Genomic DNA, 54746 nt, shown 5'->3' with positions numbered 1-54746 from the left:
GGCGCTCCGGGAGCGAACGCCAACCAGATGCTGCACAAATGCGTCTTCCCCGCCTATGACCAGTGCATCAAGGCGAGCCACGTCTTCAACCTGCTCGATGCCCGCGGGGTGATCTCGGTCACCGAACGCCAGAGCTATATCCTGCGCGTCCGCACGCTGGCGAAAGCCTGCGGCGAGGCCTTCCTGATGACCGATGCCGGTGGTGTGAATTTCGGCAAGGCTGCCTGAATTTGGGTCTGGCCGCGTGTGGCGAACCGTTCAAACGGTTCCCGCCCATTGCGTGCCCAGCTGCCAGACGGGTTTGATTGTCGGATAGGCGCCGGTCGGAAGCTGCCCGGCATAGATCTGCAGAAACCGCCGTGTGCCGGCCGGTGCCGGGGGCTTCATCATGACCCCGTACTGAAAAAACAGCAGGGCAAACGCCAGCACATTGGCGGTTCGCGCTAGGCACGCCATGGCAATTCCATCCAGATTGTTTTGAGGTGGGGCCGAATCTTTGGAATCGCCCGTTTTCTGTAAGAGAATCTAGGGCATCCGGGCGATCGGAACTTTGCGGTAAGTCAAAAAATTGACCGCGAAAAATAATCGATGACTTCAACCACTTTTTTATACCACGCCTCTACTGTCCCATCGCAAGGCCAAGTCGGGAGACTCAGATGTACATTTTGATCGGCATAATTGTTCTCGTCGCACTCTACGTTGTTATGATCTACAACGGCCTCGTCAAAGCCCGCCAGATGGCGGAGGAGGCGTGGTCCGGCATCGACGTTCAGTTGAAGCGTCGCGCCGACCTGATCCCGAACCTGATCGAGACGGTGAAGGGATACGCCGCCCACGAAAAGGGTACGTTCGAGGAAGTCGTCAAGCTGCGCAACCAGGCGCAGGCGGTGCCGGCAGGCGATGTCGCCGGCCGCGCCCAGGCGGAAGGCTTGCTCGGCCAGGCGCTCGGCAAGATCATCGCACTTGCCGAAGCCTATCCGGACCTGAAAGCAAACCAGAACTTCTCCGAACTGCAGGCGTCGCTCGAAACCATCGAGAGCGAGATCCAGATGTCGCGGCGGTATTACAATGGTGCTGCCCGTGACCTGAACGTCAAGGTCGAGAGCTTCCCCAACAACCTGGTCGCCGGCCAGTTCGGCTTCTCGAAGCGCGAGTATTTCGAGATCGAGAACGCCGCCGACCGGGCGGTCCCGACCGTCAAGTTCTGAAATCCGTCATTGGACCTTCGTGCCGCAACGGTTTAAGAGCGCGGTCGGCCGCTCGTTGCGGCATTCCATTGGCGTTAAGAGACGAATATCATGGGTAGAGCCAAACTCACCATCCTGCCGCCGGGCAAGCCGCTTTCCGGGCGTGCCATGCCGCCGGGTTCCAAGTCGATCACCAACCGCGCGCTGCTTCTGGCGGGCCTTGCCGAGGGCACCAGCCGGTTGACCGGTGCGCTACGGAGCGACGATACGCGCTACATGGCCGACGCATTGCGGGCCATGGGCGTGGCGGTCGATCAACCGGACGAGACCACCTTCGTTGTGACGGGCAGTGGCAAGCTCCTGCCGCCGTCCGCCCCGCTGTTCCTCGGCAATGCCGGCACCGCGACCCGTTTCCTGACCGCAGCCGTCGCTTCGGTCGATGGCACCGTCGTCGTTGATGGCGACGAACACATGCGCAAGCGGCCGATCGGCCCGCTGGTCGCCGCCCTGAAGTCGCTCGGCATCGATGCCGAGGCGCCGACCGGCTGCCCGCCGGTGACGGTGCGCGGCAACGGTCATTTCGCCTCCGGCCGCGTCGAGATCGACGCCGGTCTCTCCAGCCAATACGTCTCGGCGCTGCTGATGGCGGGGCCGCTGGTCAGCCAAGGTGCCAACGCCCCGTTGACGGTTGCACTGGCCGGCGCGGAAATCGGCGCCCGCGGTTACGTCGACCTGACGTTCGCCGCCATGCAGGCCTTCGGCGCCAAGGTCGATCAGATCGATGCGGCGACCTGGAAGGTCGAACCGACCGGATATCGCGCGGCGGATTTCGTGATTGAACCGGACGCGTCGGCCGCCACCTATCTCTGGGCTGCGGAAGTCTTGACCGGCGGTGCCATCGATCTCGGCGTGGCGGCCACCGCCTTCACCCAACCGGATGCCAAGGCTTATGAGGTGATCGCGCAATTCCCGCACCTGCCGGCCGAAATCGACGGTTCGCAGATGCAGGATGCGGTGCCGACACTTGCCGTGCTGGCCGCCTTCAACCAAACGCCGGTGCGCTTTACCGGCATCGCCAACCTGCGCGTCAAGGAATGCGACCGGGTGAGGGCACTCTCGCTCGGCCTCAACGCCATTCGTGAAGGCCTTGCGACGGAAGAGGGCGACGACCTGATCGTCGCCTCCGACCCGTTGCTTGCCGGCCAGACCCTGCCGGCCGAGATCAATACCTTTGCCGACCACCGCATCGCCATGAGCTTTGCGCTGGCCGGGCTGATGATCGGCGGCGTCACCATTCTCGATCCCGATTGCGTCGCGAAGACCTTCCCCAGCTATTGGGACGTGCTGGCCTCGCTCGGCGTCGAATATACGGACATAGTTTAAGCGGAAAACCCGCCGAAGAGGAGGAATGTCGTGATGCGGTGGTTCTCCGGCTTTTGCCTGGCTCTGCTTTTCTCGCTGTCGGCGGCGCTGCCCGCCGCGGCGGAGGAATATATCCGCTCCTATCATTCCGACATCCAGGTAGCCGACAATGGCGACCTGACGGTGACCGAAACGATCGTCGCCAATTCCGAAGGCGACAGGATCAAGCGCGGCCTGTTTCGCGACTTCCCGCTGACGATGCAGGACGCCGGCGGCCGCACCGTGCGGGTCGGCTTCGAGGTCGTTTCCGTCACCCGCGACGGCCAAGCCGAACCTTTCCATACGGAAAGTGTCACCGGCGGCATCCGCATCTATTCCGGCGACGAGGATGTCTTCCTTCGGAATGGCGAGCACACCTTCGTCTTCACCTACAAGACCGACCGGCAGATCCGCTATTTCGACGACCACGACGAGCTTTACTGGAACGCGACCGGCAATGGCTGGGAATTCCGCATCGCCCAGGCGTCGGCGCGGGTGACCCTGCCGGCCGCCGCGCGGATAACCCAGACCGCCGCCTATACCGGCCCGCTCGGCTCTACCGCCCGCAATGCCCGCATGCAGGCGAACGGCAATCTGGCGGTCTTTTCGACCACCCGGCCGCTTGGCATGCAGGAGGGCCTGACGATCGTTGCAGGCTTTCCCAAAGGCATTATCGCTCCGCCTTCGAAAGATCAGCAAAGCGAATGGTGGTGGCGCGACAATATCGGGACGATCATCTCGATCGTCGGCCTCGTCCTCGTCGTCGGCTATTATGCGCTTTTCTGGGGCCGCGTCGGCCGCGACCCGGACCGGGGCGTCGTGGTGCCCCGCTGGGATGCACCGGAGGGACTGTCGCCGGCGCTGGTCAACTATATCGACAACAAGGGCTTTTCGGGCGGCGGCTGGACGGCGTTTGCCGCAAGCGCGCTTGATCTTGCGGTCAAGGGTTACGTGACGCTGGAGGATCTCGCGGAAAAGATCATTATCCGGCGCACCGGTAAGGCCGCGCCGAGGGAGGTGCCGATCGGCCAGGCCTCCATCCTCGGCTCCATCGACGCCAAGGGGCAGGAACTGATCATCGACGAGGCGCACGGCACCTCCGTCCAGTCGATCGGCGCAAGCTTCCGCCAGGCAATCGAGAAGGAACACCGCGGCAGATATTACAACGGCAACAAGGGTTACGTGATCGGCGGCGTCGTGCTGAGCGTGCTTTCCATCGTCTCTCTGGTCGTTTTCGGCAATCTCGAACCGGATATGATCGCGACGCTGATCATCCCGGCCTTTTTTGCCGTGGTCTTCGGCGTGCTCGCCGCCGCCTTCGGCAAGGGCCTGCGCCGCGGTTCGTCGTTGATTTCGAAAATCGTCTCGGTCGTTATCCTCGGTTTTATCGGCTTGGTGGCCCTGTCGATCGGCTCGGCGGTCGTGGTGGGGATCATGTCGGAAATGACCGGCGACGAGCACTGGCCAATCATGGTCTCGGTCGGCGGCATCGTGCTCGCCAACGTCATTTTCTTCTTCCTGATGGGCGCCCCGACGCCGCTCGGCCGCAAGCTGATGGACGGTATCGAGGGCCTGCGCATCTACCTGACGCTCGCCGAAAAGGACCGCATGAACACCGCCGGCGCACCCACCATGTCGCCGCAGCATTTCGAAAAGCTGCTGCCCTATGCGGTGGCACTCGGCGTCGAAAAGCCCTGGAGCAGCACCTTCGAGGTCTGGCTTGCGAGCGCCGCTGCGGGCGCTGCCGTCGGCGCCTATGCGCCCGGCTGGTATAGCGGCAACTACGGCTCCAATTTCGGCGATCGCATCGGCAGCTTCTCCTCCTCGATGGCCTCCACCATCGCCTCGACCATCCCAGCGCCAAAATCCTCCTCGTCCTCCTCCGGCTTTTCCAGCGGTTCGTCCGGCGGTGGCGGAGGCGGTGGCGGCGGAGGCGGCTGGTAAACACTTTCGCCAATCCGGCTGGTGACTTTTGGCGGCGGGCTTGCTAAGGCCACGCCCTGTTGAACAATCATCAAAAAGTTGATTATCGATGCCCGATCTGCTTCTCGAACTCCGCTCGGAGGAAATTCCCGCCCGCATGCAGCGCAAGGCGGCGGGGGACCTGAAAAAGCTCGTCACCGACGCGCTGGTGGAAGCGGGGCTGACCTATGAGGGTGCGCGCGAGTACTGGACGCCACGCCGCCTGACGCTGGATATCCGCGGCCTGACCGCCCGCTCGGCAGATCAGCGCGAGGAGCGCAAGGGTCCGCGCACCGATGCGCCGGAAGGTGCCATCGCCGGCTTTTTGCGCGGTGCGGGTCTTTCGTCGATTTCCGAGGCCCAGGTCGTCAACGACTCGAAGAAGGGCGATTTCTACGCCGCCGTCATCTCCAAGCCCGGCCGCCCGGCGGAAGACATCATCGCCGAGGTGATGCCCGGCATCATCCGCAATTTCCCCTGGCCGAAATCGATGCGCTGGGGCGCCGCTTCCATGCCGAAGGGCGCCCGTTTCGCCGGCATTGACGGCAAGGGTCCGGAAAGCCTGCGCTGGGTGCGCCCGCTGCAGTCGATCGTCTGCGTCTTCGGCCCGGAACATGACGAAACCCAGGTCATCCCCTTCGAGATCGACGGCCTGACCGCCGGCAACATTACCTACGGCCATCGTTTCCACGCGCCTGACGCCATCACCGTGCGCCGTTTCGACGACTACGTGACGAGCCTCGAAAAGGCAAAGGTCATGCTCGATGCCGACCGCCGCAAGGACGTCATCCTGCACGATGCCCGCGATCTCGCCTTCGCCAACGGCCTCGATCTGGTCGAGGACGAGGGCCTTCTGGAGGAAGTCTCCGGCCTCGTCGAATGGCCGCATGTGCTGATGGGCGAGTTCGAAGAGGATTATCTCGAAATCCCGGCCGAAATCATCCGCCTGACCATCAAGACCAACCAGAAATGTTTCGTCACCCGCCCGCAGGCCGGCGGGGAGGGGCTTTCCAACCGTTTCATCCTGATCTCGAACATCGAGGCGAAGGACGGCGGCAAGGAGATCATGCACGGCAACGGCAAGGTCGTGCGCGCCCGCCTCTCCGACGCCAAGCATTTCTGGACCCGTGACCAGGGCGACATGCCCGATCTCGACACGCTGGAGGAGTCGGCGAAGAAATTCGACCTGGACCTCAAGAAGCCGCTCGACCAACGCATGGCAAAGCTCGACGCGCTGAACGTGACCTTCCACGCCAAGCTCGGCACGCAGGGCGAACGCGTGGAACGTATCCGAGCTTTGGCGAAGAAACTGGCGGAGGTCACCGGTGCCGATCCGACACTCGTCGATCGTGCCGCAGTGCTGGCGAAGGCCGATCTGCGCACCGAAGCCGTTGGCGAATTTCCCGAACTGCAGGGCCTGATGGGCCGCAAATATGCGATGCTTCAGGGTGAGGACGCCTCGGTTGCTGCCGCCATCGAAGACCACTGGAAGCCGAATGGCCCTTCAGATCGTCTGCCGGAGGACAAGGTCGGGTTGACAGTCGCACTGGCTGATAAGCTTGATACATTGGTTGGTTTCTGGGCGATTGACGAAAAGCCGACTGGCTCTAAGGACCCCTTCGCGCTGCGGCGTGCGGCACTCGGAGCGGTGCGCATCCTATTGGAGCGGAAGGTCAGGCTGCCGCTAATTTCGCAGTTAGTTCATCCCACTCGTTTCGCTTGGATACATGCGAATATCGCTGAACAGCGCCGATTGAATGAAGGCGCTGCAAAAAACAATAGGCAGGCAACTGTTCAGTTTCAGCAGTTGGCAGCACAGGCTACGGAGATCGGTAATAGGCTTCGCTTCCAAGCTGCTATTCAGCCAGATGAGGCGAGGCAAATATCCGACCTCCTCTCCTTCTTCCACGACCGCCTCAAAGTCTATCTCCGCGATCAAGGTGCCCGCCACGACCTGATCGACGCCGTCCTCACGCCGTCCTCCGACGACCTCCTGCTGGTCGCTCGCCGCGTCGAGGCGCTGACGGCCTTCATCACCTCGGAAGACGGCAAGAACTTGCTCGCCGGCACCAAGCGCGCCGTGCAACTGCTCGCGGCCGAGGAGAAGAAGGGCACTGTCGTTGCCGATGGTGTTTCGGAAGAACTGCTGAGGCTCGATGCCGAAAAGGCGCTCTGGGCGGCGGTCGTCGTCGCCTCGAAGGAGGCGGCCGAGGCCGTCGCCAAGGAAGATTTCCGCTCGGCCATGGAAGCCCTGTCGAAACTCCGTGTCCCGGTCGACAAATTCTTCGAGGACGTGCTCGTCAACGACGAGGACGCCGCCATCCGCGCCAACCGCCTGGCCCTCCTGAAGGCCATCCGCGAGGCGACCGCGACCGTCGCGGACTTTTCCAAGATCAGCGGCTGAACGTCCGACGCTATTGGACGATGGTGACGCATATGTTACCATCGTCCAATGAAGATCACTGAATATCTTGAGCCAGATGGATCGAGCCCGTTTGGGCGGTGGTTTTCGAAGATCGAGTCCCGCGCGGCCTCGAAGGTGACGATTGCGCTGGCGCGGATCGGACAAGGCAATCTCTCGAACGTGAAGTCGGTCGGCGCCGGAGTGCTGGAATATCGGATCGATTATGGGCCCGGCTACCGGATTTATCTCGGTCGGGACGGCGAGCAACTGGTGATCCTGCTGGTCGGCGGAACCAAAAAGCGCCAGCAAAATGATATCGAGACCGCGCTTGGCTATTGGCAGAACTACAAATCCAGGAAGGGAAGCTGAGATGGCCCTGACACGCGAATTCAAGGAAACGGTAATGGCCCGGCTGGATCAGGATCCGGCGTTTCGCGCCGCGTTGCTTTCGGATGCGGTCGAACTTCTTCTGGAAGGCGATCTCGAAACCGGTAAGAGCGTGCTGCGCGATTTCATCAACGCCACGATCGGTTTCGAGACATTGGCCGAAAAAGTCGATATGCCAGCCAAGAGCCTGATGCGAATGTTCGGGCCAAAAGGCAATCCGCGCGCCGATAATCTGTTCAATGTCATACGGCAATTGCAGGAAAGCTCGGGCATCCACCTGGCAGTGGCCGCCGCCTGATCCGATCTTGCCCAACAAAAAACCGCCGGATCCTTCGACCCGGCGGTTCCTCCGTCCCCATGTATGGGTCCATGTGTGGGATTGGCGTCAGCTGGCGCGGCGCATCTTCTGTGCGACGCGGTTGAGGCTGCCGGCGCCGGCATTGTAGCCGGTGTCCTGATGGGCGTTGATGCGGAAGCTGCTGATCAGGTTCAAGAGTTCGTCGGTATCGGCGGCAAGCGCCTCGGCCGAGGCGGTGGTCTCTTCCGCCATCGCCGCATTGTGCTGGGTCGCCGCGTCGAGCTGGTTCAGCGACGACGAGATCGAGCGCAGCGTGGTGTCCTGTTCGGAGGCCGAATGGGCGATCTTGCCGACGATGTCGCTCGCCGCCTTCACCTGGTTGGAGATTCGCTTCAGCGCTTCGCCAGCCTCGCCGACGAGGCGCACGCCGTTCTGCACCTGGCCGGAAGAGCGCGAGATCTGGTCCTTGATCTCTTTTGCCGCAGCGGCGGAGCGCTGCGCGAGTTCGCGCACTTCCTGGGCGACGACCGCAAAGCCCTTGCCGGATTCCCCGGCGCGGGCCGCTTCCACGCCGGCATTCAAGGCCAGCAGGTTGGTCTGGAAGGCGATGTCGTCGATCACCCCGATGATCTTGGAGATCTCTTCCGACGAATGTTCGATACCGCCCATCGCGTCGATCGCCTGGGCGACGATCTGGTCGGAGCGGTTGGCCTCGGCGCTGACCGAGGTGACCCGCTGGGCGGCTTCATGCGCACCTTCTGCCGTCTGGCGGACGGCGACGGCGAGTTCGTCGAGGGCGGCCGACGTCTCTTCGAGATTGGCGGCCTGGCGTTCGGTGCGCTGCGACAATTCGTTCGAGGCGCGGCGGATTTCCTCCTTGGAACCGCCGATATCGATGCCCTTGGCATTGACCTTGCTCATCGCGGCCTCGAGATGAACGAGCGCCTCGTTGAAGTTGTGGCGCAGCGTTTCGTAGCGGGCGCCGAGATCGGCGCAGCGAACCGTGAGGTCGCCATGGGCGAGCGCTTCGAGCGCTTCGCCGATGGTGGAGACGACCCGGGTCTGCAGCGCTGCTTCCTGCTGCTGCATGTCGAGGTTCTGCTGGCGCTCGCGGTCGAGCTCGGTCTTCTGCTTTTCCTCGCGGGCGGCCATCGCATGGCGTTCGCGGATCTTTTCCTGCAGCGCCTGGGTCGCCTTCGCCATCATCCCCACTTCGTTCGACATGTCCGTGTGCGGGATCGTCGCGGTGACATTTTCGTCGGCGACGGCTTCCAATGCGCCATGCACTGCGGCCAGAGGCCTGGTAATATTGCGGATGACGATCAGGGCGACACCGAGTGCAAGCAGGAAGGCGAGGAAACCGACGCCGACCACTTCCAGGATCGTCTTGTTGATCTTGACGTCGAGGTCGTCGGTGTAGACGCCCGTGCCGACAATGATCTGCCAGGGTTCAAAGGCGCGGGAGTAGGCAGCCTTCTGGAAAACCTGGTCGGCCGGCATGCCTGGCTTTTCCCAATAATAGGTGGTAACGCCGCCGCCGGCACGACCCTTGGCGACCATCTCTTCGCGGAACAGGTTGCCCATCTTGTCCGGCTGACCCTTCTGGTTCACGCCGACCAGCTTGGGATTGTAGTGGAACTGCGTGACCGTGTCGTAGTTCAGGCCGAAGATGTAGCCGGCCGGCTCGTATTTGATCCCTGCTACGGTTGCGTAAGCCAGTTTCTGCGCATCCTCGTGCTTCAGTTCGCCCGATTTTTCCCGGTCGTAATAGGATTGCAGGATGGAAATGCCGGACTCCACCTGGGTGCGCAGCATGTCGTAGCGCTCGGAATAGATCGAGGCGATCGAGGCGCGGATCTGATAGTAGGTGACAGCCGTGAAAGCCACCATAAGCGCTGCCACCATGGCCAATAACTGGTGGGAGATCTTGAGATTCTTCATGTTTCGACTCACTTTCAGGCAGCCGAACTCTCCCGGAGGAGCCGGAGCGGGACGAAGTTTTTGGGGAAGGCGCGTTCTGCACCGGTCACGTGCTACACCGCACTATGACGGGAGAGTGATCCCGAATATTTGAATAAAAATTTAATTATCCGGGCCTTGACAGCCGCAAATGCGAATATTTTGGGCAGGTCGGATTTGATGATGCGCAATTTACGCGCATACCGGGAAAGGCTGTTCTCGGAGCACTTTCTGCTATGTAAATATAATGATATTCTAAACTTAGAGCGTTTCATGTTTTAACGGAAGCATATCCAGCATTGTAGATATAGTTGGCACATTCCTGTGGCTGGATTGTTTGGACGAGTTGTCCGATGTGCCTCCAGGTATCTTCGACGGATCGCTTCTGCGCCAACCGCATCCAATGCTTGATCTTGGCGAAGGTCTGCTCGATCGGGTTCAGATCGGGCGAATAGGGCGGCAGGAACCAGAGCTTTGCGCCGGCAGTCCTGATGATCTGGCGAACCGCTGCCGCTTTGTGGCTGCCGAGGTTATCCATGATGACAATATCGCCCGGCTTGAGAACAGCCAAGAGCTGCTGCTCGACATAGGCGCGGAAGCACTCCCCGTTGATCGGACCGTCGAAGACGCAAGGCGCCGTCAGTCTGTCGCTGCGCAGAGCGCCGAGAAAGGTGAGCGTGCGCCAGTGACCATGCGGTGCAAAGGCGCGCAATCGCTTGCCTTTCGGCCCCCAGCCACGGATCGGCGTCATATTGGTTTTGATCCAGGTCTCATCGATGAAGACGAGCCGTTCAGGATCAAGATGCTGCTGCAAGGATTTCCAGCGCTCGCGCCGACGAGCAATGTCGGCACGGGCTTGTTCAAGCGCGAACAGCGTTTTTTTTGAAGCGCAGTCCTTCGCGCCGGATGAATTCCCAGATGGTATTGTGGGAAACGGCGATGCCACGCAGCGCCAGTTCTTCCTTCAAACCATGGAGTGTCAGATGCGGATTTTGATTGAGCCGCTCGGTGATGAAGGCACGCTGCGGCTCCAGAATGCGCTTGCGATGCCCACCCATCTTGCCGGGCTGAACCGATCCCGTCGCACGGTAGCGCTGCGACCATTTCACCACCGACGAAACAGCAACGCCAAAGCGGGCCGCCACGGTTCGACTGCTTTCGCCCCTCAATACCGCAGCCACAACACGGTTACGCAGATCATTCGATAAAGCTTGCGTCATCAGATGCTGGCCTCCATCCAGCCAGCATCTTGAATCACATCAACGCCGATTTGGGAATCCAACACGATTCACTCAAATGCGGAAACGCTCTAGAAGCGATCGGTGCGCAGTTCGAACGTGTCGAGCGCCAGCGGCTTCGGTGTAAGGGATGCTTCGACGATCCCGACCTCAGCCTTGCCGATGGTCTTCACCGCGCTGGTCAGGGCGTCGGCGTCGATGCCGTCACTTTTGGCTTCTGCGGTCGCGATCTGCGTTTCGGTGGAGCCGTTGGTGGTCGGGTGAAGCTCGGCGATGGCGTTTTCCTCGGCCATCCATTTGGGAAGCTTGCTGACATGGATCACCGGTGAGCCGCCAAGCCAGGCCTCGGTACGCGCCAGCTTCTTTTCCCCGTTGATCTCGATGATCTCCGTCTTCTGGATCCCTGCCGGCAGATCGGGAACCTTGTAGGTTGCCTCGTCCGATTTGGGCGCTACGGCGCTCGGGCAGCTTGTGCAGCTCTTGGTGAGGATGCTGACGCCCGCCTTGTGCGTGTTGTCGATCACCGTGATCGACGACGCGAAAGCCGAACTGCTTGCAAACACCAGAACTGTAGCCAGAACGAGACGCATAACCGGGAATCCTTCTTGAGGTTTCCCATGATTATCGCGGCTTCGTTTCGATCCCGTCTGGATAATCGGTAAATTTTAAATGAAACGACCGTTCCGGCACTCAGTTCTTTTCGCGCGCCACCGCTTGCCAGCCGATATCGCGGCGGCAAAAGCCGTTTTCCCATTCGACCTGGTCCACGAGCCTGTAGGCGCGGGCTTGCGCATCTGCGACGGTCTTGGCGGTCGCCGTAACGTTCAGCACACGGCCGCCGGTTGCGACGAGAGTGCCATCCTTGAGCGCCGTTCCGGCATGAAAGACCTTCTCTCCGGCAGCGCCCTCGGGCAGATGGGCGATCGGTGTATTTTTGTCATAGGCGCCCGGATAACCCTTGGAAGCCATCACCACGGTCAGCGCCACGTCGTCGTTCCATTCAGCGGAAACCTGGTCGAGCGTTCCGATCGCCGCCCCATGGAGCAGGTCGAGCAGGTCGCTCTTCAGCCGCATCATCAGCACCTGGCATTCTGGATCGCCGAAGCGGACATTGTATTCGATCAGTTCCGGGCCCCTGGCCGTGATCATCAACCCGGCGAAGAACACGCCGGTAAACGGATATCCACTTTCCGCCATGCCGCGGATGGTCGGTTCGATGATCTCCTTCATGGTGCGCGCAACCATGTCCGGCGTCATCACCGGGGCAGGCGAATAGGCGCCCATGCCGCCGGTGTTCGGGCCGGTATCGCCGTCGCCGACCCGTTTGTGGTCCTGGGCCGTGGCAAGCGCCAGTGCGGTCTTGCCGTCGGAAAGGCAGAAGAAGCTTGCCTCCTCGCCATCGAGATAGGCTTCGACCACCACTTCCGCACCGGCCGCCCCGAAGGCGCCGTCGAAACAGTCGTCGATCGCCGCAAGCGCCTCTTCCAGCGCCATGGCGACGGTGACGCCCTTGCCGGCGGCAAGCCCGTCTGCCTTGACGACGATCGGCGCGCCCTGTTCGCGCACATAGGCCTTCGCCCCGGCGGCATCGGTGAAGCGGCGATAGGCGCCGGTGGGGATATCATAGCGGGCGCAGAGATCCTTGGTGAAACCCTTCGAGCCTTCGAGCTGAGCTGCGGCAGCAGACGGGCCGAAGGTCGCGATGCCCTTGGCGCGCAGTACGTCGGCGAGCCCGGCAACCAGAGGCGCTTCCGGCCCGATCACGACGAGGTCGATCGCATTGTCGAGGCAGAAGGCCGCCACGCCGGCATGATCGTCGATGTCGAGGGACAAGAGTTCGGCATGCTCGGCGATGCCGGGATTGCCGGGTGCGGCATAGAGTTTGCCGAGTTTCGGAGACCGCGCGAGTTTCCAGGCGAGCGCATGCTCGCGTCCACCCGAACCGATCAAGAGAACCTTCATGTCTCGCCCTCGCCTGCGCTGAAAACCTTGGCCTTGCGCGGCGGTTAAGGGGAGGGGAGGCAAAGGTCAAGGGCCAAGGCTTAGGTGGCCTCCCATCTTCTGTCCGTCATGGCGTTTCGATGGGAGGCCGTCGCGTTCGATAAAGGTCAGAATTCACCGCGCCGGTTTTTCGCGCCGCGGCGGATATCCAGCGTCGTCTGGAAGATCACCTTGTTCCGATAGGCGAGGAAAGGCACCGGTTCGTTCCGAAAGGACGCATCGTCCAGCTTCTGTTCGAGATAGGAAATGGCAGCCTCTAGCTCTTCATTGGCGACCGCCGTGTCAAATGCCAGTGTCCTGGCGGCTTTTTTGGGCATTCGTATCTCCATTCGGCCACATCATGCGGCGGAATGGTTTTAATGGCCTCTTGCCGGAGGTGAGAGTGCGTTGGTTCTTTTCCACAGGGCCTTGGTTAGCGACCGGTCAACCCGTGTTTCGTTTCGGCACGGTTGGTTGAAAGCAAATTGTGGAACCGGCATTCGCCACGTTGCCTTGCCACAAACTTCGACTATGGTCGCGCCTCCCATTTGAACGAGGACGCCCATGGCCGCCGATCTCCGTTTCCTTGCTGCCGCGATTGCCGCGGAAATCAATGCCCGTCCCGAACAGGCTGCCGCCGCGATCGGGCTGATCGACGACGGTGCCACGGTGCCGTTCATCGCCCGCTACCGCAAGGAAGTGACCGGCGGGCTGGACGATACGCAGCTGCGCAACCTGGCAGAACGGCTGGTCTATTTGCGCGAACTCGAAGCGCGCCGCTCGACTATCGTCGACCAGATCAATTCGCAGGGCAAGATGACCGACGAGCTTGCCGCAAAGATCGGCAAGGCGACGACCAAGGCCGAGCTCGAGGACCTTTATCTCCCCTATAAGCCGAAGCGCCGCACCCGCGCCGAGATCGCCCGCGAACGTGGCCTCGGCCCGCTTGCCGAGGCGATCTGGGCCGACCGCGGCGTCGATCCGGCAAAGCTTGCCGAAGCCTATGTCAAGGACGAGGTAACCGATGTGAAGGGTGCGCTCGAAGGCGCTCGCGATATCGTCGCCGAGACGTTCTCCGAAAATGCCGACCTGCTCGGCCGCCTGCGCCAGCATATGCGGGCCGGCGCGACGCTGAAGGCCAGGGTGGTCGACGGCAAGCAGGAGGCCGGCGCAAAATTCTCCGATTATTTCGACCATTCCGAACGCTGGTCGACGGCGCCTGGCCACCGGGCGCTCGCCATGCTGCGCGGCTGGAACGAGGAATTCCTGACCCTGACGATCGAAGTCGACCAGGACGATCCGTCGCCGGTCAAGCCCGCCCAGCGCATCATCGCGCTTGCCTTCGACATCCGGGACCGGGGTGCCGCCGACCGCTGGCTGATGGAAGCGGCCGGCTGGACCTGGCGCGTCAAGCTCTCGGTGTCGCTGTCGCTCGACCTGATGCGCGAACTGCGCGAGCGCGCCGAGGAGGAGGCGATCCACGTCTTCGCCCGCAACCTCAAGGACCTGCTGCTCGCCGCACCCGCCGGTTCGCGCACCACGATGGGCCTCGATCCGGGCATCCGCACCGGCGTCAAGGTGGCAATCGTCGATGCCACCGGCAAGCTGCTGGAAACCACGACCGTCTATCCGTTCCCGCCGAAGAACGACATCCGCGGCACCCAGGCCGAACTCGCCGCGCTCATCCGCAAGCACAATGTCGAGCTGATCGCCATCGGCAACGGCACCGGCAGCCGCGAGACGGAAAAGCTGGTCGCCGACATGCTGTTGAACCTGCCTGGGCAGAAGCCCACCAAAGTCATCGTCTCGGAAGCCGGCGCCTCGGTCTATTCGGCGTCGGAAACGGCCGCTCTTGAGTTCCCCGGCCTCGACGTGTCGCTGCGTGGCGCCGTTTCCATCGCCCGCCGCCTGCAGGATCCGCTGGCGGAACTCGTCAAGATCGAACCGAAATCGATCGGCGTCGGCCAGTACCAGCACGATGTCGACCAGGGGAAACTCTCTCGCTCGCTGGATGCCGTGGTCGAAGATGCAGTGAACGCCGTCGGCGTTGATTTGAACATGGCGTCCGCACCGCTGCTTTCGCGTGTTTCCGGCCTCAGCCGCTCGATTGCCGAGGCGATCGTCGCCCATCGCGACCAGAACGGCGCGTTTTCGAGCCGTAAGGACCTGCTGAAGGTCGCCCGTCTCGGAAACCGTACGTTTGAACAGGCGGCAGGCTTCCTGCGCATTCCGAACGGCAAGGAGCCGCTGGATTCGTCCGCCGTCCATCCGGAAGCCTATGGCGTCGCCAAGAAGATCGTCGCCGCCTGCGGCCGCGACCTGCGCTCGCTGATGGGTGACAGTGCGGCGCTCAAGGCACTCGACCCGAAGCGGTTCATCGACGAAACCTTCGGCCTGCCGACTGTCAAGGACATCATCGCCGAGCTGGAAAAGCCCGGCCGCGACCCGCGCCCGAGCTTCAAGACCGCCACCTTTGCCGAAGGCGTGGACGAGATCACCGACCTGAAGCCGGGCATGATGCTCGAAGGCACGGTCACCAACGTGGCCGCCTTCGGCGCCTTCGTCGATATCGGCGTGCACCAGGACGGCCTTGTCCACGTTTCGCAGTTGGCCGACCGTTTCGTTAAGGATCCGCATGAGGTGGTAAAGGCCGGCGACGTCGTCAAAGTGCGCGTTGTCGAGGTCGATGTGAAGCGCAAGAGAATTGCGCTGACCATGCGCAAGGACGGCGGCGAAGCGGCACCCGCTCCGCGCGGCGACCGCGACGTCCGGCCGGTTAACCCGAAAATGATGAAAACTGAAAAATCTTCATCTCAGGGCGCTTTCGGCGCAGCACTCGCGGAAGCTTTAAAACGCAAGTGATTTTGGCCGGCTTCGGCAGAATTTCAATTATAGGATGCGGGTCGTCAGGCGGGGGTTTGACGGCCTGTTTTTTTATGTCATTTTGATGGCTGCAATGTGCTTGAAAGTCGCAGGGAAACGATTAGATTTTGGATTAGTAAGGCACCCTTAGTATTATTATTGGAGGTGGGTCCGTGGCCTCGTCCCTTCACAATCTTCTCAGCAAAATCATCAAGACAGGAACTTTGATCGTACGCGGCTCGGGAGGTGAGCAACGTTACGGGAGCGGCGGTGGGCGATCCGTTTCGATACGGTTTATCGACGAAGCCGCCGAACGCGAACTGGTGGCGGATCCTCCCTTGAAGCTCGGCGAGCTCTACATGGACGGCCGTCTCGTCATCGATGACGGCGACATCTATGAGTTCCTTGCGCTGATCAAGGACAATACCCTCAGCGAAGGACTGACCTTCGGCATGATCTGGCGCGGCATCGCCCGCGTGCTGGTTTCCCAGTTCCGCAATCGCGTGCCGATCAACCATAACCGGCGCAATGTTGCCCATCATTACGACCTCGACGAAAAGCTGTTCTCGCTCTTCCTCGACGAGGACTGGCAATATTCCTGCGCCTATTTCAACCCGCCGGGCATTTCGCTCGACGAGGCGCAGATCGCCAAGAAGCGCCATATCGTTGCCAAGCTGCTTGCCGAGCCCGGGCAGAAGGCGCTGGAAATCGGTTCCGGCTGGGGTGGCATGGCCATGTATCTGTCGGAATCCTCCGGCGTCGACGTGACCGGCATCACGCTCTCGACCGCGCAGCTCAAGATTTCGAACCAACGCGCCGCCAAGCGCGGTCTTGCCAACAGCGTCCGCTTCGAGCTGCAGGACTATTATTATCTGCCGCCGGATAAGCGCTACGACCGCATCGTTTCCGTCGGCATGTTCGAGCATGTCGGCCGGCTGAACTATCCCAAGTTCTTCGACAAGGTAAACGACGTGCTCGCCGATGACGGCGTCATGGTGCTGCATTCGATCGGCCAGCCCTATCCGGCCCTCATCAACAATCCCTGGATCGAGAAATACATCTTCCCGGGCGGTTATATTCCGGCGCTTTCGGAAGTGATGCCGTCGATCGAGAAGGCGGGCCTGCTCGTCTCCGACATCGAAATCCTGCCGATGCATTATGCCCACACGCTGCGCCACTGGCGCGAGCGGTTCATGGCCAACAAGGAGAAGGCTGCGGCACTTTACGACGAACGGTTCGTGCGGATGTGGGAGTTCTATCTCGCCGGTTCGGAAATGGCCTTCACCCACGAAAGCTTCTTCATCTTCCAGATGCAGATCGTCAAGAAGCGCACCGCCGTTCCGGACAACCGCGACTACATCTACGAGCGCGAGGCGGAACTGAAAGCCTTCGAAGGGAGCCGCATCCCGCTCGACAAGGTAGCGGTGTGATTTTTCGCTTGGTTAACAAGCTGGCAATGCAAATGCGATAATAGAACAGAAATCCCCAGTGGGATCTCTGTTCTGTTTTGCGTTTTCAGGATCCGTTGCCATGTCCTTGCCTGTCCGGGCTGCCTTTTTTCTTTCCATTTTTTCGATTGTTTCCTCGGGGAGCGCCGAGGCTCAGGAAGGCTTCTGGTCCGGCGACTGGTACCTGACGCTCGGCGGCGCCGGTTTCGTGGCGCCGAAATTCGAGGGCGACAACGGCCGCAGCCTGCAGTTCTCGCCGATCATCTCGCTCGGCCGCCAGAACGCCAAACAGGCGCGGTTCTCTTCCCGCAATGACAACATCTCCTTCGCGCTGATCGACCAGGGTTCGATCCGCGCCGGCGTGGCGGCCAAACTGATCATGCCGCGCGACGACGATACCTCCGACGATCTCAAGGGTCTGAAAAAGGTGAAGCTCGGCGGCGAAGTCGGCGGCTTCATCGATATCTACCCGACCGACTGGATCCGCGCCCGCGCCGAAGTCCGCCAGGGCGTCCGCAGCCATGATGGCGTCGTCGCCGATGTCTCGGTCGACGCGTTCACCGATCTTCAGCCGGATCTCCGGCTTTCCGGCGGTCCGCGCGCGACCTGGGCAAGCAACGGCTACAACGACGCCTATTACAAGGTGACGCCGAGCCAGTCAGCGGCATCGGGTCTCTCCGCCTACGATCCGGGCGGCGGCCTGCATTCGGTCGGCGTCGGTGCGGCGCTGACCTGGAAGGCGACCGAGAAACTCGAACTCACCTCGTTTGCCGAATACAAACGGCTGACCGGCGATGTCGCCGACAGCAGTCTCGTGCGCGAACGCGGTTCGAAAAATCAGCTGATGTTCGGCGTTTCGGCAAGCTACAAATTCGGCTTCTCGCTTCCCTAAGTCGTGAGCGTGCTCACGACGGAAGGCGCGGACGCGTCCGCGCCCTAATGCGTGGGCTTTCCGCCTCCGAAGAGCGACAAAGCGCCGGCTTGACCGTGGCGTTCGGCCGGCGCTAGAACCGGCCATGACGAACGCCGACGATTTCAGCGGCCGCGTGGCCGACGCTCCATCCGACAACTGGGTATACCGGGTTCTGCCGCGGCCGGCCTGGCCCTATGCTCAGCTTGCGAGATGGGACCGGCCGATCGGCTGGCAGCTTCTGATGTGGCCGTGTTTCTGGTCGGCGGCGCTGGCGGCGAATGCTGCCAAGGGCGAGGGCGCGTTTTCCCTCGGCCTCCTGCTTTTCCACCTCGTGCTGTTCTTCTTGGGCGCGGTCGCCATGCGCGGCGCGGGCTGCACCTATAACGACCTCGTCGATCACGATATCGACATGGAGGTGGCGCGCACCCGCTCGCGGCCGCTGCCCTCCGGCCGGGTGTCGCGTTTCGAAGCCAAGGTCTTCATTGGCGTGCAGGCGCTGATCGGCCTGCTCGTCCTCATCCAGTTCAACGGTTTCACCATCCTGCTCGGCATCCTGTCCCTGGCGGTGGTGGCGATCTATCCCTTCGCCAAGCGGTTTACCGACTGGCCGCAATTTTTCCTCGGCCTTGCCTTTTCCTGGGGCGCGCTGATGGGCTGGGCCGGTGTGTTCGGCAGCTTATCCGCTGCCGCCCTCTGGCTTTACCTGGCCGCCATCGCCTGGACGATCGGATACGACACGATCTATGCCCATCAGGACAAGGAGGATGACGAGTTGATCGGGGTGCGCTCGACAGCACGCCTCTTTGGCGACAATACCAAACCCTGGCTGATCGGCCTCTACGGCCTGACGCTGATCTTCCTGCTGCTCGCGTTCGCAGCGGCCGGCGTCGGGTTCCTCGCCTATCTCGGGCTTCTCGCCGCAGCCCTGATGTTCGGCTGGCAGGTGCTGATCCTCGATATCGACAATGCCGACCAGTGCCTGAGGCTTTTCAAGTCGAACACCCGCGTCGGCGCGATCCTGTTTGCCGGTCTCGTCCTGTCGCTTGCCCTCTAACGGAAAAAGCCGGACCGCTCAAGGATCGGGCTCCCTCCCATATTATCGCGAGAGGCGGTGGGCAAAGGGACAAGCAAAGCCCTAGCGTCGCGCGATAATTTCCTTGCCTTCGATCTTCATCGTCACGCCCAGGCTGCCGGTGGTGCGGCGGACCAGGAAGCGCGGACGACGCGCCGCGAAATAGGAATGACGGCGGCGCTGCTTGACGCCGTTGGTTCGTACGTCGCCGATATGGTTTTCCAGCGGCCGGGCTATGCCGTCGGCTTCCACCATCAGCATCGGAATGCGATAGGCGTCCGACCAGCTCCGCCAGTCGGCAGCGATGTCGCAGAGGTCGTGGGCGACGAGCAGCGGAATGCAGAGATCCGGATCGTCGTGATGCAGTTCGAGCGTGACCGTCACTTCGCCGTCGCCGTGGTCTATGGCGCGGGCCGCGACCCCTTTGAAGGCGCGGGCGGGCAAGGCGAAGGAGAGCGGCAGGCCGCTTGCGGGGAGGATCTTACGCAGCACTGCGCCGCGTTCGTCGATGGTGATGGAGACATCTCCTGAGGTCTCGCGCAGCGCATAGGTAACCTGCTGCGGGAAACGAGACGGATCGAGCCTGAATGTCGACCCTGCCCAGACGGGCTTCAGAACAGTGTTGGTCATCGATATGCTACCCTTGTTTTACCTGAGAGCCGTTGCCGGTTTCTCTACGGGACTTTTGTCCTCTGATACCCAAAGCATAGGGCGGGCCATGTTCGAGACTGCTTAAAAATAGCGGTTAAAGAAGCCTTGCCTGCCTGGATGGTTAGCAAAAGGGGTCGGATTTGGGTTTCCGGAAGGTGAATCGCGGCATTGCTGTGCAGGCCTGGGACATTCCGGACGGGATGTCGAAACCCTTTCGAAAAGCCACAGGCAAGGCTAGACTGCAATGATTGCGGCAGCATAATTCCGAGTCGTGAGGCCCTTCCATGGTATCGACCTATCTCACCTTTGATCTTGTCAATCGCGACATGCAGAAGAGCCTGAAAAACATTGCCGGGCAGACGACGGTCGTCAACGATACGAAGTACTATCAGGACAATATCGGCAAGGTGAAAACCGTCGACGAGTTCCTCGGCAATTATCGCCTCTATTCCTATGCGATGCAGGCCCACGGCCTGGACGACATGATCTATGCCAAGGCGTTCATGAAGCAGGTGCTGGAAAGCGATCTCAGCGACGACAATAGCTTTGCAAACCGCCTGACCGACGACCGTTACAAGAATATCGCCGCAGCGTTCAATTTCGGCGTTTCCAACGGAGAGGGGGCAGCCGCCCAGTCCAACGGCCAGATGGACGAACTCTTCGATACCTACGACCAGACGATCGCAGCCCAGAACGATACGATCGAGGAAGATACCCGTTATTTCAAGGTCATGCTGGGCGAAACCGGCAATATTACCAATGTCGATCAGCTGCTGGCCAATCCGAGGCTCCGCGACTACCTGTTCACGGCCTATGGCATCGATACGAAATATTACAACTACAATGCCATCCGCGGCGTGCTGACCAGCGATCCGGCCGATCCGACCAGCTTTTACAACACCGCCTATGGCAACAATCTCGACCAGTACAATGCGGCGAAAACCGAGGATACGGAGCTTGCCGAGCGGCTGAGCCTCAGCACCGGCATTCCCACGCTGCAGGACTCGATCGCACTCGGCCAGCAGAAGAAAACCGATCTCGAAACCCAGATCGCCGCCAAGCAGGACGAGCTGAACAATGGCGGCCCGGCGACCCTCCAGGCCGAGATCGACGCCATGCAGGTGGAGCTGACCAATACGGTGCAGGCAATCCAAACGGACCAGGATAACCTCACCACATCGCAGACACGCTACACCGAGCTGGATGGCAGGCTGGTGCCGATCGCCCAGACGGACTCGCGGCGCGCCGAACTCGCGACCATCATCAGCGCTGGGGCGTCCGATGCGCCTTATCTCGCATTGATGAAATCGCTCGCCGAGGATTTCAGCTTCAACGCTGACGGCTCTGTGCCGGCAGGCGGCGCGGTCACTCCGGAAAAGCTGCTGGAGATTGTCGGAGGTTTCTTCAACAAGCAGACCCGGATTACGCATGGCGAGGCGATGTTCAATCAGGAGCTCTTCGAGCAGAAGCTCAAGACGGCTACCAACGTCAGCGATTTCATCAATGATCCCCGGCTTCTCAAATATATCAAGGTCGCCTTCAATCTCGACAAGGTCACGGTCGTCAAGTCCACGATCGAACAGATATTGACGAGCGATCTCTCCGACCCCGATAGCTATGCGAACCGCTTTGGCGTTACTAATCCGGAATATCTGGATCTGGCGAAGGCCTTCAACTTTGCCACCGACGGTACCGTCGCCGCCGGCCAGGCCCAGGACGAATTACAGACCAGTACCACCCGCAGCGACTATATGAGCCGCTGGGACGACAAACAGGAAGCGGATCTCGACAAGACCATCAAGTTCTACAAGCTCGACCTTTCGGAAGTGAGGACGCTGGACGACTTTCTGAGCGCGGATGCCGACAAATCCTACGATTTTGCTCTTCAAGCGGTTGGCCTCGACCCCGCCACCGTTTCGAAGCTGACGATCAAGAGTGCCTTGAAAAGCGACCTTTCCGACCCGAACAGCTATATCTACAAGCTGAAGGACGAACGTTTCGTCTCGCTTGCCAAGCTCTTCAACTTCGACCCCAAGGGGGCAGTCACCCGCCAGGTGCTGCTCCAGTCCAATGCGGCAATCACCAACGTTGCCAAGGATTATATCCTGCGCAAAAGCCGGTTCATGGAAGGCGATGAACTCAAAGCGGCTAGGGCGAAAGCCCAGACGGAGGCCAAATATTATACCGACGCAATGCAGCGCATCGGCAGCCGCGACGAACTGCTCGCCGATCGCAAGACGCTCGACATCCTGCTGATATCGAAGGGGATCGACCCTTCCAAGGTCACCAACGATTTCCTGAAGAAGGCCTTCAATTCGGATCCCGCCGACCCCAAGAGCTTCGTGAATACCCAGACGGACAAGCGGTTCGCGCAGCTCGTCGGTACCTTCAATTTCGACTCCAAGGGCGAGATCGACCGAAGCTCGGCAGGCGAGGCCCAGAACGGCGGCGAAGTCGTCGCGACCCAGGACCTTTACGTCCGCCAGCTTCTGGAAAACCAGCAGGGCGAGGAAAATCCGGGCGTCCGCCTGGCGCTTTATTTCGAGCGCATGTCGGACAGCATCACCGACCCATACGTGATCCTCGGCGACGAGGCACTGAAGGAGTTCTTCCGCGTCACTTTCAGCCTGCCCGCGGAAATCGCCAACATGGACGTCGACCAGCAGGCCAAGATCGTCAAGAACAAGCTCAACCTCGAAGATCTGAGCGATCCGGAGAAGGTCAAGAAACTGGTCCAGCGCTTCACGATCATGTACGACCTGGAAAACGGCCAGAATACGGCATCGGCAGTGAGCATTCTAAGCAGCGACGGCAGTTCGGTCGGCATCAGCTCGGACACCCTATGGGCATTGTCCCAGATCCGGATGGGCTGAGGGCGGGCGGTTATCAGGCGTCGGTGGTCTTTGCCGTCGTCTCGAAGTGCGGATCTGCATTCGATTCGAGCCAGTCGAGGTCGGCGCGCATCGCGTCGCGGCTCGCTTTCTCCATCCGCCGGTAGCGCGACAGCAGTTCCTGGCCGAATTCCGTCAGACCCGCACCACCGCCGCTTTTGCCGCCATGGCGGGTGAAGATCGACGGCTCCTTGAACATCCGGTTGATCTCGTCGCCGAGCAGCCATGCCCGCCGGTAGGACATGCCGATCGAGGCGCCCGCCGCCCGGATCGAGCCGTGTTCGGCAATCAATTCCAGAAGCTGCGCCTTGCCCGGACCGAGCCGTACGCCGTTGTCGAGGTCGATTCGTATAGTGGTCTTCGAAGACCGGCTCATGGAATCGTCACCACCTTGCCGGGGTTCATGATGCCGGCCGGATCGAACGCCTGCTTGATGCGCCGCATCAGGTCCATCTCGATCGGCGAGCGGATATGGGCGAGCTCGTCGCGCTTCAACTGGCCGATGCCGTGTTCGGCTGAGATCGACCCACCGGCGGCGAGCACGATGCTGTGGACGATCGCGTTGATCTCCCGCCAGCGGCCGATGAACACCGCCTTGTCGCCCGCCATGTCGGCGCTAATGGGCTGCGAGATGTTGTAATGGATATTGCCGTCGCCGAGATGGCCGAAGGCGCAGACCCGCGCACCCGGCATGGCCGCCAGCACCGCCTGTTCTGCCTCCGCCATGAAGGTCGGGATTTTCGAGACCGGCACCGACACGTCATGCTTGATCGAGCCGCCTTCGGGTTTCTGCGCATCCGACATGCTTTCGCGCATGTGCCAGAGCGCCTTCTGCTGCGCGACGGAGGAGGCGATCACGGCGTCGCGGATGAGGCCTGCCTCGAAACCCTGTTCGAGCAGCGATTGCACCATGGAGCTGGCCGTCTCGGCGGAATCGGAGGTCGAGATGTCGATCAGCGCGTACCACGGATGCGGCTCGGAGAGCGGATCGCGCACGCCCTCTATATGCCGGGTGACGAACTCGATGCCGATGCGCGGCATCAGCTCGAAACCGGTCAGCGCCGTGCCGCAGAGGTTCGAGGCCCGCTCGAAGAGTTTTAACGCGTCTGCCGGCGAATTGAGGCCGGCAAGTGCGACCTGGTGCCCGACCGGCTGAGGAAAGAGCTTCAGCACTGCGCCGGTAATGATGCCGAGCGTGCCTTCCGCGCCGATGAACAGGTCGCGCAGATCGTAGCCGGTATTGTCCTTCTTGAGCCGGCGCAGGCCGTCCCAGATCTCGCCGGTCGGCAGCACCACTTCGAGCCCGAGGCAGAGTTGGCGGGTATTGCCATAGGCGAGCACGGCAGTACCGCCGGCATTGGTGGAGAGGTTGCCGCCGATGCGGCAGGAGCCCTCCGAACCGAGCGACAGGGGAAACAGCCGGTCGACGGCTTCCGCCGCCTTCTGCACGTCGGCAAGGATGGCGCCGCCGTCGGCGACCAGCACGTTGGCGACCGGATCGACGTCACGGATGCGGTTCATGCGTTCGAGCGAGACGATCAGGTCGCTGCCGCCGGTGCGCGGCGTCTGGCCTCCGACAAGGCCGGTATTGCCGGTTTGCGGCACGATCGGCGTGCCGGTCTCGCTTGCAAGCTTCAGGATCGCGGACACTTCCTCGACCGAGCCCGGTTTCAGCAGCATCGGCGAGGAACCCTTGTAGAGCCCGCGGCCCTCGACCAGATGCGGCGCAAGATCATTGGCATCGCGCAGCACGTGATTTTCGCCGACGATCGCGGCGAAGCGGTCGAGAAGTTCTGGTTTCGGCCCGGAAATATCCATCAGCGTCTCCTCCTCTTTTGCCCCGGCTTATTCCCGCGGGGCAGCCGCCCTCGCCAGCCGGTCGTTGATCGCTTCGCCGAGCCCGTGGTCGGGAATGGGCGTGACGGCGATACTGGCGGCGCCGGTGGCGTCGGCGCGCTTCAGGTAATCGAACAGGTTTGCCGCCGCCTGCGCAAGATCGCCGGACGGGCTGAGGTCAAAAACCGCTGCGGCGAGTTCCATTCCCTTCACGGGAGCAGAACCGAGCCGGATCAATGCCTCGCCGGTCTCGACATGGTCGGCATTGAGCCTGACCGCCGCTCCCGGCGCATAGTGGGAAGCGAGCATGCCGGGAGCTTCGATGATCGCCGCCGGGCCTTCCGGTCTGATCACGGCAAGTCCGGTCGCCCGTTCGATCTCTTCCACGGCCACCCCGCCCGGCCGCAGCAGCCGGATCACGCCATCCTCGACACGAACGATGGTCGATTCCACACCGATCGGAGCCGCACCGCCGTCGATGATCAAAGCCAGCTTGTCGCCCAGGTCGTCGGCCACATGGGCGGCGCTGGTTGGGCTCACCTTGCCGGACGTGTTGGCGCTCGGCGCCGCAAGCGGCTTGCCGAAGGCGCGGATCAGATCGGAAGCGAAGCCCTTGGGAAGCCGGATGCCGACCGTATCGAGCCCGGCCGTCGCCAGCGCGTGGATGCCGCTTTCGGGCTTCAGGGGCAGGATCAGGGTGAGGGGTCCCGGCCAGAAGGCTTGGCCAAGCTTTCGCGAAATCGGATCGAAGTCGGCATAACGCTCGGCCATGGCTAGATCCGACATGTGGCAGATCAGCGGATTGAAGCGCGGCCGCCCCTTGGTCTCGTAGATGCGGGTGATGGCGGCGGGATTGGTGGCATCGGCCGCAAGCCCGTAGACCGTCTCGGTCGGGATTGCGACGGGCAAGCCGTCCGCAAGCACGGCGCATGCCTGGGCGAGCGCGCCGTCATGGTCCCGGGTGATGTCGATGATTTGAGCCGTCATATCCGCCCGTCAATAACGCGGACCCGGGCGTCTTCATAGCTTTTTGATGATCTCGCGGAGCATTTCGTTGGAGGTGCCGAGCATCAGCACGTTCTTGATCGCTTCCATCGGATCGTTGGTCCGGAACAGAAGGCCGTTCTTGCGGATCGAGCGGTTGATCTGCAGCGGCTGGCCGGCCTCTCGTTCGACAGCAACGGCGAAATACATGCGCGAATAGGCCGTGCTGATACGCTCGAAGAACGTTTCCTCCCCGCCCATCTCCGAGACGAAATTGGCAATGTAGAAGGACCAGCTGACCGGCACGCCGTGGGCAAGTTGCGTTTTTGCCGCCGTGACATGGCAATAGCCGAGATGTGGCCGCTCATCGAGCGTGTGGTGAAAGATGATCTTCGGAAACTTGATCGAGCGATGGAAGGAGTTGATCCGGTTGTGGCTTGTCTCGCCGGCCGCCTCCAGCCTTTTGCCCGTGCGCTCTGCGACCTCGTCATGGGTGAGATAACGGCGCTCTTCCGGCAGCCAGATCGGATTGTAGCGGGCGATGCGCCCCGTCCGAAGGAATTCGGAATGGGCAGCGGTCTTCACTGCCACCGGCGCCGGAGGCTTTGGTGGAGGAGCTTTATAGTAACGGATTTTCCCCTTGGCCTGCACGGTGGCATCGCTCCCATTCGAGCCGGGATTTTATGGCTTATCCCTTAATGACAGGTTTCGCTTTCGCGGGGCTGGAGTGTTGCATTCCGGGCCGTTTCGCCGCTGTCGCCAACGCGGTTGCCGATGTCGCAATGTCGCCTATGCGACACGCCCGCTCGATGGTTATATCCGCCTCGATCTTGAGGTGCCGCCTGTCTAGGGAAGGCGGAGAATTGGGAAGCCGGCAGGGGTCTTCGAAACCTTGATCCGGCGCTGCCCCCGCAACGGTGGTGGAGCAAGAAAGCTTGGTACAGGCCACTGGGAAAGAGCCGAAAAGGCCGCCCGGGAAGGCGCCGAGCCCGTCCCGCAACGGACAGCTCCTGAGCCCGGAAACCAGCCTCGGGACAAAAGATGACGACCGGACGCGGCGGGCGTTCGGGACAGGGTTTGAGGCGGGCCTGGGGTCGGCCGGCATTTCCATGTCCTTCCGCTGTCCATATTGACGAGGAAGGTAAGTATATGGAAATTCGCAATCAGGCCCTGCGGCAGCTCAAGAACCGCCGCGAGGGGTTCAGCCTCGAACAGCCCTTCTATACCGATCCCGCCTATTTCAAGCTCGATCTGGAAATGATCTGGTACCGCGACTGGCTGTTCGTCGGGCATGATTGCGAGCTGCCCAAGGCCGGCGCCTATTTCACCCTGCAGATCGGCGATTATCCGGTCGTTATCGTGCGCGGCCGCGACAACCAGATCAGGGCGCTGCACAATACCTGCCGCCATCGCGGCAGCCGCGTCTGCACCAAGGAACATGGCTCGGCGGTGCGGCTCGTTTGTCCCTACCATCAGTGGACCTACGAGCTGGACGGCTCGCTTCTGGTCGGTCGCCAGATGGGCCAGGACTTCGACAAGACCCAATTCAGCATGAAGAAGGTCCATTGCGAGAGCGTCGCCGGCTTTATCTTCATCTGTCTTGCCAACGAGGCGCCGGATTTCGCGCCGGTTCGCGCCGCCATCGAGCCTTATATGGCCCCGCACCGCCTGTCGGAAGCCAAGGTCGCGCACCAGTCGACGATCATCGAAAAGGGCAACTGGAAGCTCGTCTGGGAAAACAACCGCGAGTGTTACCACTGCGCCGCCAACCACCCGGAACTCTGCCGCACCTATCCGGAATCGCCGACCGCGACCGGTGTCCAGGGCGCCAAGGACGATCCGGTCATCGCCGCCCATTGGCAGCGCTGTGAGACGGCCGGGTTGCCGAGCGAGTTCCGGATGGACGAGACCGGCCAGTTCCGCGTCGCGCGCATGCCGCTGATCGAGGATGCCGAGAGCTATACGATGAGCGGCCGCAACGCCGTACAGCGCAAACTCTCCGACGACGTGACGATCAATTCGATCGGCACCATGCTGCTGTTCCACTATCCAAGCAGCTGGAACCACATTCTCGGTGACCACGCGATCTCGTTCCGCGTCACCCCGCTCGGGCCGGAAGAAACGGCGGTTACCACCAAATGGCTGGTCCACAAGGACGCGGTCGAGGGCGTCGACTACAATCTCGAAGAACTGACCCATGTCTGGAACATGACCAACGACCAGGACCGTCAGATCGTGGAGGAAAACGCTTTCGGCATCCGCTCGCCCGCCTACGAGCCCGGTCCTTACTCGCCACTCCACGAAGGCGGCGTCATGCAGTTCGTCGAATGGTACTCGAACTTCATGGTCAATCGGCTGCAGGGCGACCAGGCGAAACTTTCGATCGTCGCCTGATCGCCAATTCGTGATCGGCGTTGATCGGCACGGGGCGTGGCTCCAGGAACGGAATCCCGCGTGTGGCGTTGTTTTCTGATTGAAAATCAGAATGAGGAAGCACCCCGCATGAACGCCTTTCGCCTACGCCTGACCGCAGCGGCAGTCGCGGTGGTCACGACATTTGCTGGCCTTGTACCCGCGCAGGCTGTCCAAATGCCGGCTCCGCCATCCGGCATTTCGGCCGCCAGCGATGTCACCAATGTCCAGTACCGTCGCGACTTCCGGCGTGACCGATACGGTTGGTATCGCGGCCATCGCGGTTACCGCGACCGCCGCCCCGGTTATCGTTATCACAACGGTTTCTGGTTCCCGCTGGCCGCCTTCGGTGCCGGTGCCATTATCGGCGGCGCTATCCAGGCGGATCGGGGTTATGGCAGCCGCCACGTCGCCTGGTGTGAAAGCCGTTATCGCAGCTATCGGGCCTGGGACGATACCTATGCACCGCGCGCCGGCGTGCGGGCACGCTGCATCTCGCCTTACAGGTAAGCAGTATTGGCCATCCCAAGGCAAGCCCGGTTGCACACATGCCGCGACCGGGCTTGCATCGTCGCGGCCCGCGTTAATCACGCGTTCAGGATGAACTTCCCAAGGGTTGCAACGAAATAGAATTCCGCTGCATATTGAAATAACTGGCTGGCAAAATAGAACATGGACAAGGGATCTGGGGGCTTAACATGACGCTTTTCAAGAAGATTGCGGCTGCGGGCATCTCCGCTGCCGTTCTCGCCGGCTCGCTGATGCCGGCTCAGGCGATGCCGGTGCCGACCGCTCCGGCCGGGATCGCAACGAACGCCAATACCGACGTGACCCTCGTGCAATACGGTCGCCACGGCGGCGGCTGGTATGGCGGGCATCGCGGTTATCGCGACTACCGGCCGGGCTATCGACGCCATAACGGCTATTGGTTCCCGCTGGCCGCCTTCGGTGCCGGTGCGCTGATCGGCGGTGCCATTGCCTCCCAGCCGCGTTACGTCGAGCCGGCGCCGGTCTATCGCGGCGGGGACGACATCAATCCGCGCCACTACGAATGGTGCGCCGAGCGTTATCGCTCCTACGACGCCTATTCGAACTCGTTCCAACCGAACTACGGCCCGCGTCAGACCTGCTATTCGCCCTATTTCTAAGAGCGGCCGATAGGCAAAGTTCAACCCGTCCGACATCAAGCCGGGCGGGGTTTTCGGTTTGTCCGCGGTCAAAGAATGCCGGTGCGTTTCAACAGCCACCAGGCGGCAAGCACTGAAATAACGATCAGGCCGAAGGCATAGGCCGTCCCCGAGCCATTCCCCTCGAAGGGCAGCGACGCAGTGTTCATGCCGAAAAAGCCGGTGACCAAGGTCGGCGGCAGCAGGAAGGCGGTCATCAGCGACAGGATGTAGAGGTGCCTGTTGGTCTCGGAGGAGAGTTTCGAGTCGATTTCCTCATGCAGCAGCCGGGCGCGCTCCTGCAGCGCGTAGACGTCGTGATCGGCCGCCTCCAGCCTGCCGATCAGCCGCGAAGCGGCGTCGTCGAAACCGGGCGGCATCTCGTCATCGTCGGTCGCCGCCGCGCGCCTGAGCAGCGTCAGCACGGTTCTCAAGTGCCGGTGCAGCCTGACCACCGTCCGCCGGATCGGCGCGAGGCGCCGCCGCTCGTCGCGCGGCGTGTTGTCGTAAACGAAGTCCTCGATGATGTTCATTTCCTCGGTCAGCTCCATCACCAGCGCGATCAGCGTGCGCTGGAATTCGGCGACCAATGTCTCGAACACGTCGATCGGCTTCTTGTAACGCGAGGCGTTCTTTTCGATCGCCGCCCGCACCCGGTCGATCGATCTCAGGGGCTGCAGGCGGGTGGTGATGATCACCCTGTCGGAGACGAAAAAATGCAGCCAGCCGATATCGCGGGTCTCGCTGTCGAACTCGCGCTGGAAATCGACCAGTGTGCCATAGACCAGCTGCTCGTCGAGCGTCACCGCCGCGTGCGTGTCGTGGGTGGTGAGTGCGGCGATGGCCGGTGGCGTCAGGCCCGGGAAGTTCTCCAGGAAGGCGTTGACCCGACTGTCGACGAGGTTGAGATGCAGCCACAGAAAACCGTCGCCGACATCGAGATCGCTGCGCGCCGCATCGAGCGGCAACCTGGTGCAGGGCGCCGCTCCCGGATGGAAGTGATAGGCCCAGACGAGGCCGGGGATAGCGGGGTTCATGAGGGACATGGCCGAGGAATCCGAAAGCATAGGCATCACTCCATAGACCTCTTGTGTAACGCCTGTTTCAACAACGTTCTCTAAAAATTCCTTGAACGCTCCAGCGCCGTTTGTTACATGTAACAAATCAAGGAGTATTTCATATGGCCAGTTCCGTGAATGAGCGTGTCAGAAAACGTCGTGAAAATCTCCGGGCGTCCGGGTTGCGTCCAGTGCAAATTTGGGTTCCCGATACGCGGCGCCCTGGTTTTGCAGAGGAATGCCATCGGCAGTCGCGTTTGGTCGCGGCGGCGGATGCAGCAGATCCCGATCTTATGAAATTTCTGGATGATGCCCTGGCTGATCTCGGGGAGCAATGATGCGCAGGGGCGATCTTGTGACGGTTGCTCTGGCTGGTGATTTCGGAAAACCGCGCCCCGCCCTTGTGATCCAATCCGACCTTTTCGACACCGACACGCTAACGGTTCTGCTGCTGTCCAGTACCATTGTTAATACGCCGCTCATCCGCATCATGGTCCAGCCCACGCCCAGGAACGCGCTCAACAGCCCCTCCCAGATCATGATCGACAAGGCGATGACCCTCAAGCGGGAAAAGATAGGGAGGGTTTTCGGCTCGATCGAAGATGACATTCTCGTAGCCGTGAATCGGTCGCTTGCCGTGTTCTTTGGCTTGGCCTGAACATTGACAACCGCATTTACGTTTACGTAAAAAGCAAAGTGAGGATGGTGGCTGAGTAGAATCGGCCAGTTAAGGCGGTCACAACCGCGCCCACGAGGAGGAGCATCATGTACAAAGCACCGGTCGAGGAGATCGCCTTCACCCTGAACCACGTGGCCGGTCTCGCGGACGCCCTGGAGATCGGCAGGTTCGGTGACCTGAGTGCCGATCTGGTCGAGGCGATCCTGGAGGAAGCGGGGCGGTTTGCGGGTAACGAGATGGCGCCGCTCGGCGAGATCGGCGACAAACAAGGCGCCCGCCTCACCGATGGCAAGGTGAAGACGCCCGACGGCTGGCCGGAACTCTATCGTCATTGGCGGGAAGGCGGCTGGAACGGCCTGACCGCGCCGGAAGCCTATGGCGGCCAAAACCTGCCGCATATGCTGAACGTCGCAGCGCTCGAAATGTGGAATTCCGCCTCCATGGCCTTCGCGCTCGCCCCGACGCTGACCATGGGAGCAATCGAGGCGCTGGTGGCGCACGGCAGCGATGCGCTGAAGGAAAAGTATCTGGCCAAATTGGTCTCCGGCGAATGGACCGGCACCATGAACCTCACCGAGCCGCATGCCGGCTCCGACCTCGGCGTCCTGAAGACCCGCGCCGAGCGCAGCGACGACGGCAACTATCGCATTTTCGGCCAGAAGATCTTCATCACCTGGGGCGAACACGACGCTGCCGACAACATCATCCATCTGGTATTGGCACGGCTTCCCGACGCGCCTGCCGGCACCCGCGGCATCTCGCTTTTCCTGGTGCCGAAATTTCTCGTGGGCGACGACGGATCGCTGGAGGCGCGCAACGACGTCTTCTGCCATTCGATCGAACACAAGCTCGGCATCCACGGCTCGCCGACCTGCACGATGATCTACGGCGACGGCAAGTTCACGCCCGGAAACGAGGAGGACAAGGGCGCGATCGGCTGGCTGATCGGCGAGGAGAACAAGGGCCTCGCCTGCATGTTCACGATGATGAACAATGCCCGCCTGGCGGTCGGCATGCAGGGCGTGGCGATCGCCGAAGCCGCCACTCAGAAGGCCGTCGCCTTTGCCAGGGAACGCACTCAGGGCAAGGCGCCCGGCTGGTCGGGGGAGGGCATGAGCCCGATCATCGATCATCCGGACATCGCCCGCACGCTGATCACCATGAAGGCACTGACCCAAGGCGCTCGCGCCATCTGCTACGCCTGCGCCCACGCGACCGACATGTCGCATCACACCGAGGGCGACGAGGCCCGCCACTGGACCGAACGGGCCGCACTTCTGACACCGATCGCCAAATCCTTCGCGACCGACGCCGGTGTCGACGTCGCCTCGCTCGGTATCCAGGTGCATGGCGGCATGGGCTTCATCGAGGAGACGGGCGCTGCCCGTTACCTGCGCGACGCCCGTATCGCGCCAATCTACGAGGGCACCAACGGCATCCAGGCGATCGACCTCGTGACCCGCAAGCTGCCGCTTTCCTCCGGCGATCAGGTGCGCGGCTTCATCGGTGAGCTGAAGGAGATTGCCGATAGGATTTCAGCCTCCAACGATACGGCGTTCGGCGAAACCGGTGACCGCCTGCGCGCCGCCATCGCCGCACTCGAAACCGCCACCGGCTGGCTCCTCGACACCCAGGCGGCCGGCAAGACCGCCGAGGCGCTCGCCGGTGCGACGCCCTATCAGCGCCTGTTCGGCCTGGTGCTGACCGGCTGTTATCTTGCCAAGGGCGCGCTCGTCGCTGTCGATAACGGCGGCCCGGAAAAGCGCGTCGCGCTCTGCCGCTTCATGGCCGAAAACCTGCTGGCCGAAACCTCGGCCCTGAAGGACCGCGTCGTCTCAGGCGCCGCGAGCCTTCAAGCCGCGCGCGCTATCCTCGCCTGAAGGAGATCTCCGTGAGCGGCAACCATATCCTCGTCGAGCGCCCCGAGGCCCAGCCGGGCGTCATGGTGATCCGCTTCAATCGGCCGGAAAAGAAGAACGCCATCACCTCGGCCATGTACAACCGCATGACCGCTGCGCTCGAAGAGGCGAACAGGGACGACGCCGTTCGCGCCGTCGCCTTCCTCGGCACCGATGGCTGCTTCTCCGCCGGCAATGACATGGGGGATTTTCTTACCTACGCCATGTCCGGATCGAAGGAGGCGCCTGCCGCTTCCATATTCATCAAGGCACTGGCGCTTGCCGAAAAACCGCTGGTGTCGGGCGTCGATGGCCTGGCGATCGGCATCGGAACCACTTTGAACATGCATTGCGACCTGACGGTCGCCTCCGCCCGCAGCCTATTCAAGACGCCCTTCGTCGACCTGGCGTTGGTGCCGGAGGCAGCCTCCAGCCTGCTCGCGCCCAAAGCCATCGGCCATCAGCGCGCCTTTGCCATGCTGGTGGCGGGCGAGGGGTTTTCCGCGCAGGCCGCGCTCGATGCCGGGCTGATCTGGAAGATCGTGGAGCCGCTAGCGGTCGAAACCGAGACGCTGGCGCTTGCCGCAAGCCTTGCAAGCAAACCGCCGCAGGCCCTGAAGATCGCCCGTGACCTGGTGCGCGGACCGCGCGAGGCGGTGCTTGCGCGTATCGACGAGGAACTGGTGCATTTCTCCGCACAGCTTAAAAGCGCCGAGGCGCACGCCGCCTTCGAGGCCTTCATGCGGCGTTAACAGTGTCGCACGGGAAATTTCTGTTCCCGTCTTCTTTTGACGCAACTTCAGCGCTAGATTGCCTCCAATCGATCGGGAGGGAATAATGATGCATCGTACTTCTGCGGGCTTGCTCGTACTGCTTATCGGAATAGCGCCGGCGCAGGCCGAGACGCTGGCGTTCCCTTCGCAGAGCCAGCCGCTGCAGCTCGCCCAGAGCCCTTCCGTCACCATCGGCCCGAATGGCCTCATCATCCGCCGTGACGACGACCGCGATCGTGACAGGGACCGCGACAGGGACAGAGATCGCGACCGTGACCGCGATAGAAATCGTCCCCGTCCGCAACGTTATGTCTGCGTCGTCTCTCCGCCGCCGAGCATGGACCGCCGCCGCCCCTATGTCTGCAATGCCGATCCCGGCCGCGTCGGCAGCCGCTGCCGCTGCTCCGGCGTGGTTGGCACCGGTACGCTGGATCTGGATCGGTAGGAAGCCAGGCGGTCCGCCCGCCCGAGCTTATTTCTGCAGCAGCGCCACCGCTTCCACATGCGGCGACCAGAGAAACTGGTCGATCGGCGTGACCGTCTTGATCTGGTATCCGGCATCGACGAGGATCCGAAGGTCGCGGGCAAGCGTCAGCGGGTTGCAGCTCACCGCTACGACCGTCTTCACGGTCGAGCGGGCAAGCTCCTTCATCTGGACTTCGGCACCGGCGCGCGGCGGATCGAAGACGACGGCGTCGTAGTTTTTCAGTTCCGAAACCATCATCGGTCGGCGGTAGAGATCGCGCTTCTCAACCGACACCGGCTTCAGCCCCTGAGTATTGCGGGCCGCAAGGTCGAGCGCCCTGACCGATTTCTCGTCGCCTTCGACTGCATGCACCTTGGCGATGCGGGCAAGCCGGAGCGAGAAGGTACCGGAGCCGGCAAACAGGTCGATAATCCGCTTGGCCTTGCCGACATGCGAGAGCACCAGTTCGGCCATCGCGTCTTCCGCCGGTTTCGTCGCCTGGGTAAAGGCGCCGGGCGGCGGGGAGACCTTGACGCCGCCGAAATCCACCAGCGGCTTCTGCAATTCGATAATGATTTCGCCATTGACCGAAACCCGCGCGATGCTTTTCAGCGCCAGCACCGTCTCGGTGACTGTGCGCCGCTGCTTGTCGTCGAGCGGCTTCAGTCCTTCTGCGGCAAGATCGAGGCCGGCAAGCGTTTCGAGAACGGCGATACGGAATGTCTCCGAACCGGTCGCCAGTGCCTTGCCCACCGCGCGGATCGCCTCGAGCCGGGCAACGATGCCGGGCGAGGCGATCGGACATTCGACGATCGAGACGATGTGGTTCGTCTCGGCGCGGTTGAAGCCGAGCAGCAATTCCTTCTCGGTCTTGCGGGCGGAAAACACCACCCGCCGACGCTCGCCGGGATGCGCGATGATCAGTTCGCCCACTTCAGGCGTGAGGCCCTTGGATTTCAGCGCCTCGACCACGAGGTTGCGCTTGAAGGCATGGTAAGGCGCGTCGGCCAGATGCTGCAGCGAGCAGCCGCCGCAGGCGTCGCTGTCCGGTCCGAAGTGACGGCAGGGCGGCGTGACCCGATCCGGCGACGGATTGGAGGTCGACATGACCGTGCCGTGGTCGCCGTTGCGGGCGATCGCCAGCGTTTCGCCCGGAAGAGCGTAGGGCACATAGACCGGGCCGTCTTCGCCATTGGCGATGCCGTGGCCCTGGGCGCCGAGCCGGCTGATCGTGACGGTGACCGTGCTCATGAAGGTTCACCGGGCTTCCTGCCTGCGAGCAGGTATTCCTGGTTGCCGTCGCCGCCGGCGATCGGGGAGGAGATGAGCCCGAGGCTCGACCAGCCCATCTCTTCGACCAGCCAGCGTTCGAGTTCGGCCGCGACCTGGGGCGCCGTCTCCGGCTCCTTCAGCAGCCCGGCCTTGCTGATCGCATCGCGGCCCGCCTCGAATTGCGGCTTGACCAGCAGCACGCAATGCGCGCCGGGCTCGGCAAGATCCAGGGCCGGCGCCAGCGCCAGCTTCAGCGAGATGAACGAGACGTCGGAGACGATGAAGGTGATCTCGCGGTCGTCGTAATCCTCGGCGGTCAGATATCGGGCGTTGAGGCCCTCGATATTGGTGACCCGCGGCTCGGCGAGCAGCCGCGGATGCATCTGTCCGTGGCCGACGTCGATCGAGGTCACATGCTCTGCGCCGCGCATGATCAGCACTTCGGTAAAGCCGCCGGTCGAGGCGCCGATATCGAGACAGTCATGGCCGGCCGGATCGAGCTTGAAGTGATCGAGCGCCGCGACGAGCTTCAACGCGGCGCGGGAGACGTAATCCTGCGCCGGGTCGTCGATCGTGAGTTTCGCGTCGAGCGGGAAGGTGAGGCTCGGTTTGGTGACGACGCGGCCGTTGACGGTGACGGTGCCGCGGGCGATCGCGTCGCGCGCGCGAGCTCTGCTCGCCACGAGATTGAGCGAGACGAGAAGCTGGTCGAGGCGTTGGTTTTCAGGGCTTGAGGACATGGTCGCAGTCAATGCCTGCCTATCGGCCGGCTTGCAAGGGCCTTGCTTCATGAAAACCCGCGCCGGGTTCAATCAAATTTTAATCATGTTGGGATTCTCTCGCCGCCGGAGGAGATGCCCAATGCTGTTTCACCCGAGAGCGGAAGCCCCCGATGTCGCTTAAAAACCTATCCCTGAACAAGAAGCTGATCATCACCTTCGCGGCGTTGATGTCGGTCTGTCTGCTGGCGTCCGCCGGCGTTTATTGGCAGGCCTTGAAATCGAGCCGCTCGTCTGCGCAGCAGGTCGTTTCCCAGACGATCATGATGAATGTGGACGCGGCGCTCGAAGCGATGCTGGAACAGGCCGTCAATCAGCGCGGCTTCCTGCTCTTCAAGAGCGACAGCACCTATGCCGACGTCTTCAACAACCGCGAAAAGATGATCGCTGCGATCGACGCCGCCAAGAAGGCGGCCGCCGGCGTGCCGGATATGGTCGCTTCGCTTGATGCGATGCGTGCCGCAGCCGATGTGTTCCACACCCAGCTTACCGTTCCGCAGCTCGACGCCCGCAAGAACACCGGCAAGCCGATCGAGGAAGTCATCGAGATCGGCCGCAACCAGTCGAAGGGCCAGCTCGACGTGTTCCGCGAGGCTGCCGCCAAGATCAAGAAGCAGGCTTTCGACCTGTCGACCACCATGGTCAGCGCCCAGACCCAGGCCCATACCGATCTGCTGCTGACACTCCTCATCGGCGGCGGTATTGCCGGCCTGATCGCGGTCGCCCTCGTGCTTGCCCTGTCGCGTGCCATCGTCCAACCGATCGTCGGCATGACGGAGGCCATGACCAGCCTTGCCGGCGGCAATCATGATATCGGAATTCCGGCTCTCGAACGCGGCGACGAAGTCGGCCGGATGGCCAAGGCCGTCACGGTCTTCAAGGATGCGGCGATCGAAAAGCAGCGTCTGGCCCGCGACGCGGATGTCCTGCGCGACACCCGCGAGCGCGAACGCCTCGACAACGACGCCCAGAAGGCCCGCGAAGCCGCCAATATCGAGTTTGCGATCGACGCGCTGGCCACCGGGCTTGCAAGCCTTGCCGATGGCGATGTCGCCTACCGCATCGAAAAGCCGTTCTCCGGCAATCTCGACCGGCTGCGCGCCGACTTCAACCAGGCGCTCGGACGGCTGCAGGCCGCCCTCCAGGCGGTCGGCGAGAATGCTTCTGCGATCAGCTCCGGCGCCGGTGAAATCCGCTCTGCGGCCGACGATCTCGGTCGTCGCACAGAACAGCAGGCCGCAGCCGTCGAAGAGACAGCCGCCGCCCTTGAACAGGTGACGACGACGGTGAAGGAATCTGCTCGCCGAGCTGAAGACGTCGGCCAGCGCGTCGAGCGCACCCGCATCGGCGCCGAAAAATCGGGCGAAGTGGTTCGCCGGGCTGTCTCCGCCATGGAGCAAATCTCGAAGTCCTCGGGCGAGATCGGCAACATCATCAGCGTCATCGACGACATCGCCTTCCAGACCAACCTTCTGGCGCTCAATGCAGGCGTCGAGGCGGCTCGCGCCGGCGAGGCGGGCAAGGGCTTTGCGGTCGTCGCACAGGAAGTCCGCGAGCTCGCTCAGCGTTCCGCCAATGCGGCAAAGGAGATCAAGGCGCTGATCACCACCTCCAGCCAGCAGGTGGATGCGGGCGTCGCGCTGGTCGGCGAGACCGGCCAGGCGCTGGAAGCGATCGTCGGCGAAGTGCAGCAGATCAACCAGCACCTCTCCGCCATCGTCATCTCCACACGCGAACAGTCGACAGGCCTCCAGGAGATCAACACGTCGGTCAACGCAATGGACCAGGGCACGCAGCAGAACGCCGCCATGGTCGAAGAGCAGAACGCGGCAAGCCACAAGCTCGCCCAGGAAGCCCAGGCGCTCGATGCCCTGCTGAGGCAGTTCAACTTCGGGGGCACGCCATCGGTTCGGACTTCGCGTCCGGTCGCGGCCCCGTCGGCAGCCCGTCCGGTGGCATCGCCGGCAAATGCCCTGCGTTCCACCGTCGCCCGCGCCTTTTCCGGCAAGGCGGCGAGCGCTGCCGCCGTGAAGGAAGAGTGGTCGGAGTTCTGATCCGTCCATACGGTTTGATTGAGAAGGCAGGCCAGAGACCATCCGGCCTGCCTTCTCTGTTTCAGCATTTGCGTCTATCTTCCGGCGGCCGAAAACCGGCGAGGAAATGGGAGGGACGGATATGCGATGCACCTTGCTGATCGGCGGACTTTTGTTCGTCGCGAACCCGGCACTCGCCAACGATTCCATGGCGGAACTGAAGACGGGCGGGCTGATCTACGTCCAGACCTCCGACGTCACCATGGCCGAGGAGCAGCTCTACATTTCCCGCGAGGAAGTGCTGGTCGATTACGTCTTCAAGAACGCCAGCGACAAGGATGTCGAAAGCGTCATTGCCTTCCCGATGCCGGACATCACCGGCAGCATGGACAGCGATATCGCGCTCGAGAACACCGACAGCGACAATTTCCTCGGTTTCTCGGTCGTGCAGGACAGCCGGCAGATCAAGCCGGAGCTGCAGCAAAGGGTGCTGGCCGCCGGCATCGACCGCACAGACGAACTCGTGGCGCGCAACATTCCGCTTCTGCCCTATAGCGACAGGACGCTTGCCGCACTCAAGGCCCTGCCCGAAGACGTGAAGGCCGCCTGGATCGCCGAGGGGCTGGTGTTCGTCAACCGCTACGACGCCGGCAAGGGCTGGCAGGAGGACCTGACGCCGGCCTGGACGCTGCGCTCGGTCTATTGGTGGAAGACGAAGTTTCCGGCCGGCAAACCCGTCCGTGTCAGCCATCGCTATAAGCCGAGCGTCGGCGGCACTGTCGCCATGACCTTCATCGATCAGGGTAAGCCGGCGACGAATTACAAGGATTATGCCGACCGCTACTGCATCGACGCCGCATTCATGAAGACCGCGGCAAAACTCGAAGCTGCGGCCGGAAAAGGCGGCCCGAACTATACCGAGCAATGGGTGTCCTACATCCTCACTACCGGCGCCAACTGGGGCGGTTCGATCGGTAAGTTAAAGCTGACGATCGACAAGGGGAAGGAGAAGGAGAAGGATTACGTCAGCTTCTGCGGCAACGGCGTGAAGAAGATCGGCCCCACGACTTTCGAGATGACGGCGGACGATTTCTATCCGGACAAGGATCTTAATATCCTGTTCCTGACGGCCGCCGATCAGTGACGGTGGCGGCAAAGATCCGAATTCAGTAATATTGAATGAAAGTGATCGCGCTGGCGCTTGCCGGCCGGATCGGAAAGCACGATGTTTCCGATCGTAAGTTAGCCCAAGAGTTCCGGGAACATCCCATGCCGCGTCGCCCTGCCGATGGTTATGATCCCATCGCGATCGTTCTGCACTGGCTGATCGCGTTGTTGATCCTCGGCCTGTTGGTGCTCGGCTTCGTCATGACCCTCCAATCGATCGATCCAGCCCTGCAGTTCTCGCTTTTCCAGTGGCACAAGTCCTTCGGCATGCTGGCGCTGCTTCTGGCGGCCGTGAGGCTCGTCCATTCGCTGACGGTCGTGCGGGTGAAACCCCTCAAAGGTCTGAGCGCCCTGGAACATCGCTCGGCAGACGCGATGCACTATCTGCTGATGACTTTGGCGGTGGTGGTGCCGGTGGCCGGCTGGATGATCGCCTCCGTATCACCGCTCGAAATTCCGACCTTCGCGTTCAACCTCGTCGTCATTCCGCATCTTCCGGTGCCGAAGTCGGATGCCGCCGAGGCCTGGTGGACGACCGTCCATGCGGTTCTCGCCTATTCGATGCTGGCCCTCGTTCTCCTGCATTCGGTCGCTGCACTCTACCACCACTATGTCAGGCATGATGAGGTGCTCACCCGCATGCTCGGCAGCCGGCACCGCACCGCAAAAACATCCATCGAGGAGCCGGGACCATGACCCGCAAGACAACCGTCATCGCAGCCATGCTGCTCGCCATGTCGCTTCCCGGAGCCGGCTTCTCGGTCGTGAACGTTCCGAGCCTCACCGAGGCGGCGGGGCGTTATGCCATCACCTCCGGTTCCCGCATCGCGTTTGCCGTGGATCAGGTCGGCGGCGGCGGCATCAAGGGCAAGTTCGGTAAGTTTTCAGGCACGTTCAACCTGAAAGCCGGCGATCTTACGCATTCCATGGTCAATTTCGATCTGAAGCCGGAAAGCGTCAGCACCGGCCAGGACCGCATCGATGCCTTCCTGCGTTCCGGCGCTGTGTTCGATTCCGGTCATTTCGAGACGATCTCGTTCCGCTCGGAACGCGTCGAGCAGACCGGCCCGGACAGCGCCCGCATCACCGGCACGCTGACCGCCAAGGGGCATAGCTCGTCCGAAGTCTTCGATGTGAAGCTGACCTCCTGGAGCGGACGGAAGATAGGTTTCAACGTCAGCGGCAAGATCTTCCGCTCCCGCTACGCCATGGACGTCGGCACGCCGATCTATTCCAATGTCGTGCAGTTCGACATGGTGATCGAAGGCGAGCGGAACTAGGAACCGTCCCTTCGATGGGATGCGTTACTTCATTCGACGTAGGAGGATACTGCTTCGGAGCCTCCGTGCGGGGTGCGGTCGAGGCGTGGAAAGGCACTTCCAAATGAAGTATTTGATTTCAAAGCCGTAATTGAGGGGTGGGATCTGGTTTCGAATTTATCTAACGACTAACGCTTTCGAAGTATGAGCTTTTGTCATACTTGCGCCATCTAAAAATTATGACACTCTGGCCAAAGTATAATTTGGGGGAGTGTAATGGCGCAGTTAGTATATCCCATTGATGCGGATACTCTTCTGGCAGATGTTGATGCCGCTCGCTCGATGGCCAAGAACTATGCCGGGGCTTACCAATCGGCTTCGCCCTATCCGCATATCTGCATCGACAATTTCCTGCCCGAGCAGGTTCTGGAGAACGTCCTGACCGACCTCCGGAACCGTCCGGAAAAGGAGACGACTTTTGCGAGGGCGCAGGAGAACAAGAAGGTCTCCTACGTGCCGGAACGGCTTCCGACCTACACCAAGAACCTGTTTTATGCGCTGAATTCGCGCCCCTTCATTCTGTTTCTGGAGGAGATGACTGGGATCGAAGGATTGATCCCCGACCCATTCTTTTTCGGCGCCGGCGTTCATGAGACCGCCAATGGCGGGCATCTCGATATCCATGCCGACTTCAACCTCCATTCCAAGATGAAGGTCGAGCGCCGGCTCAACACGCTGATCTATCTCAACAAGGACTGGCGGGAAGAGTGGGGCGGCTCGTTCGAGATCTGGGACAAGGAGATGAAGGGCAAGGTGCACAGCTTCACTCCCCTGTTCAATCGCATGGTCACCTTCTCGACCACATCGGATTCCTTCCACGGCAACCCCTCGGTCGTGAACCATCCGGAAGACAAATCGAGAGATTCGATCGCGCTCTATTATTACACGGCAACGTGGGACGATTCCCGCAAGTCGCATTCGACGCTCTTCAAGCCGCGGCCGAATTCCACCGACAAGAAGGATTACGCCGAAATACGCCGCGACGTGCTGCGGGATTTCACACCACCGATGCTCTATCGCAAGATCATCGGGCCGCTGAGCCGCCTCGGTTTCTAATCCGGGAGGACCTGACGACCGGGCTCAGCCGGCAAAGCCGACGCCGATCTGGGGCTGGCCGAGCGTCCTGAACACGGTCGAGACGATGCCGGCGCGGTCGAGGCCGGCCTTGGCATACATCGCGTCCGGGCTTGCCTGCTGCATCCAGATGTCCGGCAGCACGAGCGAGCGGATTTTCAGGCCGTTGTCGAGCAGGCCCTCGGTCGCGAGGAACTGCAGCACATGGCTGCCGAAGCCGCCGACCGCACCTTCCTCGATGGTGATCAGCACTTCGTGATGGCGGGCGAGCTGGCGGATCAGGTCATGGTCCAGCGGCTTGGCGAAACGCGCATCCGCAACCGTGGTCGAAAGACCGGCGGCGTCGAGATCTTCGGCTGCAAGCACACATTCCTTAAGGCGCGTGCCGAAGGAAAGCAGCGCTACCTTGGCACCTTGCTTGACCACCCGGCCCTTGCCGATTTCAAGGATCTGGCCGCGTTCCGGCAACTCGACCCCGACGCCTTCGCCGCGCGGATAACGGAAGGAGATCGGGCCTTCGTCATAGGCAGCGGCTGTACGCACCATATGCTTCAGCTCCGCCTCGTCGGCGGCAGCCATCACCACCATGCCCGGCAGCGTCGCCAGGAAGGTCGTATCGAACGAGCCCGCGTGGGTCGGCCCGTCGGCGCCGACGAAGCCGGCGCGGTCGATCGGGAAACGCACCGGCAATCCCTGGATCGCCACGTCATGAACGACCTGGTCGTAACCGCGCTGCAGGAAGGTCGAATAGAGCGCGCAGAAAGGCTTGTAGCCCTCTGCCGCAAGGCCTGCGGCAAAGGTCACCGCATGCTGTTCGGCAATGCCGACATCGAAGGTCCGGGCCGGGAAGATATCCGCCAGCTTATCGATGCCGGTGCCGTTCGGCATGGCGGCGGTGACGCCGACGATCTTCTCGTCGAGCGCTGCTTCCTGGACCAGCGCCTCGCCGAAGACGCTCGTATAGCTCGGTGCGTTCGGCTTCGATTTCGCCTGCGCACCGGTGATGACGTCGAACTTGTTGACGCCGTGATATTTGTCGGCGGCGGCTTCCGCGGGTGCATAACCCTTGCCCTTCTGCGTCACCACATGGATCAGCACCGGGCCGCGGGCATTGTCGCGCACATTGCGCAGCACCGGCAGGAGATGGTCGAAGGAATGACCGTCGATCGGACCGATATGGTAGAAGCCCATTTCCTCGAACATCGTGCCGCCGGTGACGTAACCGCGGGCATGTTCGACGGCGCGAGTGATCGCCCGGTCGACATTCTTGCCGAGATAGGCGGTCAGTTTCTTGCCGAGGTCGCGAAAGCCCATATAGGTGCGGCCGGAGGCGAGCCGCGCCAGATAAGCGCTCATCGCGCCGGTCGGCGGGGCGATCGACATGTCGTTGTCGTTCAAGATGACGATCAGCCGGGCATCCAGCGCACCGGCATTGTTGAGCGCCTCATAGGCCATGCCGGCTGACATCGCGCCGTCGCCGATGACCGCGATCACATTGCGCTTAGAGCCGGAAAGGTCGGCCGCGACCGCCATACCGAGGCCGGCCGAGATCGACGTGGAGGAATGCGCCGCGCCGAACGGATCGTATTCGCTCTCGGCCCGGCGGGTGAAGCCGGAAAGCCCGTCCTCCTGCCGCAGCGTGCGAATGCGGTCGCGCCGGCCGGTGAGGATCTTGTGCGGATAACACTGGTGCCCGACATCGAAGATCAGCCTGTCATCCGGCGTGTTGAATACCTTGTGGATGGCGATCGTCAGTTCCACGACGCCGAGGCCGGCACCCAGATGGCCGCCGGTGCGCGACACCGCATCGATCATCTCGTCGCGCAATTCGCGGGCAAGCTGCGTCAGGTCGCGATCTTCGATGGCGCGAAGATCGGAGGGAAGCTTGACCTTGTCGAGCAATGGCGTGGCGGGGATTGATGTCACGGACGATGGCCTTTTCTGCTCTTTCCGGAAGCGTGTTCTCCCCCAAGATGAGAAGAAAGCAGGCTTTTTCAAGTTGCATGACCTGCGGTTCTAACCGATTTCAGGCGGTGGGCAAGGGGACAAACTCCTCCTCGTCCCCAGGCACGATGTCGAAACGGCCGGTGCGCCATTCCTCTTTCGCCTTTTCGATACGCTCCTTGGAAGAGGAAACGAAGTTCCACCAGATATAGCGTTTGGAATTCAGCGCCGCCCCGCCGAACAGCATCACATGACAGCCGGGAGCGCCTGCTTCGAGGGTAATGTCGTCGCCCGGCCGGAAGACGAGAAGCTGGTCGGCCGCGAAACGGTCGCCCGAAACGACGAGTTCGCCGGAAAGAATGTAGATCGCCCGCTCCTCATGCGCCGCTGCAAACGGGAAACGCTTGCCAGCCTCGAGGCGGAGATCGACATAGAGCGTGTCGGTGAAGGTCGAAACCGGTGAGCCGAGGCCCTCGAAAGCGCCGATCACCACCCGGCCGCTCGCGCCGTCCGTATCGATGACCGGCATCTTTTCCTTATCCGTGTGCGAGAAGGTCGGATCGATCTCCTCCTTGTTATCCGGCAGTGCCAGCCACGTCTGCAGCCCGGAGACCGACATCGGATGGCCGCGCAGGTTTTCCGGCGTGCGCTCCGAATGCACGATGCCGCGGCCGGCGGTCATCAGGTTGATATCGCCCGGCCGGATGGTGAGTTCGGTGCCGAGGCTGTCGCGGTGCTTGATCTCGCCATCGAAGAGATAGGTGACGGTGGAAAGCCCGATATGCGGATGCGGCTTGACGTCCAGCGCCTCGTCGGCCCGCAGCAGCGCCGGTCCCATCCGGTCAAAGAAGATGAACGGCCCCACCAGCCTTCTCTGCCGGCTCGGCAACGCGCGCCGCACGGAAAACCCGCCGATATCGCTGGTGCGTGGAATGATCAGGTTCTCGATCGCATCACAGGCAAAGGCGTCGCCGGCGACCGGGTCGTTTCCGGGGAAGAAGGACATGGGGGAGCTTCCTAAAGCGTTTCCTGGTCTTCGGGATATCGGGCGAGAAAGGCTTCCAAATCGGCGAGCAACGATGGCAGACGATGCGTGATCGCCGCCCAAATCACCGTATCGAGTACGTCGGGATAGTCATGCCGCAGGATATTGCCGAGGTTTCGTATGCCGCGCCAATCATGCTGCGGAAACAGCTCTTCAGCAAGCGGGCCAAGTTTAACGGCTGCCTCCGAAAGTCGCGCGAGGCATCGCTCAGACGCATCCTTTGTCAGCCGGTTCTTGGAATAAATCGTGAAATCCATGCCAAGGGTGTATTCAAGAACGGCTTGCCCGTTTTCGATAATATCACGCATGCGGATAAGAGGGCGCTTAGTAGGCAATGGCGCGATCCCGTTCCACATTTCGCCGGAGCCGTTCCTTCTGCAGCGGTTCGGCAATGATATCCACACTGCTGGCACCCGTAATGCTTGAGATCAATACGCGTAGATCTTCAAGGGCGCTAAAGTAGCCGAAACCCGACTGGATCACGGGTTCAGCAAATTTGACGAGAACGTCAAGATCGGATTCTAACGTCGCTTCGCCTCTGGCTACAGAGCCAAAGATCGACACATGCTCCGCACCCGCGGCGCGCAACTCGTCTTCGTGCTCTCTCAGCTTGGCGATGACCAGATCTTTGTCCATGCGGACAATATAGTGGAGCCCCGGGTTTTGGTCGAGAGCGGCGGAGGTTGACTATCTATGGCGTCTGATGCCATATTAAATCCATGAAAGCCGAACTCGTCATCCGCGAACGTGTTGTCTTCGGCGACGGAGCGATTTTGGAGATCAAGGTGTGGCGCGTGCCAGATCATGTGCCGCCATCGCAGCACTTGTTGAAATACTCGCTGTTTTACGGTCGACCCGGCAAGCGGTTGGTCGGTTACGACAATGAGCGCGGCAAGGGTGATCATCGCCACTACGGCGATCGGGAAGAGAGCTATCGGTTCGTCTCGATTGAGCAGCTGCTGGCCGATTTCAGGCAGGACGTCGAAACGTCGAGAGGAGAGAAGATATGAGCAAGGACATCGAACTCCATATCGGCGGTTCCTTCGATGAGGTCGCGAAGCGGGTCTCGGATGCTTGGCATCGCGCAGAAAAGGGTGAGGCGGTCTCGGAAGAGCATCTGACCTTCGTCGCCTGGGATGCCTTTTCCAGCACCATGACCGGCAAGCGCCTGGAACTTCTGCGTTATCTGCACAAGAACCCGCAGGCGAGCGTGGCGGCTTTGGCACGAGCGCTCGATCGGGATTACCGGCGGGTTCATGAGGATGTCGAGATCCTAGGGCGGGCTGGCTTGGTGGAGCAGGACGAAACCGGCCTGCATGCCGGGTACGACGAAATCCGAACCGTCATTTCGCTTTAGGTTCTAGGGACACCCGCTCAAGCTCACTGCATCCCCGACCGTCGCCCCAAGCTCGACGCAGCCGCCGTCATGACACAGCCTCCACCCACCCGGCGTCATGCCGGACGCCGCTAGCGAAATGCGTTCCTGCGGCGGCAGCGTCGGGTGCCAAACCCACCAGCCGTCCTTCAGCACCGCGTTCGCTCCGGGCTCCATGCCGGCGCCGGACCCCTTGACCTCCGCCTGGCGAAGCTCCAGCCCGGCCGGTGCCACGGCCCAGGTTTCGCGCCATTCGGTCTTCTGCACGGAATGGGTCCAGGAGAGCGTGAACATCGAGATGGCAAGCACCGTCAGTTTGCCGCCGGCCAGGATGCAGAGGCTCATCGCCCCTTGCTCATGTCAGCGCCGGTGCGGCCGGCGCGCTGCGGTTCCGCCACCAGTGTTGCGCGACGATGATGACGCCGAGTACCCAGCCGAGTTCGTCGGTCCAGGGAAATGCCACCACCAGACTTGCACCGGCGATGAAGGCGAGCAGGCGCTCCCAAGCTGCCATGCGGGCAAACAGGAAGCCGACCACTGCCGTGCCCCACAGCGCAATGCCGAAGCATGCCTTGAGGAAGACATAGGCGACCTCGACCGGATAACCCCATGCCGCGGCAATCGCACCCGGATCCTGCAGCATCAGCGCCGGCGTATAGACGGCCATGAAGGGCACGACGAAACCGGCGGTCGCGAGCTTGGTCGCCTCCACGCCGATCTTCAGCCCCGAGGTCTTCGCCATCGGTGCCGCCGCGAAGGCGGCGAGCGCCACCGGCGGCGTCAGGTCCGCCATGATGCCGAAGTAGAAGACGAACATGTGGCTGACGATCAGCGGCACGCCGAGTTCGAGCAGCGCAGGTCCGGCAAGCGACGAGGTGATGATGTAGTTCGGGATTGTCGGAATGCCCATGCCGAGGATCAGGCAGGTGATCATCGTCAGGACCAGCGACAGGAACAGGTTGTGCTCGCCGACCCGGATGATCGCGCCGACAAAGGTCGAGGCAATGCCGGTCAGCGTCAGCGTGCCGATGACGATGCCGACGATGGCGCAGGCGATGCCGACCGGTAGCGCGTTCTTGGCGCCCTCGGCCATCGCGTCGCGGCAGATCGCCAGCGTCTCGCGCCCGCCCTTGACGAAGACGCAGCCAACGATCAGGGCGAGGATGACGATCGCCAGGAAGTTGACCCCATAGCGCAGGAAGGAGGCGGCGGCGATGCCGAGCACGAGCCAGAAGACGAGGCGGAAGGCAAGCGGGCCGATGCTTGCGGCAAGCGGCATGCCGAGGATCAGCACGATGACCAGCGCCAGCCCCATCGTCCCGGCGAAGATCGGCGTATAACCGGCAAACAGCAGGTAGACGAGGGCGGCGAGCGGCAGGATCAGCGGCCAGTGTTCCCGGACGGCGGCCCAGGGGTTCGGCAGGTCGGCCTTGCTCATGCCCTTGAGGCCCGCTTTGCCGGCTTCCAGGAACACCATCCAGAAGCAGACGCCGAAATAAAGCACGGCCGGGATGATCGCGGCCTTGACGATCTCGGCATAGGAGACGTTGAGCGTCTCGGCCATGATGAAGGCGACGGCGCCCATCACCGGCGGCATGATCTGGCCGCCCATCGAGGACGTCGCCTCGACGCCGCCCGCAAAGGCGGAGCGGAAACCGAAGCGTTTCATCAGCGGAATGGTGAATTGGCCGGAGGCGACGACATTGGCGACGCCCGAGCCGGAGATCGTGCCCATCAGCGCCGACGACATGACGCAGACCTGCGCCGGCCCGCCGCGCCAGGTGCCGACGAGGCCGAGCGCGAAATCGTTGAACAGCGCCAGCATGCCGGCGCGTTCCAGAAATGCCGCAAAGACCACGAAGATGAAGATATAGGCCGCCGAAACGTAGATCGGCGTTCCGTAAATGCCTTCGGTGCCATAGGCAAAGTTCTCGATGATCTGTTCGAAATCATAGCCGCGATGGACGAACGGCCCGGGGGCGTATTGGCCGAAAAAGCAATAGGCAAGGAATATGGCGGCGATGATCGTCAACGGCAGGCCCATCAGCCGTCGCGCCGCTTCGAAGACGAGCACGATCAGCACAGTTCCGACGATGAGGTCTGGCGTCGTCAGGAACCCGCTCCTGACGATCAGGTCGTGGTAGAAGACCCAATTGTAGAGCCCGGTCAGGAAGCCGACGATGCCGAGCGCCCAGAACCAGATCTTGCCGGCTTTCGTTTTGGCGACGAGGTTGCCGATCAGCACGAAACCGAGCAGCAGCAGGAAGCCAACATGCATGGCCCGGACGATCTGGCTCGCAAGCGTGCCATAGGCGGCGGTCCAGAGCTGGAAAAGGGTAAAGGCAAAGGCGATCCAGAAGGCGATCCGCCCGGTTAGACCCTCGCCGAACCCGGCCGGCAGGCCCTCGATAGGCTCTTCGGCAGAATGCGAGGTGATCGAGTTTTGCGTTGGGATTTCGGACATTGGTTCTCTCGGCAAGCTCTCTGGTCTGTCGGGAAACCCCCTCTGGCCTGCCGGCCATCTCCCCCACAAGGGGGGAGAAGACCCGCGGCTCTCTCCCGACCAAGTGGGCATCGGCAGTGCGGCAGGTTGAGTCCCTCCCCCTTGTGGGGAGGGGTTGGGGAGGGGACTTGCAATAGGCACAGTCTGCCTATCGCTTTACTTCATCAATCCAACTTCCTTGTAATACCGTTCGGCGCCCGGATGCAGCGGTACGGGCATGCCTTCCAGTGCCTTCTTCACGTCGATAGCCTTGGCGGCGGCGTGGGCTGCGGAAAGCTTCGGCAGGTTGGAGAACAAGAGCTTGGTCATCTGGTAGACGGTTTCGTCGGAAACGCCCGAATGGGTGATCAGGAAGTTGCCGACGGCGGCGGTCTCGACATCGGCGGTCTGCCCCTCATAGGTGCCGGCCGGGATTTTCACCGAGACATAGGGAGCGCCGATCTTGGCGACCTCGGCGGCCGGGATCGCTACGACATTGATCTTCAGCGAGGTTGCAAGGTCGCGGATCGAGGCGACGCCGAGGCCTGCCGACTGCAGCGTCGCATCGAGCTGGCGGTTCTTGATCAGTTCGACGGATTCCGCGAACGGCAGATATTCGGTCTTGCCGAGGTCCTTGTAGGACATGCCGGCCGCCGTGAAGATGGCGCGGGCATTGAGTTCCGTGCCGGAGGCAGGTGCGCCGACCGACAGGCTCTTGCCCTTGAGATCGGCAAGCGTCTTCACGCCGGATTCGGCGCTGGCGACCACCTGGATATAGTTCGGATAGATGGCGGCGATGCCGCGCAGCTTGTCGAGCTTGGCGGGAAAGCCCGCTTCCTTGTTGCCCTTCCAGGCTTCCTGGACAGAATCGCCGAGCGAGAAGGCAATCTCGCCGCGTCCTGCCTGCAGCAGGTTGAGGTTTTCGACGGATGCCTTGGTGGCCTGCACCTGGGTGCGCGCGTCCTTGATGCCCTGTCCGTAGATTTCGGCAAGCGCCACGCCGAGCGGATAATACACGCCGGACGTGCCACCGGTCAGCACGTTGATGAATTCCGCAGCCTTCGCGCCGGCGGCGGAAAATGCCGTCGAAACGGCAAGTGTCGCCACGAACATGAGATTGATTTTACTGGACTTCATGCCGAAGTTCATAATGGCCTCCTCCCAAAGCAACCACGCAGATGGGGCCATCATGGGGAGGCGTTTCCGGTGCGTCAATCGGTTTATGACGCATTCCATGCGAAGGTTGTAAGACTTTGGTTTAGCCGTCCGGCTTATTCGCCGTCGAGCGGCTCGACGCCCTGTGGCTTGCCGGCGCGGTCGAGCCGGATCTTCTCGATGCGGTTTTCGGCGGCCGTCAGCAGTTTTTCGCAATGTTTCTTCAGCGCTTCGCCGCGCTCGTAGATGGCGATCGATTCGTCGAGCGCCACGTCGCCCCGTTCCAGCCGCGCCACGATGCTTTCGAGTTCGGCGACGGCCTTCTCGAAGGAATAGCCGCTCACATCGAGGCTCTCGGTGTTTTCGGTCATCGTCTATCCCTTCATCAGTCTGCAGATGTGCATGCCCGCCGATTCGGCGAGCCCTTCCAGATCATATCCGCCCTCGAGCAGGCTGACGATACGGTTGCCGGCATATTTGCCGGCGATCTCCATCAGCCGTCCGGTGGCCCAGTCGAAATCGTCGCCGACGAGATTGATCTGCGCCAGCGGATCGCGGTGATGCGCGTCGAAGCCGGCCGAGATGATGATGAAATCCGGTCGAAAATTGTCGAGCGCCGGCAGCACGCGGCTCTTGAACGCCTCGCGGAAATATTCGCTGCCGGTATCGGGTGAAAGCGGCGCGTTGACCACGTTGTTCCTGGTGCCGGTCTCGTCCTTGGCGCCGGTGCCGGGATAAAGCGGCATCTGGTGCGTCGAGCAGAACAGCACTGACGGATCGTCCCAGAAGATGCCCTGCGTGCCGTTGCCGTGATGCACGTCCCAATCGACGATCGCGACGCGTTCCATGCCGTATTTCCGTTGTGCGTGGCGCGCGGCGATCGCGGCGTTGTTGAACAGGCAAAAACCCATCGCCTTGTCTTTTTCGGCGTGGTGGCCGGGGGGCCTTGCCGCCACGAAGGCGTTGTCGACCTTGCCGTTTGCCACGTCGTCGACGGCGGCCATCGCGCCGCCGATGCCGGTCAGCGCGGCTTGAAAGCTCTTCGGCCCCACATAGGTGTCGGCCTCGATCTGGCGGATCGTGTCCTCCTCGGGAATTTCGCGCATCACCGCGCGCAGGTGTTCCTCCGGATGGGCGAGCAGAACCGCGTCCTCGTTCGCCTGGGGAGCGTCCTTGCGGTCGAGCCTGGCGAAATTCGGATGCTCCAGCGCGATCGCCAGCGAGCGCAGCCGGTCCGCCCGTTCGGGATGTCCTTCCGGCGTGCGATGTTCGAGGAAGATCTTGTGTTCGTAAAGGCGCGTGGTCATGCGGCGGCCTCGTCAGGGGTCAGTCCGGTCTGGACCTTTCCGACATGGCGCAGAAAGCTGACTTTTTCAAGCCGCAACCCCTTGCTCTTGCGCTTGTTTAGCTTGAAAGAATGGTCTTACATAGAGGGGTGCAACCCAGAGGGTAATGTGGTCAAAGAGCCAGTCAAGTCTCAGGAATTCCGCGTTCCTTTCCGCGATGTCGATATGCATGGCGAGATGTTCCGCTCGGCCTATGTCGTGCGGGCGGAAGAGGCCGTCACGGAATTCTGGCGTCGCCGCAGGTCGCAAAAGGGCGATCCGTTCTTCAGGATCGGCAAGATCACCTGCACGTTTCACTCGGCCTTGAAGCTGGGTGACGTCGTCCACACGCATATCGGCGTCAGCAAGATCGGCGGAAAGTCGGCGGGGTTCCTGGTGCATATGCTGCGGGGCAACGAGGCGGTCGCGGAAGCCGAAATCGTCTGGATGACTTGTGACCCCGAAAGCAGGGAACCGGTGCCGCTCCCCGAAGACTTGCGCGACTGGCTTTATCAGTTCCTGGATTGACGGGACGCGGCCGATCAGGCCCGTTGCGGCAGCAGCGGATAACCGACCATTACTGCGCGGCCGGCGAGTGCCGCGATCATCGCCTTCAGTACATCGCCAGGAACGAAGGAAAGGTCGCCGATGAAGGCGGTCGAAAGCCCGGTGCCCGTGACATAGGCGAGGTAGATGACCCCGAGCGCGTGGTCGACCACCACGCCGCCGAGCAGGGCTGCGAGAAAAAATCCGGTGATCTGCACGATGCCGCTCTGCGAACGCTCGACGAACCGCTCGGAGCAATAACCGGCGATGACGGCTGCGAAGAACCAGCCGACGAGATAACCGGCGGTCGGCGACACAAAGGTGGCAAGGCCGCCGCGTCCGCCCGAGAGAACCGGCAGGCCGATCGCGACCAGCAGCAGGACAAGAAACACCGCAAAACCGCCGCGCCTGGCGCCGAGGATGACGCCCGCAAGCATGACGCCGAGCGACTGGGCGGTGATGGGTACCGGAATGAAGCCGAGCATGATCGGCGGCACGAGACCGAGCGCCACGATAATGGCGGCGAAAAGGGCGGCCAGAACGAGATCACGGGTGGTCATGCTATGCGAATCCCCAGTTTTATATGAGGTTATTTCTGCGCCCGGATGCCACGTGCGTCAATGGCGGCGGCGATCTCGTCGGCGTTTTTGAGTGTCAGGATGATCAGTGGCACCGCCAGCGTCAGCGGCCGGACCTTCAGCCCGCGGGCGCGATGGGCGTCGCGGATAGCCTGGTAACGGCTGAGGATCTCCGGCACGAAACGGATGACGAGACCGATCGAAAGCCCGATATCCGCGGCCCTGACGAGCCCCAGGCGCTCCAGTGGCATGGCAAGGCGGGTGATCTCGTCGATGAAATCGCCGGTGCTGGTGGTCGCCGTCATGGCCGCGGCGAAGAGGGCAAGCGCCGTCAGCCGCGTGACGACGACCAGCGTGTCATGTCGGCCGTTGAAGACAAGTGTGAAGAGCGCCACGACCGCAATGGTCAGCAGGACCGGCCGCAGCCGCAGCCAGGATTGGCGCCACCCGAGCCGGAGCGACGAATAGACGATGCCGCCGAGCAAGGCCGCGACCGACAGAACGGCCGGCGAACGGACAAGGAAAAGGACAAGGCTGAGCGCGGCGAGGCCGAGAAGCTTTGCCCGCGGCGAAAGCCGGTGCAGAAACGTGTCGCCTTCCACGTAGAGCGTCTTCATGCCGCAAGCTCGCGGTAGCGGGCGATGACCTCGGCTGGCGCGCCGTCATCGGTGAGGCGGCCTTCATGGAAGAGCAGAACCCGGTCGAAATCGGCAATCAGGCCGAGGTCATGGCTGATGACGACGACATTTTCATCGAGCCCGTGGATGGTCCGCTCCACGAGTTCGCGGTTCCGGAGATCGAGTTGGTTGGTCGGTTCGTCCATGATCAGGATATCCGGCCGGGTCACCAGAACCGAGGCGAGTGCTGCCAGCTGCAGTTCTCCGCCCGAAAGTTCGTGCACACGCCGGTCGGCCAGATGGGCGATGCCGAACCGGGCAAGCACGGTTTCGACCGCCGCCTCCGTACCCGCCTTCGAGAGCTTTCTCGATTTCAGCCCCAGCGCGATGTCTTCCTTAAGGATCGGCAGGATGATCTGGTTCTGCGGGTTCTGGAAAATGAAGCCGGCCTGGCCACGAACCTTGTCGCCATCCTTCACCGTATCGAGCCCGTTGACGGTCACGTGACCCTCGGCAGGCAGCACCAGCCCGTTGATCATCCGCGCAAACGTCGTCTTGCCCGAGCCGTTGAGGCCAATCACGCCGATCCGCCGTTCGCTCAAGCGAAGCGTCAGCGGATAAACGACGGTGCGTCCCTCGAAACGCGCTTCTGCCTGTTCGAAACGGATATCCAAGCCAGTCCCTCGGTGTTCAGCGGTCTATAGACCGGAAGACGGGGAAGGGGAATGCGGAACCGAACGTGAACATTGAATCCGGCGCGGCGGTATCCTAGTCTACATGCCATGGCGATTCTCATTCCAAACGATCAGGCCCGCAGGATCTTCCTCGAACGGCAGCGGCTCTGCGAACCGCCCGGCCGGGCGTTGACCAAAGCCGGCCTGCTGCAGCTCATCGACGATCTCGGTTTCGTCCAGGTGGACAGTATCGCCACCGTCGAGCGCGCCCATCACATGATCCTGTTCTCGCGCAACCAGACCTACCGCCGCGAGCACCTGACCGCGCTTCTGGAAAAGGACGGCGAGCTGTTCGAGCACTGGACGCATGACGCCTCGATCATCCCGACGAGCTTCTTCCGCTACTGGAAACATCGTTTTCGCCGCCGCGAGCCGATCCTTGCCGAACGCTGGCGGAAATGGCACGGCGAGGGGTTCGACGCCGCCTTCGAGGAGACCTTCCAGCACATCGCCGAGAACGGCGCGATCATGTCCCGCGACATGAAGCAGGAGGATCACAAGTCCGGCGGCTGGTGGAACTGGCATCCGAACAAGACGGCGCTCGAATATTACTGGCACACCGGCAAGCTGGCGATCGCCGGCCGCGTCAACTTCCAGAAGATCTACGACCTGATGGAACGGGTCATCCCGCGGCAGCATCACGAGCCGGAAGTGAGCCATGAGGAGTTCATCGACTGGGCCTGCCGCGGGGCCATGACCCGCCTCGGCTTTGCAACCTCCGGAGAGCTTGCCGCCTTCTTCGATCTGGTTACGCCGGACGAGGCAAAGGACTGGGTGAAGACCCATCGCGACGAACTTGTGGAAGTGCTGATCGAGACCGCCGACGGCAGCAAGCCGCGCCCCTCCTTCGCCTTCCTTGGCTTCCCCGAAAACCTGGGTGAGATCCCAGAACCGCCGGCGCGGGTGCGTGTCCTCAGCCCCTTCGATCCGCTCCTGCGCAACCGCGACCGGGCCGAGCGGCTGTTCAACTTCTTCTACCGCATCGAGGTTTTCGTGCCGGAGCCGAAGCGCCAATACGGCTACTACGTCTTCCCGCTGCTCGAAGGAGACCGCATGATCGGCCGCATCGACATGAAGGCGGACCGCAAGTCGGGGACGCTGGATGTGAAGCGGTTATGGCTGGAAAAGGGCGTGCGGGCTTCGGCGGGGCGATTGGAGAAGCTGGACGCGGAACTGCTCCGCGTCGGGCGGTTCGCCGGGGTGGATAAGGTGGTTTATCAGAATGGTTGGCGGGGCGAATAAGCGCGGCCGCGCCGTTTGCCGTGGCACCCCCCTTGTAACTTCCCTTTATCCGCTTTTGGCGATTTACTGCCAGATGCGGTGGCGGATGGGAGACCGAACCTCCCTTGGGACATCAAGCCCGTGGCAGAGCCTGG

General features: G+C 62.0%; 55 protein-coding genes and 1 riboswitch (1 of these 56 running past the window's edge). Of the genes, 29 read left to right on the top strand and 26 right to left on the bottom strand.

Going from position 1 to position 54746, the window contains the following annotated elements; translation table 11 throughout:
* Positions 1-228, top strand: the final stretch of a protein-coding gene (locus MOV63_RS14805) for a glycine--tRNA ligase subunit alpha (protein ID WP_038548790.1). The gene continues 726 nt to the left of window position 1, outside the view; 228 of the gene's 954 nt are visible here — the last part of the coding sequence; its start codon lies beyond the left edge, outside the window; the stop codon is at positions 226-228.
* 30 nt (positions 229-258) lie between these two features.
* On the opposite strand, the gene MOV63_RS14800 is transcribed toward MOV63_RS14805, so the two are convergent.
* Positions 259-456 (bottom strand): hypothetical protein, encoded by a 198-nt coding sequence (locus MOV63_RS14800; RefSeq protein ID WP_247034480.1) that lies wholly within the window; start codon positions 454-456, stop codon positions 259-261.
* A 200-nt stretch (positions 457-656) separates the two neighbouring features.
* Between MOV63_RS14800 and MOV63_RS14795 the strand changes: the two genes are divergently transcribed.
* From MOV63_RS14795 to MOV63_RS14770, 6 genes are all read left to right on the top strand, one after another.
* Complete coding sequence (locus MOV63_RS14795) at positions 657-1208, top strand: LemA family protein (protein WP_038540412.1); 552 nt, start codon at positions 657-659, stop codon at positions 1206-1208.
* Between the two features lie 87 nt (positions 1209-1295).
* Entirely contained in the window at positions 1296-2570 is a 1275-nt protein-coding gene (gene aroA, locus MOV63_RS14790) for a 3-phosphoshikimate 1-carboxyvinyltransferase (RefSeq protein WP_247034490.1), read from the top strand.
* Positions 2571-2603: 33 nt separating this feature from the next.
* Entirely contained in the window at positions 2604-4532 is a 1929-nt protein-coding gene (locus tag MOV63_RS14785) for a DUF2207 domain-containing protein (protein WP_247034488.1), read from the top strand.
* An 88-nt stretch (positions 4533-4620) separates the two neighbouring features.
* Positions 4621-6954 carry a glycine--tRNA ligase subunit beta gene (glyS, locus tag MOV63_RS14780; protein WP_247034479.1) on the top strand — a complete coding sequence of 778 codons (2334 nt, stop codon included), beginning with the start codon at positions 4621-4623 and terminating at the stop codon, positions 6952-6954.
* 135 nt (positions 6955-7089) lie between these two features.
* Positions 7090-7323 carry a type II toxin-antitoxin system RelE/ParE family toxin gene (locus tag MOV63_RS14775; protein WP_309500829.1) on the top strand — a complete coding sequence of 78 codons (234 nt, stop codon included), beginning with the start codon at positions 7090-7092 and terminating at the stop codon, positions 7321-7323.
* Between the two features lies 1 nt (position 7324).
* Positions 7325-7639 carry a DNA-binding protein gene (locus MOV63_RS14770; RefSeq protein ID WP_038540427.1) on the top strand — a complete coding sequence of 105 codons (315 nt, stop codon included), beginning with the start codon at positions 7325-7327 and terminating at the stop codon, positions 7637-7639.
* Positions 7640-7726: 87 nt separating this feature from the next.
* Here the strand turns inward: MOV63_RS14770 and MOV63_RS14765 are convergent, their stop codons facing one another.
* The 5 genes from MOV63_RS14765 to MOV63_RS14745 form a co-directional block, all read right to left on the bottom strand.
* Complete coding sequence (locus tag MOV63_RS14765; RefSeq protein ID WP_247034476.1) at positions 7727-9580, bottom strand: methyl-accepting chemotaxis protein; 1854 nt, start codon at positions 9578-9580, stop codon at positions 7727-7729.
* A 289-nt stretch (positions 9581-9869) separates the two neighbouring features.
* A protein-coding gene (locus MOV63_RS14760) for an IS630 family transposase (RefSeq protein WP_247034474.1) occupies positions 9870-10818 on the bottom strand; the annotation gives its coding sequence in 2 pieces (ribosomal slippage) (positions 9870-10481 and positions 10483-10818; 948 coding nt in all).
* A gap of 89 nt (positions 10819-10907) precedes the next feature.
* Positions 10908-11426 carry a plant virulence effector HPE1-like domain-containing protein gene (locus MOV63_RS14755; protein ID WP_247034473.1) on the bottom strand — a complete coding sequence of 173 codons (519 nt, stop codon included), beginning with the start codon at positions 11424-11426 and terminating at the stop codon, positions 10908-10910.
* A 100-nt stretch (positions 11427-11526) separates the two neighbouring features.
* Positions 11527-12798, bottom strand: coding sequence for a phosphoribosylamine--glycine ligase (purD, locus tag MOV63_RS14750; protein ID WP_247034472.1), 1272 nt, complete (start codon positions 12796-12798; stop codon positions 11527-11529).
* 146 nt (positions 12799-12944) lie between these two features.
* Positions 12945-13154, bottom strand: coding sequence for a hypothetical protein (locus MOV63_RS14745; RefSeq protein ID WP_038540434.1), 210 nt, complete (start codon positions 13152-13154; stop codon positions 12945-12947).
* Between the two features lie 226 nt (positions 13155-13380).
* On the opposite strand from MOV63_RS14745, the gene MOV63_RS14740 reads away from it, so the two are divergent.
* From MOV63_RS14740 to ubiA, 4 genes are all read left to right on the top strand, one after another.
* Positions 13381-15678 carry a Tex family protein gene (locus MOV63_RS14740; RefSeq protein ID WP_247034471.1) on the top strand — a complete coding sequence of 766 codons (2298 nt, stop codon included), beginning with the start codon at positions 13381-13383 and terminating at the stop codon, positions 15676-15678.
* A gap of 173 nt (positions 15679-15851) precedes the next feature.
* A complete protein-coding gene (locus tag MOV63_RS14735) occupies positions 15852-17108 on the top strand; it encodes a cyclopropane-fatty-acyl-phospholipid synthase family protein (protein ID WP_247034470.1) in 1257 nt (418 codons plus the stop codon).
* A gap of 100 nt (positions 17109-17208) precedes the next feature.
* Positions 17209-18018: a MipA/OmpV family protein gene (locus MOV63_RS14730; protein ID WP_247034469.1), complete on the top strand. Its 810-nt coding sequence runs from the start codon at positions 17209-17211 to the stop codon at positions 18016-18018.
* A gap of 124 nt (positions 18019-18142) precedes the next feature.
* A complete protein-coding gene (ubiA, locus tag MOV63_RS14725; RefSeq protein WP_247034468.1) occupies positions 18143-19093 on the top strand; it encodes a 4-hydroxybenzoate octaprenyltransferase in 951 nt (316 codons plus the stop codon).
* An 81-nt stretch (positions 19094-19174) separates the two neighbouring features.
* Here the strand turns inward: ubiA and MOV63_RS14720 are convergent, their stop codons facing one another.
* The gene (locus MOV63_RS14720; RefSeq protein WP_038584180.1) at positions 19175-19741 is read right to left on the bottom strand and encodes a DUF6101 family protein; all 567 of its coding nucleotides are present in this window, start codon (positions 19739-19741) and stop codon (positions 19175-19177) included.
* 305 nt (positions 19742-20046) lie between these two features.
* Between MOV63_RS14720 and MOV63_RS14715 the strand changes: the two genes are divergently transcribed.
* On the top strand, positions 20047-22635 hold the full coding sequence (locus tag MOV63_RS14715; RefSeq protein ID WP_247034467.1) for a DUF1217 domain-containing protein: 2589 nt from the start codon (positions 20047-20049) through the stop codon (positions 22633-22635).
* A 13-nt stretch (positions 22636-22648) separates the two neighbouring features.
* Here MOV63_RS14715 and MOV63_RS14710 read toward each other — a convergent pair whose 3' ends face one another.
* Genes MOV63_RS14710 through MOV63_RS14695 form a run of 4 tightly spaced genes read right to left on the bottom strand, consistent with a single transcriptional unit; the run spans position 22649 to position 26064 of the window.
* A complete protein-coding gene (locus MOV63_RS14710; RefSeq protein ID WP_247034465.1) occupies positions 22649-23029 on the bottom strand; it encodes a winged helix-turn-helix domain-containing protein in 381 nt (126 codons plus the stop codon).
* Complete coding sequence (locus tag MOV63_RS14705; RefSeq protein ID WP_247034464.1) at positions 23026-24471, bottom strand: FAD-binding oxidoreductase; 1446 nt, start codon at positions 24469-24471, stop codon at positions 23026-23028. Before MOV63_RS14705 ends, MOV63_RS14710 begins: the two co-directional genes overlap by 4 nt.
* Before the next feature lie 27 nt (positions 24472-24498).
* Positions 24499-25476 carry an L-threonylcarbamoyladenylate synthase gene (locus MOV63_RS14700; protein WP_247034462.1) on the bottom strand — a complete coding sequence of 326 codons (978 nt, stop codon included), beginning with the start codon at positions 25474-25476 and terminating at the stop codon, positions 24499-24501.
* 33 nt (positions 25477-25509) lie between these two features.
* Positions 25510-26064, bottom strand: coding sequence for a DUF6656 family protein (locus MOV63_RS14695; RefSeq protein ID WP_244447473.1), 555 nt, complete (start codon positions 26062-26064; stop codon positions 25510-25512).
* Between the two features lie 225 nt (positions 26065-26289).
* A riboswitch (cobalamin riboswitch) is annotated at positions 26290-26520 on the top strand.
* A gap of 102 nt (positions 26521-26622) precedes the next feature.
* Between MOV63_RS14695 and MOV63_RS14690 the strand changes: the two genes are divergently transcribed.
* The 3 genes from MOV63_RS14690 (at position 26623) to MOV63_RS14680 (ending at position 29033) form a co-directional block, all read left to right on the top strand.
* Positions 26623-27867 carry an aromatic ring-hydroxylating dioxygenase subunit alpha gene (locus MOV63_RS14690; protein WP_038540470.1) on the top strand — a complete coding sequence of 415 codons (1245 nt, stop codon included), beginning with the start codon at positions 26623-26625 and terminating at the stop codon, positions 27865-27867.
* A 108-nt stretch (positions 27868-27975) separates the two neighbouring features.
* Positions 27976-28395: a BA14K family protein gene (locus tag MOV63_RS14685; protein WP_038540473.1), complete on the top strand. Its 420-nt coding sequence runs from the start codon at positions 27976-27978 to the stop codon at positions 28393-28395.
* A 188-nt stretch (positions 28396-28583) separates the two neighbouring features.
* A complete protein-coding gene (locus MOV63_RS14680; protein WP_038540477.1) occupies positions 28584-29033 on the top strand; it encodes a BA14K family protein in 450 nt (149 codons plus the stop codon).
* A 68-nt stretch (positions 29034-29101) separates the two neighbouring features.
* Here the strand turns inward: MOV63_RS14680 and MOV63_RS14675 are convergent, their stop codons facing one another.
* Complete coding sequence (locus MOV63_RS14675) at positions 29102-30097, bottom strand: transporter (protein ID WP_038548798.1); 996 nt, start codon at positions 30095-30097, stop codon at positions 29102-29104.
* A gap of 134 nt (positions 30098-30231) precedes the next feature.
* Between MOV63_RS14675 and MOV63_RS14670 the strand changes: the two genes are divergently transcribed.
* The 5 genes from MOV63_RS14670 to MOV63_RS14650 all read left to right on the top strand — a co-directional run bounded on the left by MOV63_RS14670 (position 30232) and on the right by MOV63_RS14650 (position 33904).
* Positions 30232-30447: an antitoxin MazE family protein gene (locus MOV63_RS14670; protein ID WP_080719117.1), complete on the top strand. Its 216-nt coding sequence runs from the start codon at positions 30232-30234 to the stop codon at positions 30445-30447.
* Entirely contained in the window at positions 30447-30767 is a 321-nt protein-coding gene (locus tag MOV63_RS14665; RefSeq protein ID WP_038548801.1) for a type II toxin-antitoxin system PemK/MazF family toxin, read from the top strand. Before MOV63_RS14670 ends, MOV63_RS14665 begins: the two co-directional genes overlap by 1 nt.
* Before the next feature lie 107 nt (positions 30768-30874).
* Complete coding sequence (locus MOV63_RS14660; protein WP_247034460.1) at positions 30875-32668, top strand: acyl-CoA dehydrogenase; 1794 nt, start codon at positions 30875-30877, stop codon at positions 32666-32668.
* 11 nt (positions 32669-32679) lie between these two features.
* A complete protein-coding gene (locus MOV63_RS14655; RefSeq protein ID WP_293407851.1) occupies positions 32680-33438 on the top strand; it encodes a crotonase/enoyl-CoA hydratase family protein in 759 nt (252 codons plus the stop codon).
* Positions 33439-33523: 85 nt separating this feature from the next.
* The gene (locus MOV63_RS14650; RefSeq protein WP_247034459.1) at positions 33524-33904 is read left to right on the top strand and encodes a hypothetical protein; all 381 of its coding nucleotides are present in this window, start codon (positions 33524-33526) and stop codon (positions 33902-33904) included.
* A gap of 27 nt (positions 33905-33931) precedes the next feature.
* Here MOV63_RS14650 and MOV63_RS14645 read toward each other — a convergent pair whose 3' ends face one another.
* Both MOV63_RS14645 and MOV63_RS14640 read right to left on the bottom strand, forming a co-directional pair.
* Positions 33932-35176 (bottom strand): class I SAM-dependent RNA methyltransferase, encoded by a 1245-nt coding sequence (locus tag MOV63_RS14645; RefSeq protein WP_247034456.1) that lies wholly within the window; start codon positions 35174-35176, stop codon positions 33932-33934.
* Positions 35173-35937 carry a TlyA family RNA methyltransferase gene (locus MOV63_RS14640; protein ID WP_247034454.1) on the bottom strand — a complete coding sequence of 255 codons (765 nt, stop codon included), beginning with the start codon at positions 35935-35937 and terminating at the stop codon, positions 35173-35175. The genes MOV63_RS14645 and MOV63_RS14640 overlap by 4 nt, the downstream gene beginning before the upstream one ends.
* Positions 35938-36089: 152 nt before the next feature.
* Between MOV63_RS14640 and MOV63_RS14635 the strand changes: the two genes are divergently transcribed.
* From MOV63_RS14635 to MOV63_RS14615, 5 genes are all read left to right on the top strand, one after another.
* Complete coding sequence (locus MOV63_RS14635; protein ID WP_247034452.1) at positions 36090-38030, top strand: methyl-accepting chemotaxis protein; 1941 nt, start codon at positions 36090-36092, stop codon at positions 38028-38030.
* 121 nt (positions 38031-38151) lie between these two features.
* Positions 38152-39153 (top strand): DUF4424 domain-containing protein, encoded by a 1002-nt coding sequence (locus MOV63_RS14630; protein WP_247034451.1) that lies wholly within the window; start codon positions 38152-38154, stop codon positions 39151-39153.
* Between the two features lie 125 nt (positions 39154-39278).
* Positions 39279-39872 (top strand): cytochrome b, encoded by a 594-nt coding sequence (locus MOV63_RS14625; protein ID WP_247034449.1) that lies wholly within the window; start codon positions 39279-39281, stop codon positions 39870-39872.
* Entirely contained in the window at positions 39869-40456 is a 588-nt protein-coding gene (locus tag MOV63_RS14620) for a YceI family protein (RefSeq protein WP_247034447.1), read from the top strand. The genes MOV63_RS14625 and MOV63_RS14620 overlap by 4 nt, the downstream gene beginning before the upstream one ends.
* Before the next feature lie 255 nt (positions 40457-40711).
* Positions 40712-41551, top strand: coding sequence for a 2OG-Fe(II) oxygenase (locus MOV63_RS14615; RefSeq protein ID WP_038540502.1), 840 nt, complete (start codon positions 40712-40714; stop codon positions 41549-41551).
* Positions 41552-41575: 24 nt separating this feature from the next.
* Here MOV63_RS14615 and dxs read toward each other — a convergent pair whose 3' ends face one another.
* The 4 genes from dxs to MOV63_RS14595 form a co-directional block, all read right to left on the bottom strand.
* Positions 41576-43495, bottom strand: a complete 1920-nt coding sequence (dxs, locus tag MOV63_RS14610; protein ID WP_247034445.1) for a 1-deoxy-D-xylulose-5-phosphate synthase — start codon at positions 43493-43495, stop codon at positions 41576-41578.
* Between the two features lie 100 nt (positions 43496-43595).
* Positions 43596-44519: a pirin family protein gene (locus tag MOV63_RS14605; protein WP_247034443.1), complete on the bottom strand. Its 924-nt coding sequence runs from the start codon at positions 44517-44519 to the stop codon at positions 43596-43598.
* Positions 44520-44530: 11 nt separating this feature from the next.
* Entirely contained in the window at positions 44531-44914 is a 384-nt protein-coding gene (locus MOV63_RS14600) for a DUF86 domain-containing protein (RefSeq protein WP_247034442.1), read from the bottom strand.
* Positions 44883-45194 (bottom strand): nucleotidyltransferase family protein, encoded by a 312-nt coding sequence (locus MOV63_RS14595; protein WP_247034441.1) that lies wholly within the window; start codon positions 45192-45194, stop codon positions 44883-44885. Before MOV63_RS14595 ends, MOV63_RS14600 begins: the two co-directional genes overlap by 32 nt.
* An 83-nt stretch (positions 45195-45277) precedes the next feature.
* On the opposite strand from MOV63_RS14595, the gene MOV63_RS14590 reads away from it, so the two are divergent.
* Together MOV63_RS14590 and MOV63_RS14585 are read left to right on the top strand one after the other, a co-directional pair.
* On the top strand, positions 45278-45568 hold the full coding sequence (locus MOV63_RS14590) for a DUF6516 family protein (RefSeq protein ID WP_247034440.1): 291 nt from the start codon (positions 45278-45280) through the stop codon (positions 45566-45568).
* Positions 45565-45915 (top strand): hypothetical protein, encoded by a 351-nt coding sequence (locus MOV63_RS14585; protein WP_247034439.1) that lies wholly within the window; start codon positions 45565-45567, stop codon positions 45913-45915. The genes MOV63_RS14590 and MOV63_RS14585 overlap by 4 nt, the downstream gene beginning before the upstream one ends.
* 3 nt (positions 45916-45918) lie before the next feature.
* Here MOV63_RS14585 and MOV63_RS14580 read toward each other — a convergent pair whose 3' ends face one another.
* The 5 genes from MOV63_RS14580 to MOV63_RS14560 all read right to left on the bottom strand — a co-directional run bounded on the left by MOV63_RS14580 (position 45919) and on the right by MOV63_RS14560 (position 50877).
* Positions 45919-46278 carry a DUF1850 domain-containing protein gene (locus MOV63_RS14580; protein ID WP_247034438.1) on the bottom strand — a complete coding sequence of 120 codons (360 nt, stop codon included), beginning with the start codon at positions 46276-46278 and terminating at the stop codon, positions 45919-45921.
* A 10-nt stretch (positions 46279-46288) separates the two neighbouring features.
* Positions 46289-48397 (bottom strand): TRAP transporter permease, encoded by a 2109-nt coding sequence (locus MOV63_RS14575; protein WP_247034437.1) that lies wholly within the window; start codon positions 48395-48397, stop codon positions 46289-46291.
* Between the two features lie 195 nt (positions 48398-48592).
* Positions 48593-49528 carry a TAXI family TRAP transporter solute-binding subunit gene (locus tag MOV63_RS14570; RefSeq protein WP_038548807.1) on the bottom strand — a complete coding sequence of 312 codons (936 nt, stop codon included), beginning with the start codon at positions 49526-49528 and terminating at the stop codon, positions 48593-48595.
* Positions 49529-49686: 158 nt separating this feature from the next.
* A complete protein-coding gene (locus MOV63_RS14565; RefSeq protein ID WP_038540522.1) occupies positions 49687-49941 on the bottom strand; it encodes an exodeoxyribonuclease VII small subunit in 255 nt (84 codons plus the stop codon).
* Positions 49942-49944: 3 nt separating this feature from the next.
* Positions 49945-50877, bottom strand: a complete 933-nt coding sequence (locus tag MOV63_RS14560) for a histone deacetylase family protein (protein WP_247034436.1) — start codon at positions 50875-50877, stop codon at positions 49945-49947.
* Positions 50878-51024: 147 nt separating this feature from the next.
* On the opposite strand from MOV63_RS14560, the gene MOV63_RS14555 reads away from it, so the two are divergent.
* Positions 51025-51423 carry a thioesterase family protein gene (locus MOV63_RS14555; protein ID WP_247034434.1) on the top strand — a complete coding sequence of 133 codons (399 nt, stop codon included), beginning with the start codon at positions 51025-51027 and terminating at the stop codon, positions 51421-51423.
* 14 nt (positions 51424-51437) lie between these two features.
* On the opposite strand, the gene MOV63_RS14550 is transcribed toward MOV63_RS14555, so the two are convergent.
* The 3 genes from MOV63_RS14550 to MOV63_RS14540 are packed head-to-tail and all read right to left on the bottom strand — an operon-like array spanning position 51438 to position 53310.
* Positions 51438-52001 carry a biotin transporter BioY gene (locus MOV63_RS14550; protein ID WP_046599434.1) on the bottom strand — a complete coding sequence of 188 codons (564 nt, stop codon included), beginning with the start codon at positions 51999-52001 and terminating at the stop codon, positions 51438-51440.
* A 29-nt stretch (positions 52002-52030) separates the two neighbouring features.
* Positions 52031-52636 carry an energy-coupling factor transporter transmembrane protein EcfT gene (locus tag MOV63_RS14545; RefSeq protein WP_247034433.1) on the bottom strand — a complete coding sequence of 202 codons (606 nt, stop codon included), beginning with the start codon at positions 52634-52636 and terminating at the stop codon, positions 52031-52033.
* Positions 52633-53310, bottom strand: a complete 678-nt coding sequence (locus MOV63_RS14540; protein WP_247034432.1) for an energy-coupling factor ABC transporter ATP-binding protein — start codon at positions 53308-53310, stop codon at positions 52633-52635. The genes MOV63_RS14545 and MOV63_RS14540 overlap by 4 nt, the downstream gene beginning before the upstream one ends.
* A gap of 108 nt (positions 53311-53418) precedes the next feature.
* On the opposite strand from MOV63_RS14540, the gene MOV63_RS14535 reads away from it, so the two are divergent.
* Complete coding sequence (locus MOV63_RS14535; RefSeq protein WP_247034431.1) at positions 53419-54612, top strand: winged helix-turn-helix domain-containing protein; 1194 nt, start codon at positions 53419-53421, stop codon at positions 54610-54612.
* The last annotated feature ends 134 nt before the right edge of the window (positions 54613-54746 follow it).

Source organism: Neorhizobium sp. SHOUNA12A (genome assembly GCF_023006505.1).
Classification (GTDB): Bacteria; Pseudomonadota; Alphaproteobacteria; order Rhizobiales; family Rhizobiaceae; genus Neorhizobium.
The sequence above is the reverse complement of the archived record's forward strand: the minus strand, read 5'-3'. Positions and strand labels throughout refer to the sequence as shown.

What these genes read in the sequence shown, in the direction of transcription:
- MOV63_RS14585 (WP_247034439.1), top strand. Translation starts at nt 45,565, where the DNA reads ATGAGCAAGGACATCGAACTCCATATCGGCGGTTCCTTCGATGAGGTC.
- MOV63_RS14590 (WP_247034440.1), top strand. Translation starts at nt 45,278, where the DNA reads ATGAAAGCCGAACTCGTCATCCGCGAACGTGTTGTCTTCGGCGACGGA.
- MOV63_RS14715 (WP_247034467.1), top strand. Translation starts at nt 20,047, where the DNA reads ATGGTATCGACCTATCTCACCTTTGATCTTGTCAATCGCGACATGCAG.
- MOV63_RS14745 (WP_038540434.1), bottom strand. Translation starts at nt 13,154, where the DNA reads ATGCCCAAAAAAGCCGCCAGGACACTGGCATTTGACACGGCGGTCGCC.
- MOV63_RS14625 (WP_247034449.1), top strand. Translation starts at nt 39,279, where the DNA reads ATGCCGCGTCGCCCTGCCGATGGTTATGATCCCATCGCGATCGTTCTG.
- MOV63_RS14710 (WP_247034465.1), bottom strand. Translation starts at nt 23,029, where the DNA reads ATGAGCCGGTCTTCGAAGACCACTATACGAATCGACCTCGACAACGGC.
- MOV63_RS14645 (WP_247034456.1), bottom strand. Translation starts at nt 35,176, where the DNA reads ATGAGCACGGTCACCGTCACGATCAGCCGGCTCGGCGCCCAGGGCCAC.
- MOV63_RS14755 (WP_247034473.1), bottom strand. Translation starts at nt 11,426, where the DNA reads ATGCGTCTCGTTCTGGCTACAGTTCTGGTGTTTGCAAGCAGTTCGGCT.
- MOV63_RS14720 (WP_038584180.1), bottom strand. Translation starts at nt 19,741, where the DNA reads ATGACCAACACTGTTCTGAAGCCCGTCTGGGCAGGGTCGACATTCAGG.
- MOV63_RS14665 (WP_038548801.1), top strand. Translation starts at nt 30,447, where the DNA reads ATGCGCAGGGGCGATCTTGTGACGGTTGCTCTGGCTGGTGATTTCGGA.
- MOV63_RS14795 (WP_038540412.1), top strand. Translation starts at nt 657, where the DNA reads ATGTACATTTTGATCGGCATAATTGTTCTCGTCGCACTCTACGTTGTT.
- MOV63_RS14675 (WP_038548798.1), bottom strand. Translation starts at nt 30,097, where the DNA reads ATGTCCCTCATGAACCCCGCTATCCCCGGCCTCGTCTGGGCCTATCAC.
- MOV63_RS14785 (WP_247034488.1), top strand. Translation starts at nt 2,604, where the DNA reads ATGCGGTGGTTCTCCGGCTTTTGCCTGGCTCTGCTTTTCTCGCTGTCG.
- purD (WP_247034472.1), bottom strand. Translation starts at nt 12,798, where the DNA reads ATGAAGGTTCTCTTGATCGGTTCGGGTGGACGCGAGCATGCGCTCGCC.
- MOV63_RS14730 (WP_247034469.1), top strand. Translation starts at nt 17,209, where the DNA reads ATGTCCTTGCCTGTCCGGGCTGCCTTTTTTCTTTCCATTTTTTCGATT.
- MOV63_RS14685 (WP_038540473.1), top strand. Translation starts at nt 27,976, where the DNA reads ATGAACGCCTTTCGCCTACGCCTGACCGCAGCGGCAGTCGCGGTGGTC.
- MOV63_RS14600 (WP_247034442.1), bottom strand. Translation starts at nt 44,914, where the DNA reads ATGTGGAACGGGATCGCGCCATTGCCTACTAAGCGCCCTCTTATCCGC.
- MOV63_RS14575 (WP_247034437.1), bottom strand. Translation starts at nt 48,397, where the DNA reads ATGTCCGAAATCCCAACGCAAAACTCGATCACCTCGCATTCTGCCGAA.
- MOV63_RS14595 (WP_247034441.1), bottom strand. Translation starts at nt 45,194, where the DNA reads ATGGACAAAGATCTGGTCATCGCCAAGCTGAGAGAGCACGAAGACGAG.
- MOV63_RS14660 (WP_247034460.1), top strand. Translation starts at nt 30,875, where the DNA reads ATGTACAAAGCACCGGTCGAGGAGATCGCCTTCACCCTGAACCACGTG.
- MOV63_RS14535 (WP_247034431.1), top strand. Translation starts at nt 53,419, where the DNA reads ATGGCGATTCTCATTCCAAACGATCAGGCCCGCAGGATCTTCCTCGAA.
- MOV63_RS14765 (WP_247034476.1), bottom strand. Translation starts at nt 9,580, where the DNA reads ATGAAGAATCTCAAGATCTCCCACCAGTTATTGGCCATGGTGGCAGCG.
- MOV63_RS14615 (WP_038540502.1), top strand. Translation starts at nt 40,712, where the DNA reads ATGGCGCAGTTAGTATATCCCATTGATGCGGATACTCTTCTGGCAGAT.
- ubiA (WP_247034468.1), top strand. Translation starts at nt 18,143, where the DNA reads ATGACGAACGCCGACGATTTCAGCGGCCGCGTGGCCGACGCTCCATCC.
- MOV63_RS14700 (WP_247034462.1), bottom strand. Translation starts at nt 25,476, where the DNA reads ATGACGGCTCAAATCATCGACATCACCCGGGACCATGACGGCGCGCTC.
- MOV63_RS14620 (WP_247034447.1), top strand. Translation starts at nt 39,869, where the DNA reads ATGACCCGCAAGACAACCGTCATCGCAGCCATGCTGCTCGCCATGTCG.
- MOV63_RS14800 (WP_247034480.1), bottom strand. Translation starts at nt 456, where the DNA reads ATGGCGTGCCTAGCGCGAACCGCCAATGTGCTGGCGTTTGCCCTGCTG.
- MOV63_RS14605 (WP_247034443.1), bottom strand. Translation starts at nt 44,519, where the DNA reads ATGTCCTTCTTCCCCGGAAACGACCCGGTCGCCGGCGACGCCTTTGCC.
- MOV63_RS14550 (WP_046599434.1), bottom strand. Translation starts at nt 52,001, where the DNA reads ATGACCACCCGTGATCTCGTTCTGGCCGCCCTTTTCGCCGCCATTATC.
- MOV63_RS14680 (WP_038540477.1), top strand. Translation starts at nt 28,584, where the DNA reads ATGACGCTTTTCAAGAAGATTGCGGCTGCGGGCATCTCCGCTGCCGTT.
- MOV63_RS14770 (WP_038540427.1), top strand. Translation starts at nt 7,325, where the DNA reads ATGGCCCTGACACGCGAATTCAAGGAAACGGTAATGGCCCGGCTGGAT.
- MOV63_RS14570 (WP_038548807.1), bottom strand. Translation starts at nt 49,528, where the DNA reads ATGTTCGTGGCGACACTTGCCGTTTCGACGGCATTTTCCGCCGCCGGC.
- MOV63_RS14705 (WP_247034464.1), bottom strand. Translation starts at nt 24,471, where the DNA reads ATGGATATTTCCGGGCCGAAACCAGAACTTCTCGACCGCTTCGCCGCG.
- MOV63_RS14640 (WP_247034454.1), bottom strand. Translation starts at nt 35,937, where the DNA reads ATGTCCTCAAGCCCTGAAAACCAACGCCTCGACCAGCTTCTCGTCTCG.
- MOV63_RS14740 (WP_247034471.1), top strand. Translation starts at nt 13,381, where the DNA reads ATGGCCGCCGATCTCCGTTTCCTTGCTGCCGCGATTGCCGCGGAAATC.
- MOV63_RS14580 (WP_247034438.1), bottom strand. Translation starts at nt 46,278, where the DNA reads ATGAGCCTCTGCATCCTGGCCGGCGGCAAACTGACGGTGCTTGCCATC.
- MOV63_RS14565 (WP_038540522.1), bottom strand. Translation starts at nt 49,941, where the DNA reads ATGACCGAAAACACCGAGAGCCTCGATGTGAGCGGCTATTCCTTCGAG.
- MOV63_RS14635 (WP_247034452.1), top strand. Translation starts at nt 36,090, where the DNA reads ATGTCGCTTAAAAACCTATCCCTGAACAAGAAGCTGATCATCACCTTC.
- MOV63_RS14650 (WP_247034459.1), top strand. Translation starts at nt 33,524, where the DNA reads ATGATGCATCGTACTTCTGCGGGCTTGCTCGTACTGCTTATCGGAATA.
- MOV63_RS14630 (WP_247034451.1), top strand. Translation starts at nt 38,152, where the DNA reads ATGCGATGCACCTTGCTGATCGGCGGACTTTTGTTCGTCGCGAACCCG.
- MOV63_RS14545 (WP_247034433.1), bottom strand. Translation starts at nt 52,636, where the DNA reads ATGAAGACGCTCTACGTGGAAGGCGACACGTTTCTGCACCGGCTTTCG.
- glyS (WP_247034479.1), top strand. Translation starts at nt 4,621, where the DNA reads ATGCCCGATCTGCTTCTCGAACTCCGCTCGGAGGAAATTCCCGCCCGC.
- MOV63_RS14560 (WP_247034436.1), bottom strand. Translation starts at nt 50,877, where the DNA reads ATGACCACGCGCCTTTACGAACACAAGATCTTCCTCGAACATCGCACG.
- MOV63_RS14670 (WP_080719117.1), top strand. Translation starts at nt 30,232, where the DNA reads ATGGCCAGTTCCGTGAATGAGCGTGTCAGAAAACGTCGTGAAAATCTC.
- MOV63_RS14690 (WP_038540470.1), top strand. Translation starts at nt 26,623, where the DNA reads ATGGAAATTCGCAATCAGGCCCTGCGGCAGCTCAAGAACCGCCGCGAG.